At 52.6% G+C, this 57,671-nt stretch carries 49 protein-coding genes (1 of these 49 running past the window's edge); 19 read left to right on the top strand and 30 right to left on the bottom strand.

The genetic code is table 11. The features are described from left to right. Positions 1-1,087, bottom strand: partial view of a PAS domain-containing sensor histidine kinase gene (locus tag VMS83_RS07275; protein WP_325411330.1) — the 5' portion only. The gene continues 266 nt to the left of window position 1, outside the view; only the first 1,087 of its 1,353 coding nucleotides appear in the window; its start codon is at positions 1,085-1,087; the stop codon falls past the left edge of the window. A 326-nt stretch (positions 1,088-1,413) separates the two neighbouring features. On the opposite strand from VMS83_RS07275, the gene VMS83_RS07270 reads away from it, so the two are divergent. Next, on the top strand, positions 1,414-6,222 hold the full coding sequence (locus VMS83_RS07270) for a PAS domain S-box protein (protein WP_325411328.1): 4,809 nt from the start codon (positions 1,414-1,416) through the stop codon (positions 6,220-6,222). Positions 6,223-6,236: 14 nt separating this feature from the next. Continuing rightward, positions 6,237-7,373, top strand: a complete 1,137-nt coding sequence (locus VMS83_RS07265; RefSeq protein WP_325411325.1) for a response regulator — start codon at positions 6,237-6,239, stop codon at positions 7,371-7,373. A gap of 111 nt (positions 7,374-7,484) precedes the next feature. Here the strand turns inward: VMS83_RS07265 and VMS83_RS07260 are convergent, their stop codons facing one another. After that, on the bottom strand, positions 7,485-10,415 hold the full coding sequence (locus VMS83_RS07260; protein ID WP_325411323.1) for a PAS domain S-box protein: 2,931 nt from the start codon (positions 10,413-10,415) through the stop codon (positions 7,485-7,487). 191 nt (positions 10,416-10,606) lie between these two features. Here VMS83_RS07260 and VMS83_RS07255 point away from each other — a divergent pair, with 191 nt between their 5' ends. Then, positions 10,607-13,393: a PAS domain S-box protein gene (locus tag VMS83_RS07255; protein ID WP_325411321.1), complete on the top strand. Its 2,787-nt coding sequence runs from the start codon at positions 10,607-10,609 to the stop codon at positions 13,391-13,393. A gap of 30 nt (positions 13,394-13,423) precedes the next feature. Then, the gene (locus VMS83_RS07250) at positions 13,424-13,633 is read left to right on the top strand and encodes a hypothetical protein (protein ID WP_325411320.1); all 210 of its coding nucleotides are present in this window, start codon (positions 13,424-13,426) and stop codon (positions 13,631-13,633) included. Positions 13,634-14,376: 743 nt separating this feature from the next. Here the strand turns inward: VMS83_RS07250 and VMS83_RS07245 are convergent. From VMS83_RS07245 to VMS83_RS07230, 4 genes are all read right to left on the bottom strand, one after another. Continuing rightward, positions 14,377-15,237, bottom strand: coding sequence for a pirin family protein (locus VMS83_RS07245; protein WP_325411318.1), 861 nt, complete (start codon positions 15,235-15,237; stop codon positions 14,377-14,379). An 84-nt stretch (positions 15,238-15,321) separates the two neighbouring features. Further along, a complete protein-coding gene (locus tag VMS83_RS07240) occupies positions 15,322-15,939 on the bottom strand; it encodes an isochorismatase family protein (protein ID WP_325411316.1) in 618 nt (205 codons plus the stop codon). A gap of 406 nt (positions 15,940-16,345) precedes the next feature. Continuing rightward, positions 16,346-16,696, bottom strand: a complete 351-nt coding sequence (locus tag VMS83_RS07235; protein ID WP_325411314.1) for a DUF86 domain-containing protein — start codon at positions 16,694-16,696, stop codon at positions 16,346-16,348. After that, positions 16,689-16,973: a nucleotidyltransferase family protein gene (locus tag VMS83_RS07230; protein ID WP_325411312.1), complete on the bottom strand. Its 285-nt coding sequence runs from the start codon at positions 16,971-16,973 to the stop codon at positions 16,689-16,691. Before VMS83_RS07230 ends, VMS83_RS07235 begins: the two co-directional genes overlap by 8 nt. A 532-nt stretch (positions 16,974-17,505) precedes the next feature. On the opposite strand from VMS83_RS07230, the gene VMS83_RS07225 reads away from it, so the two are divergent. Together VMS83_RS07225 and VMS83_RS07220 are read left to right on the top strand one after the other, a co-directional pair. Next, the gene (locus tag VMS83_RS07225) at positions 17,506-17,976 is read left to right on the top strand and encodes a GNAT family protein (protein ID WP_325411310.1); all 471 of its coding nucleotides are present in this window, start codon (positions 17,506-17,508) and stop codon (positions 17,974-17,976) included. Positions 17,977-17,989: 13 nt separating this feature from the next. Next, entirely contained in the window at positions 17,990-18,535 is a 546-nt protein-coding gene (locus tag VMS83_RS07220; protein ID WP_325411308.1) for a cysteine hydrolase family protein, read from the top strand. Positions 18,536-19,023: 488 nt separating this feature from the next. Here VMS83_RS07220 and VMS83_RS07215 read toward each other — a convergent pair whose 3' ends face one another. The 8 genes from VMS83_RS07215 to VMS83_RS07180 are packed head-to-tail and all read right to left on the bottom strand — an operon-like array spanning position 19,024 to position 27,257. After that, complete coding sequence (locus VMS83_RS07215; RefSeq protein WP_325411306.1) at positions 19,024-19,686, bottom strand: TMEM175 family protein; 663 nt, start codon at positions 19,684-19,686, stop codon at positions 19,024-19,026. A 25-nt stretch (positions 19,687-19,711) separates the two neighbouring features. Beyond that, a complete protein-coding gene (locus tag VMS83_RS07210; protein ID WP_325411304.1) occupies positions 19,712-20,206 on the bottom strand; it encodes a response regulator in 495 nt (164 codons plus the stop codon). Then, positions 20,203-20,736, bottom strand: a complete 534-nt coding sequence (locus VMS83_RS07205; RefSeq protein ID WP_325411302.1) for a response regulator — start codon at positions 20,734-20,736, stop codon at positions 20,203-20,205. Before VMS83_RS07205 ends, VMS83_RS07210 begins: the two co-directional genes overlap by 4 nt. A 20-nt stretch (positions 20,737-20,756) precedes the next feature. Next, positions 20,757-20,993 carry a hypothetical protein gene (locus VMS83_RS07200; RefSeq protein WP_325411300.1) on the bottom strand — a complete coding sequence of 79 codons (237 nt, stop codon included), beginning with the start codon at positions 20,991-20,993 and terminating at the stop codon, positions 20,757-20,759. A gap of 39 nt (positions 20,994-21,032) precedes the next feature. Next, positions 21,033-22,343 (bottom strand): S-layer protein, encoded by a 1,311-nt coding sequence (locus tag VMS83_RS07195; RefSeq protein ID WP_325411298.1) that lies wholly within the window; start codon positions 22,341-22,343, stop codon positions 21,033-21,035. Positions 22,344-22,352: 9 nt separating this feature from the next. Beyond that, positions 22,353-23,648, bottom strand: coding sequence for an S-layer protein (locus tag VMS83_RS07190; RefSeq protein WP_325411296.1), 1,296 nt, complete (start codon positions 23,646-23,648; stop codon positions 22,353-22,355). A gap of 32 nt (positions 23,649-23,680) precedes the next feature. Next, complete coding sequence (locus VMS83_RS07185) at positions 23,681-26,008, bottom strand: hydrophobe/amphiphile efflux-3 (HAE3) family transporter (RefSeq protein WP_325411294.1); 2,328 nt, start codon at positions 26,006-26,008, stop codon at positions 23,681-23,683. 37 nt (positions 26,009-26,045) lie between these two features. Next, positions 26,046-27,257, bottom strand: a complete 1,212-nt coding sequence (locus tag VMS83_RS07180) for an S-layer protein (RefSeq protein WP_325411292.1) — start codon at positions 27,255-27,257, stop codon at positions 26,046-26,048. Between the two features lie 440 nt (positions 27,258-27,697). Here VMS83_RS07180 and VMS83_RS07175 point away from each other — a divergent pair, with 440 nt between their 5' ends. Then, complete coding sequence (locus tag VMS83_RS07175; protein WP_325411290.1) at positions 27,698-28,297, top strand: TetR/AcrR family transcriptional regulator; 600 nt, start codon at positions 27,698-27,700, stop codon at positions 28,295-28,297. 247 nt (positions 28,298-28,544) lie between these two features. Here the strand turns inward: VMS83_RS07175 and VMS83_RS07170 are convergent, their stop codons facing one another. Further along, positions 28,545-29,231, bottom strand: coding sequence for a mechanosensitive ion channel family protein (locus VMS83_RS07170; protein WP_325411288.1), 687 nt, complete (start codon positions 29,229-29,231; stop codon positions 28,545-28,547). Positions 29,232-29,703: 472 nt separating this feature from the next. Between VMS83_RS07170 and VMS83_RS07165 the strand changes: the two genes are divergently transcribed. From VMS83_RS07165 to VMS83_RS07155, 3 genes are read left to right on the top strand one after another with little or no spacing between them, the layout of a single operon-like run. Next, positions 29,704-30,324: a TetR/AcrR family transcriptional regulator gene (locus tag VMS83_RS07165; RefSeq protein ID WP_325411286.1), complete on the top strand. Its 621-nt coding sequence runs from the start codon at positions 29,704-29,706 to the stop codon at positions 30,322-30,324. After that, entirely contained in the window at positions 30,314-30,673 is a 360-nt protein-coding gene (locus VMS83_RS07160) for a response regulator (RefSeq protein WP_325411285.1), read from the top strand. Before VMS83_RS07165 ends, VMS83_RS07160 begins: the two co-directional genes overlap by 11 nt. Then, positions 30,670-33,018: a PAS domain S-box protein gene (locus tag VMS83_RS07155; protein ID WP_325411284.1), complete on the top strand. Its 2,349-nt coding sequence runs from the start codon at positions 30,670-30,672 to the stop codon at positions 33,016-33,018. Before VMS83_RS07160 ends, VMS83_RS07155 begins: the two co-directional genes overlap by 4 nt. Positions 33,019-33,133: 115 nt before the next feature. Here the strand turns inward: VMS83_RS07155 and VMS83_RS07150 are convergent, their stop codons facing one another. The 6 genes from VMS83_RS07150 to VMS83_RS07125 form a co-directional block, all read right to left on the bottom strand. Then, a complete protein-coding gene (locus VMS83_RS07150) occupies positions 33,134-34,111 on the bottom strand; it encodes a serine/threonine-protein kinase (protein WP_325411282.1) in 978 nt (325 codons plus the stop codon). An 85-nt stretch (positions 34,112-34,196) separates the two neighbouring features. Then, the gene (locus tag VMS83_RS07145) at positions 34,197-34,526 is read right to left on the bottom strand and encodes a P-II family nitrogen regulator (RefSeq protein ID WP_325411280.1); all 330 of its coding nucleotides are present in this window, start codon (positions 34,524-34,526) and stop codon (positions 34,197-34,199) included. A 174-nt stretch (positions 34,527-34,700) separates the two neighbouring features. Then, positions 34,701-35,135: a P-II family nitrogen regulator gene (locus tag VMS83_RS07140; RefSeq protein WP_325411278.1), complete on the bottom strand. Its 435-nt coding sequence runs from the start codon at positions 35,133-35,135 to the stop codon at positions 34,701-34,703. Further along, positions 35,132-35,512 carry a P-II family nitrogen regulator gene (locus VMS83_RS07135; RefSeq protein ID WP_325411276.1) on the bottom strand — a complete coding sequence of 127 codons (381 nt, stop codon included), beginning with the start codon at positions 35,510-35,512 and terminating at the stop codon, positions 35,132-35,134. Before VMS83_RS07135 ends, VMS83_RS07140 begins: the two co-directional genes overlap by 4 nt. A 144-nt stretch (positions 35,513-35,656) precedes the next feature. Further along, the gene (locus VMS83_RS07130) at positions 35,657-36,517 is read right to left on the bottom strand and encodes a PP2C family protein-serine/threonine phosphatase (protein ID WP_325411274.1); all 861 of its coding nucleotides are present in this window, start codon (positions 36,515-36,517) and stop codon (positions 35,657-35,659) included. Positions 36,518-36,658: 141 nt separating this feature from the next. Continuing rightward, the gene (locus VMS83_RS07125; RefSeq protein WP_325411272.1) at positions 36,659-38,191 is read right to left on the bottom strand and encodes an APC family permease; all 1,533 of its coding nucleotides are present in this window, start codon (positions 38,189-38,191) and stop codon (positions 36,659-36,661) included. A gap of 291 nt (positions 38,192-38,482) precedes the next feature. On the opposite strand from VMS83_RS07125, the gene VMS83_RS07120 reads away from it, so the two are divergent. The 5 genes from VMS83_RS07120 (at position 38,483) to VMS83_RS07100 (ending at position 45,243) form a co-directional block, all read left to right on the top strand. Further along, a complete protein-coding gene (locus VMS83_RS07120; protein WP_325411270.1) occupies positions 38,483-39,517 on the top strand; it encodes a bile acid:sodium symporter in 1,035 nt (344 codons plus the stop codon). 336 nt (positions 39,518-39,853) lie between these two features. Continuing rightward, positions 39,854-42,292, top strand: coding sequence for a potassium-transporting ATPase subunit KdpA (gene kdpA / locus VMS83_RS07115; RefSeq protein WP_325411268.1), 2,439 nt, complete (start codon positions 39,854-39,856; stop codon positions 42,290-42,292). Then, positions 42,285-44,387, top strand: coding sequence for a potassium-transporting ATPase subunit KdpB (gene kdpB / locus VMS83_RS07110; protein WP_325411266.1), 2,103 nt, complete (start codon positions 42,285-42,287; stop codon positions 44,385-44,387). Before kdpA ends, kdpB begins: the two co-directional genes overlap by 8 nt. A 160-nt stretch (positions 44,388-44,547) precedes the next feature. Next, positions 44,548-44,877, top strand: a complete 330-nt coding sequence (locus tag VMS83_RS07105; RefSeq protein WP_325411264.1) for a tetratricopeptide repeat protein — start codon at positions 44,548-44,550, stop codon at positions 44,875-44,877. Positions 44,878-45,009: 132 nt separating this feature from the next. Further along, positions 45,010-45,243: a hypothetical protein gene (locus VMS83_RS07100; RefSeq protein WP_325411262.1), complete on the top strand. Its 234-nt coding sequence runs from the start codon at positions 45,010-45,012 to the stop codon at positions 45,241-45,243. Positions 45,244-45,604: 361 nt separating this feature from the next. Here VMS83_RS07100 and VMS83_RS07095 read toward each other — a convergent pair whose 3' ends face one another. Genes VMS83_RS07095 through nifH form a run of 9 tightly spaced genes read right to left on the bottom strand, consistent with a single transcriptional unit; the run spans position 45,605 to position 54,040 of the window. Beyond that, a complete protein-coding gene (locus tag VMS83_RS07095; protein ID WP_325411260.1) occupies positions 45,605-46,246 on the bottom strand; it encodes a Fe-only nitrogenase accessory AnfO family protein in 642 nt (213 codons plus the stop codon). Between the two features lie 23 nt (positions 46,247-46,269). Then, a complete protein-coding gene (locus VMS83_RS07090; protein ID WP_325411258.1) occupies positions 46,270-46,578 on the bottom strand; it encodes a 2Fe-2S ferredoxin in 309 nt (102 codons plus the stop codon). A gap of 2 nt (positions 46,579-46,580) precedes the next feature. Continuing rightward, on the bottom strand, positions 46,581-47,966 hold the full coding sequence (locus VMS83_RS07085; protein WP_325411256.1) for a nitrogenase component 1: 1,386 nt from the start codon (positions 47,964-47,966) through the stop codon (positions 46,581-46,583). Then, a complete protein-coding gene (gene nifE / locus VMS83_RS07080) occupies positions 47,963-49,354 on the bottom strand; it encodes a nitrogenase iron-molybdenum cofactor biosynthesis protein NifE (RefSeq protein ID WP_325411254.1) in 1,392 nt (463 codons plus the stop codon). Before nifE ends, VMS83_RS07085 begins: the two co-directional genes overlap by 4 nt. 51 nt (positions 49,355-49,405) lie before the next feature. Continuing rightward, the gene (locus VMS83_RS07075) at positions 49,406-50,773 is read right to left on the bottom strand and encodes a nitrogenase component 1 (RefSeq protein ID WP_325411252.1); all 1,368 of its coding nucleotides are present in this window, start codon (positions 50,771-50,773) and stop codon (positions 49,406-49,408) included. Further along, positions 50,766-52,391, bottom strand: a complete 1,626-nt coding sequence (gene nifD / locus VMS83_RS07070; RefSeq protein ID WP_325411250.1) for a nitrogenase molybdenum-iron protein alpha chain — start codon at positions 52,389-52,391, stop codon at positions 50,766-50,768. Before nifD ends, VMS83_RS07075 begins: the two co-directional genes overlap by 8 nt. Before the next feature lie 13 nt (positions 52,392-52,404). Further along, positions 52,405-52,824 (bottom strand): P-II family nitrogen regulator, encoded by a 420-nt coding sequence (locus tag VMS83_RS07065; RefSeq protein WP_325411248.1) that lies wholly within the window; start codon positions 52,822-52,824, stop codon positions 52,405-52,407. A gap of 11 nt (positions 52,825-52,835) precedes the next feature. After that, positions 52,836-53,162, bottom strand: a complete 327-nt coding sequence (locus VMS83_RS07060; RefSeq protein ID WP_325411246.1) for a P-II family nitrogen regulator — start codon at positions 53,160-53,162, stop codon at positions 52,836-52,838. 50 nt (positions 53,163-53,212) lie between these two features. Further along, positions 53,213-54,040, bottom strand: coding sequence for a nitrogenase iron protein (gene nifH, locus VMS83_RS07055; RefSeq protein WP_325411244.1), 828 nt, complete (start codon positions 54,038-54,040; stop codon positions 53,213-53,215). A gap of 641 nt (positions 54,041-54,681) precedes the next feature. On the opposite strand from nifH, the gene VMS83_RS07050 reads away from it, so the two are divergent. The 4 genes from VMS83_RS07050 to VMS83_RS07035 all read left to right on the top strand — a co-directional run. Then, positions 54,682-55,107: a metal-dependent transcriptional regulator gene (locus VMS83_RS07050; protein WP_325411242.1), complete on the top strand. Its 426-nt coding sequence runs from the start codon at positions 54,682-54,684 to the stop codon at positions 55,105-55,107. A 147-nt stretch (positions 55,108-55,254) separates the two neighbouring features. Next, positions 55,255-56,208, top strand: a complete 954-nt coding sequence (locus tag VMS83_RS07045; protein WP_325411240.1) for a metal ABC transporter solute-binding protein, Zn/Mn family — start codon at positions 55,255-55,257, stop codon at positions 56,206-56,208. Positions 56,209-56,211: 3 nt separating this feature from the next. Beyond that, complete coding sequence (locus VMS83_RS07040) at positions 56,212-57,009, top strand: metal ABC transporter ATP-binding protein (RefSeq protein WP_325411238.1); 798 nt, start codon at positions 56,212-56,214, stop codon at positions 57,007-57,009. A gap of 59 nt (positions 57,010-57,068) precedes the next feature. After that, on the top strand, positions 57,069-57,671 hold a 603-nt coding region (locus VMS83_RS07035; protein ID WP_325411236.1), incomplete at its 3' end, for a metal ABC transporter permease.

The raw sequence follows: 57,671 nt of genomic DNA, 5'->3' as shown, positions 1-57,671 counted from the left end.
CTATCCTGGATACCCGCTCGCCATGGCGGATCGAATTTTCAATGAGATTGTAAAACACTTTCTCCAGAAGCGGATCCGCATAAATCTCGACCGCGGGTATCCTCATGTCGACAAGGATCGAATGAAGGTCAATGCTTGCCAGTGCCAGCGATACAGTTTCCGGGACATTATGCCACTGGGGTGAATGCACGCCGATATTCTGGTAATCGCGGGTAAAGAGGATCTGGCTCCGGATCGCATTTGCCGCCTGTTCTTCCCGGGCCAGGTAATCGATCAGCTGGGGATCCGTTGTCTTCTGCCGCGAGAGTTCGAGAAACCCAAGCAGTGCGGAGAGCTGGTTAAGGATATCGTGGCGGGTAACATTGTTGAGCAGGTTGAGTTTCTTATTCGCCTGCGTCAGTGATTCCTGCGCCAGTTTGGTCTCGGTAATATCGACAGCCGTGCAGACAACGACCGGTTCACCGGTCTCTGCCGCGGAGACAAGGACCCACCGCGTACTCCCGTCCCCGGCACGGATCCTGACTTCTATATCGCCGACCCTCCGCAGATCGCGGGTTTTGCTGATGAACGATTCCCGCTCTTCCCGGTCCGGGATAATGTCGGAAAGTGACTTCTGCATGAGTTCTTCCGGGCTGTACCGGATCATGGTGGCAAATTTCAGGTTGACCTCCCGGAGCATGAGGGTCTCCCGGTCATAGCTGAATGCCCCCGCCTGTGAATTGTAGTATGTCCCGCAGCTCCTGGCGCTTTCTTTCCGGTATGCTTGTGAATAGGTAGAGATCAGGATACCCAGCGAGACAAAGATGTAGAACCAGATTGTCGCAAGGATGTATGTCTTGATGTCAGGCAGGCCGATGATGAATACCAGCGCGACATAAATCCAGCCTATCAGGATCGACCCGTAGATGCTCAGCTTCGGGCGGGAATATGCGATAAGGACGAGCGGGATGAGGTAAAAATACGGGAATACCTCGTAAATTCCCCGCTGGATGCTGATATACGTAATCAGTACTGACGCTACGATACTGCCAACGATGCAGATATCATAAAAGAGCTGTCTGTTGCGGGAGAGTGGTCTCATCGTCATATTTCACACAGGAACCCTTGCCAGCGCGGGTAACCCCCCTGTACCAATTCTAACCATCTCCTATGATAAAATGGCTTTGCAGAAACGGCCATTACCCGAAGACCCGGGCAAACGTGATAAAAAAAGGCGTTTTTCATGGTCGTGTCAACCCTGCGGGAGTTCCCGTATGGTTCCCGGGGAAAATGCGGGGGTTACCTCCCGCAGGCCTGGCAGGACTCCGGGGCAGGATCTCACGATGCCCGGTAAAGTCCGGCGCTGTCGAAAATCCACCCCGTCTGTTTTATATCCTGTGTCCGTGAATAACAGATCGTTGTAAGGATCAGCATATGTTCAGAGTTCTCTACGTCGATGATGAACCTGGTCTCCTTGAGATCGGAAAACTCTATCTCGAGAAAGACGGCCGGCTCTCCGTCGACGGTGTCACCTCGGCCTCCGGGGCTCTTTTGCTCATGGAGTCCACATCCTATGATGCAATCATCGCCGACTACCAGATGCCTGAAATGGACGGTATTGAATTCCTCGAACGGGTGAGGAGTTCCGGCAACAGCATCCCGTTCATTCTCTTCACCGGCCGGGGCCGGGAAGAGATCGTCATTCAGGCGTTGAACGAAGGGGCTGATTTTTATCTCCAGAAAGGGGGAGAGCCCCAGGCCCAGTTTGCCGAACTCCAGTCCAAAATTTTACAATCCATCTACCGCAGGCAGGCAGAAGAGAGGGTGATGTATCTCAGCCGGATCAATTCCCTGCTCAGCCAGGTCAACAAGAATATTGTTTACATCCCGGATCGTGATAACCTCTTCAGGGCGATCTGTGCTGTTGCCATAGAGTACGGAAAATTCCGGATGGCCTGGATCGGGATAATTGACCGGAAGTCCCGGTGGATCAAACCCGTTGCATCAGCAGGCATTGGCGCCAGGGAATATCTTTCCAACTTAGCCATTTCAGCAGATGACATTCCCGAAGGACGGGGGCCTACGGGAAGAGCAGTGCGGGAGGGCAGGCCTGCAGTCGCGAACAATATCCGGCAGGATCCGGCGATGATCCCGTGGCACGATGCTGCAGAAAAGTTCGGTTACCGTTCATCAGGCGCCTTCCCGATCCGTTGCAGGGGTGAGGTGATCGGTACATTCTCCCTTTATGCTGCCGAACCTGAATTTTTCTCTTCCGAGGAAGTGGCACTCCTTGAAGAAGTTTCAGGCGACATCTCGTTTGCTCTCGACAACTATGACCGGGAAAAAGAGCGTTTTGCGGCGGTCGAAGCGCTGTCCCGAAGCGAGGAGCGCCTGAAGTTTGCCCTTGAAGGTGCCAATGACGGCCTGTGGGACGTATGGATGGAGACCGGCGAGGTGTACCTGAGCCCACGGGGATGCGAGATTCTCGGTTACACGCCGGAGGAACTGCCCGAGATCGCCCGGGTGTGGAACGACCTGGTGTACCCTGACGATCTGCCCCGGACCCGGGCAGCACTGGATGCCTATCTCGAAGGGCGCACGGAGATCTTCTCGATCGAACAGCGCCTGATAACAAAGTCCGGGAAGCCGAAATGGATCTTAACCCGGGGAAAGGCCTCTGCCCGGAATGAGGAGGGCAGGGTACTGCGGATGACCGGGACGCACTCGGATATCTCGGAACGGAAAAAAGCCGAGGATGACCTGAGGGCAGCAAACGAGCATCTTACTGCATTAGAAGAGGAACTCCGGGCGCAGTACGATACGCTGGGAGAAAACCAGAAGGCGCTCGCGCTCTCTGAAGAAAAATACCGCACACTGGTAGAAACCTCCTTCGACGGTATCGTGATCCACCAGAATGGAATCATCGTGTACGCAAACGCAACGGCAGTCAGGCTTCTGGGTGCCAGCTCAGCGGATGAATTTTTGGGAAAACCTGCCCTCTCGTTCGTGCACCCCGACTGCCACAGGATGGTGATGGAACGGATTGCATCTGCCATGAAGGGTGATCCGCAGCAGATCATGCATGAGAAATTCCTCCGGGCCGATGGCAGTGTCATCGATGTTGATGTGGTAGCAATTCCCTTTATCTGGAAGAATGCGGCAGCAGTGCATGTTGTCTTCCGGGACATCACGGAACGCAAAAAGGCGGAGGATGCACTCCGGCAGAGCGAAGGAAAAAACCGCTGGCTTGCTGCCATTGTGGAATCATCTGATGATGCTATCATAGGAAAAACCCTTGACGGCGTCATCACCAGCTGGAATGCAGGTGCAGAAAAGATCTACGGGTATCCGGCCCGGGAAGTGTTCGGAAAATCAATAGCCCTGCTGATCCCCCCGGACTGGGAAAACGAACTCCCCCAAATCCTGGAAAAGATCCGGCACGGGGAACATATCCACCATTACGAGACAATCCGGATCAGGAAGGACGGGAAAAGGATCCAGATATCCCTTACGATCTCCCCCATTTACGGCCCTGATGGCACCATCACCGGAGCCTCTACGATCGCACGGGATATCACCGAACAGAGGCTCGCAGAAGAGCAGCTCCGGCAGAACCAGCGGCTGCTCGCATCAGCGATGGATCTCGCGCACATGGTGAGCTGGGAGTACGATGTTGCCACCGGCCTGTTCACGTTTGACGACCGGTTTTTCGCGTTCTACGGCACTACAAGCGAACGGGAAGGCGGTCACCGGATATCGGGAGAAACATATGTCCGTGAATTCGTTTACCCGGAAGATATTCCCGCTGTCGCCGAAGTGATGAAACAGAGCCCGGCAATCACGGATCGCGATTACACCATGCAGATGGAACACCGGATCGTCCGCCGCGATGGGACGGTACGTACCATTATCGTACGGTTAGCTCCTGTTTTTGGGGCCGATGGAAAGCTTGCGAAGATCTATGGTGCCAACCAGGACATCACCGAGCTCAAGAAAGCCGAAGAGGCGCTCCGGGAGAGCGAGAAGCGTTACCGCGATATGTTCGAGCTCAACAATGCCGTTATGTTCCTTGTCGATCTCCAGAGCGGCAAAATTGTGGATGCAAATACCGCGGCCTGTCATTATTACGGGTACAGCCGGGAGGAATTTACCGGGCTGGATATCTCTTCGATCAACATCCAGGAGCGGGCCCGTACCCTGCAGGATATGAGCCGGGCTGACGGCAGCCCGGGGGCAGTGTTCCACTTCCGGCACCGGAAAAAGAACGGGGAGATCCGGGACGTTGAGGTGTTCAGCGGTCCCATCACCCTCGCGGGCCGCCAGGTCCTGCACTCTATTATCCAGGACGTCACCGAACGCAATAAGGCCGAAGAGGTGTTGCGGGAGAGCGAGGCGCGTTACCGGAATCTCTTTACCAATATGCTGGAGGGATTTGCCTATTGCCGGATGATCTACGACGACGCAGGACAGCCTCTGGACTTCATCTACCTCGATGTCAATCCCTCGTTTGACCGGATTATCGGTACAAAGACCGTTACCGGCAAACGGGTTACCGAGGTATTCCCGGGCATCAGGGAAGCTTTTCCGGAACTGTTTGAAACATATGGCAGGGTTGCGTCGGGCGGCGAGCCGGCGTCCTTCGATATCGATTTCTCACCGATCGGCAAATGGCTGCACATATCTGTCTACTCCCCGGAAAAAGATCACTTTGTTGCCGTATTTGAAGACATCACCGTCCGCAGGCTGGCAAATGAACAGCTCAAAAAGGCCGAAGAAAAATACCGGCATATCTTTGAGACCGCTCTTGAAGGTATTTATCAGATTACCCCGAAGGGAAAACTCCTGACCGCCAACCCTGCGATGGCCAATATCCTTGGGTACGACTCCGCGGAGGACCTTACAACCACGGTCACGGACACGGCCCGGCAGCTGTGGGTGCACCAGGGGAAGCGGAGGGAATACCTCCGGCAACTCCGGGAACATGATGTTGTCCGGGATTTCGAATGCGAGTATTATCGCAAAGACAAAAGCCTGATCTGGGTATCCCTGACCACCCATACTGTACGCGGACCCGACGGAAACGTTCTCTTTTCTGAGGGTATCCTGACCGATATCACCCGGCGCAAGACCGTCGAATCCGAACTTATCGGGAGGGAGGCGGAATACCGCACGATTCTCCGGACGGCAATGGACGGGTTCTGCATTATCAGCAAGGAGGGGCGGTTCCTCGATGTCAACGACGCATTCTGCCAGATGACCGGATACACGCGGGAGGAGCTGCTCACCCGGTCCCTTGCCGATATCGAGGCAAAAGAGACGTCCGGTGAGATCGCAGCGCATTCCCGGGAGATCCTCTCCAAAGGCGCAGACCGGTTCGAGACCCGCTACCGAAGGAAAGACGGCAGTGTCATCGATGCCGAGGTCAGTGTGGTCGTTACTGACCGGCACGGCGGCCAGTTTGTCACCTTCCACCATGATATCACAGAACGGAAACGTGCCCAGACGGACCTTGAAAACGCCCGCAGCGAGCTGGAGCAGAAAGTCCTTTCCCGGACCCGGGAACTCAAAGAGACCAACGAATCGCTTCTCGCGGAAATTGCGCTCCGGAACAAGGCCGAAAACGAGATTGTCGCCTCCCTTAAGGAAAAAGAGATGCTCCTCAAGGAGATCCATCACCGGGTCAAGAACAACATGCAGGTGATCTCAAGCCTTCTTTTTATGCAGGCACGGGCGCAGAAGGATGAAAAAGTAAAAGAAATTCTCAAAGAAAGCCAGGACCGGATAAAATCGATCGCCCTGGTACATGAAAAACTCTACCAGTCAAGGGATTTCGACCAGATCGATTATGCAGATTATCTAAGGAAAATTACCGATCACCTCTTCGAATCATACCAGGTCGATCCAGGGAGAATCACCCTGCACCTGAACGCCGAGAAGGCAGTGCTGCATATCGACAAGGCGGTCCCCTGCAGCCTGATCATCAACGAGATGATCTCCAATTCCTTAAAACACGCATTTCCCGGGGAAAGAAAAGGGGTGATTACGATTGATTTCAAAAAGAGCGGGGAAAATTACATCGTGACCTACAGTGATGATGGTATCGGGATACCTGACAGCGTGACCTTTGACCGGACTGAGTCCCTCGGGATGCAGCTTATTAAGGGCCTGACAAAACAGATCAACGGGTCAATCGGGCTGGACAGGACGGCCGGAACGAAATATACGATCTCGTTTCCCGCGTAATTGGAGGAGGTAACATGAGCAAAGGAACAATTCTGGTGGTCGAGGACGAATTTGTCACCGGCTCCGAGATCCGGGCACGCCTTGAAGAGATGGGATTTGACGTGCCCGCGGTCGTGGACACCGGCGAAGATGCAGTGCAGAAGGCTGGCGAACTGAATCCCGATATTGTCGTGATGGACATCACGCTCAAGGGCAAAATGACTGGGATCGAAGCAGCCGACCGGATCCGGGCGCAGTATGGTACACCGGTAGTCTACCTGACGGCCCATTCTGACGAGGCAACCGTGAACAGCGCCATGCTTTCCGAACCCTTCGGGTACCTGATTAAACCCCTTGATGAAAGGGCGTTGCGGACAACCATCCGGATGGCGCTGTACAAGCACGTGATGGACGAGAAAGTGCGCCAGAGCGAAGAGACCATCCACGGCCTTCTGGATGCAACAAAGGATGAAGTTGTGCTCGTGGACAGCGCCGACGGGAAGATCCTTGCGTGCAACGAGGCGTTCGCCCGGAGCGCCGGCCGACCCGCCGCCGATCTAACCGGCGTCGTTGTCTACACGCTGATCAAGACCGGGGGAATTTCGATGAAAACCGCAGATGCAATGCAGAAAAAGGATGCTGCATCCCCGGTCTCGTTTGAAGAAGAGGTACAGGGCCGCTGGTTTGACACAACGCTCTATGTCATGCGGGACAGCCGGACATCCCGGAGTCAGGTCGCCGTCTTCCGCCACGAGATCACCGCCCTCAAGCGTGCAGAAGGGGATCTTGCGGCTGCGAACAGGGAGCTTGTCCAGGAGAAAGAACGGCTGGCCCTGTATGCCTCCGCGCTCGACCGTATGAGCGATTGTGTCGTCATTACCGATGCAACCGGGAATATTCTCTACGTGAATGACACGTTCGAGAAGAAGTTTGCGCTCGGCCGTGACGATGTGAAAGGGAAGCATTTCAGCGAGCTCGCTCATGCTGAGAACCGGTATCCCCTCTCAAAAGAAGAGTTCCTCCATTACCGGGACACCGGCAACATCGCGGTCTTTGTGGCAAAAAATGCCTACGGGGTCAAGATGACCATGACCCTTACCAGTTCGCCTATCCTTATCGTGAACAAACGGCCGCAGAACTTCGTCTTCGTCTTCCGGGACAAGACGGGGTAATCCCCGGTTCTGCCAGGTCTTTTGGAGTTATGATACCTGCTCCGTCGAAGATCTCCCCCTTAGGTTCCGCAGACCTGACAAAAATACCGGGGATGGTTCTGACCCTGCCGATCACTCCTTTGCCGGACCGGCCCTCCGGTACTCTCCTTTCGGAACCGTGATCTCGAACCGTGCGCCTTTCCCTTCCTCGCCGGTCTCGGCAATCGTCATACCGGTGATCGCGAGCACTTCCCGGGCAAGGAACAGCCCAAGACCGGTATTCTTCCCGTATCCGCGTTCGAAGATCCTCTCCTTCTCGTTCTTCGGAATGCCGTTCCCGTTATCCTCAAACCGGATGACAAGGGAGCCGCCTGCCTCTTCTGCGGTCATGGTGATTTTTGTCACGTTCCCGCCATGGCGGATCGCGTTATCGATGAGGTTCCCGAACACTTTCTCGAGCATGATATCGGCAAATACCTCGGTTCCGGTACAGTCATCCGATATGGCCAGGTGTGGCGGGACAGGAGTTTTTGCGAGAGTCAGGTGAAGGTCCTGCCACTGTGGCTCATGGCTCCCCAGGTCCTGGTAGATACGCGTAAAATCGATCTGGTCCCGGATGGCTTCTGCGGCAGACTTCAGTTTTCCGATAAATGCTTCTGTCTCCGGGTTGTCTTTGACTTTTTTGCGTGCAAGTGCCAGCAGGCCCAGCTGTATGGTGACCTTGTTGAGGATATCGTGCCGGGTGATGCTGGAAAGCAGGTTGAGCTTTTTATTGACTTCCCGGAGTGCTTCTTCTGACCGCTTGCGATCGGTGATATCCCGGACAACGGAGACGATGACCCGTTTTCCCATGAGCGTGACCACGTGCGTATTGATCTCCACCGGGAGAAAGGTGCCGTCCTTTCGCTGCTGCATGGTCTCGAATATCGCATGGCCCTTCGTCAGGAGCTCCCGGTAGATCTCTTCAAGGGCTTCGCTGTGGTACCTGTGCGGGATGTCGAGCGGGGCCATCTGCAGCATCTCTTCATACGTGTATTGCACCATCCGGCAGGCAACCCTGTTCACATCGAGGAACCGTCCCGGGCTCCCGTCGGCGTTCAGTTCGCTGATCGTTATCCCGTCGTTGATGTTGTTGAAGATGCCCCGGAACTTCTCCTCGCTCTCCCTGAGTGCCTCCTGCTGCAGCCGTTCTTCCGTAATATCATGGATTGTACCGATGGTGGCCGGTTTTCCCTTGTAGATGGCACTTCCCACATTCATCCTTACCCGGCGCCGTGTCGTGCCATCGCGCATCAGGAACGAGCTCTCGTACACTTCGGGGATCTTCTCCCCTTTAAGCCGTGAGTGGTGGCGGGAGAGTACGGTCTCCCGGTCCTCGGGTGCGAGGAATTGTCCGAGCGGTGCGCCGGTGGCCTCTTCCACGGTATATCCCAGCATCTCAAGGAAGTTTTTGTTACAGAATACCAGGCGGCCGTCCTGTGCGATGAAGATCCCATCCAGGTTGTGTTCGATCAGCGTCCGGTACTTCTCTTCGCTCTCCCGGATGGCATTCTCCATCTTTTTCCGCTGGTCAATGGGGCGGGTGGTAATGACAATCCCGTTCACCGCCGGGACATCCAGCATGTTTGTCCCGATGGCATCTACCCAGATATAGGTGCCGTCCGCCTTCCGGATCCGGAATTCCGTCGGGATTCCCGGGTTTTTCCGGTCGTAGACCGCTTTGAGTTCTTCCCTTACACGCCCGACGTCGTCAGGGTGGATGGAGAGGAAGGGATCCCTGTCGATGTTCTCACCGGGGGGATACCCGAGGATGGCGGTTGTGGACGGGGACTCATAGGCGATCTTTCCCTCGCGGTCGAGGATCCGGATCATGTCCGAGGCATTCTGGATAAGGGACCTGAACCGGATCTCACTCTCCTTAAGGGCCTCTTGTGCCCGCTTCTGCTCGGTGATATCGCGGATGATCCCTTCCACACCGGCAACCGCCCCGGACTCATCGGCGTAATAGTGGCTGTTGGTGGAAACAGACACCGGAGTCCCGTCCTTTTTCCTGATCCGGGTCTCGAAATTGCGGACCGATCCGGTCTCCTGCAGCCGGGCAAGGAGATCTTTCCTGTCTGCCGGGTCAAAGTAGAAGGTAGCGATCTGCCTTCCCAGGAGCTCGTCAATGGAATCGTACCCGAGCAGTGCCGCACCGCTCGGGCTTGCCATGAGCAGGTTGCCGTCCCGGTCGGTCCGGTAATAGATATCCTGGATGTTCTCGATGACGCTGCGGTACTTCCTCTCGCTTTCCTGCAGGGCATGTTCTGCCCGTTTGCGTCCGGTGATGTCGGTGATCAGGTTGACGGATGCCGGGGCCCCTTCAAATTCAATCAGGTTACCGCTCATCATGACGGAAACGCGGCCGCCGTCCCCCCGGATCAGGTCCAGTTCGTAGGGTTCAAAGGTCTCCCCTGCCATCCGTTTTTTTACTGCGGCCTGCACCAGCTCATGGAATTCCGGCGGGACCAGGATCATGATGGATTTGCCCAGAAGTGATTCCTGCGAATACCCGAGCACTTTTTCGCAGGTGGGGTTGAGGTAGAGGATCCGGGTATTCCGGTGCACGATGATACTGTCACTGAGGCCCTCGAGCAGGGAACGGTACTTATTCTCGCTCTCCCGCAAGGCCCTGACCGCCTGCCTTCGCTCGATGGCAAGGATGATACGATGCAGCAGCTCGGCAAACTGTGCGGTCGGGGCCCCTCCTTTCTGGAGGTACGAATCCACACCGCTGTTGATTGCCTCGATGACGACTTCCTCTCTCCCCCGTCCGGTAAAGAGGATGAACGGGAGATCCGGGCAGGATGCACGGACAATCTTGAGGAATGCAATCCCGTCCATTTCGGGCATCTGGTAGTCGGAGACGACCGCATCGAAATTCTCCGCCTGTATCCGGGCAAGTGCGGCCGGGGCAGAGGTAATGACGTCAACGGAAACCCTGCCGCCCTGCTCCAGAAAGAGCTTGCCCACCTCAAGGAGGTCCGGTTCATCATCAACGTAGAGGACGCGGTAGATACCCATCACCCTTTATTGTTTGTAGTTTTGGCAAGTGACGGATTTAAAGAAACAGGTTTGGTGCTGTTGCGCCTGCGGTTAGTGGCAGATTTTTTGCATTGCAATAATCTGAGTATCAACCGCAGACGCAACAGAACCCAAAAAGCCAATGTATAATATAACGCGTGAACATAACGGGCAATTAGAACGTTATTCCTATGTATCGTATTCTCTATGTCGATGATGAGTCAAGCCTGCTCGAAATTGGCAAAATTTTTCTCGAGAGGAACGGGCAGTTCTCCGTTGACATCATTAATTCAGCCCCGGAAGCACTGGCCTTCCTCGCTACAAAAAACTACGATGCCATTATCTCGGATTACCAGATGCCAGTGATGAACGGCATCGAATTCTTAAAGCAGATCAGGTCGTCCGGTAATTCCATCCCGTTTATCATCTTCACTGGACGAGGTCGCGAGGAGGTTGTGATCGAGGCTATCAACTCCGGCGCGGATTTCTACCTCCAGAAAGGCGGCGATCCCAACTCACAGTTTGCAGAACTCAGTCATAAATTAAAAATCGCCGTTGAGCGGAAACGTGCCGTCAACGCGTTGGTACAGGACGAGATCCGGCTCAAGACACTAGGTACTTTTTACCAGATGATCTCTGCTCCCTTAAAAGAACTGATGATCTTTGCAGTAGAGAAATCCGTGGAAATCACGCTAAGCTCGATAGGCTATCTCGCTTTTGTTTCAGAGGACGAGTCCCTTCTTACCATGTACGCCTGGTCTTCGGTGGCGATGAAAGAATGTCATATCGAAAAAAAACCCATTGAATATCCTCTTCATGCGACTGGATTATGGGGGGAGGCAGTCCGGCAGAGGCGTCCCGTTATTACCAATGATTATGCCGCATATAACCCGCTCAAAAAAGGATACCCCAAAGGGCATGTTCCTGTCATCAGGCACATGAACATCCCGGTTTTTGACGGCAGCCGCATTGTGATGGTTGCCGGCGTGGGAAACAAACCTTCAGATTATGATGAACGGGACGTGTATGAGCTTTCCATCCTGATGAGCGGTTTGTGGAATGTCATAAAACAACGGAGAGCTGAAGAGGAACTCCGTAAGAAAAATGATGAACTCAATGCTTCCTATGAGAAGACTGCCGCGGCAGAGGAAGAACTTCGTTCCAATTTGGATGACTTGATCCAACGGGAACATGCGTTGAAGGCAAGCGAGGAACGTTACCGGAATGTCGTTGAGACCCAGACCGAATTCATCTCCCGGTTTCAACCGGACAGCACTCATGTTTTTGTCAATGAAGCCTACAGCCGCTATTTCGGTATGAAAAGTGACGAGATCATAGGGCACCGGTTCCGTCCTAATATTCCGGTTGAAGACCAAGAGCGCGTGAAACTGTTTTTTGCATCTTTAACCAAAGACCACCCGGTTGATGTCATTGAACACCGGATCATCATGCCGGATGGCAGCATCCGATGGCAGCAGTGGACCGATCGTGCAATCTTCGATTCTTCCGGGAAGGTTACTGAATACCAGTCGGTAGGCCAGGACATTACCCTACGGAAACTGGAGGAGCAGGTACTCCATGAAAATGAACAACGCCTGACTTCGATCTATAATACTGTCGGGGACTCCATCTTTCAGCTGACTGTCGAACCTCATGAGCAGTACCGCTTTACCTCAGTCAATTCGGCCTTTAGCAGAACCACAGGAATACCTTCCGGGCAGGTGATAGGGAAGAAAGTGAACGAGATTATCCCCGAACCATCTCTCTCACTCGTTCTGGGAAAATACCGGCAGGCTATCGAAGAAAAGGCCATTGTCCGTTGGGAGGAAATTTCCCATTACCCCAGCGGGCAACTGACGGGAGAGGTCAGTATCGCGCCTATCTTTGATCAGGCAGGTAATTGTTTATACCTTATCGGATCCGTGCATGATATCACTGAGCGCAAGCACGCAGAAGAGGAACTGCGGGAACGAAATTCCCAGATGCGTGCACTCATCGATAACCTGCCTTTTGATACGTGGGCCATGGATCGTTCGGGCCACTATATTCTGCAGAATCAGGTTTCGATCAAAAACTGGGGAGACAGTGTCGGCAAAACCCCCAAACAAATCCATCTTCGTAAAGATCTGCTCGAAAGATGGCAGGAGAATAACAGGAAAGCGTTTGAAGGTACTGTCGTAAAAGGCGAATTGTCAGTACCGTCCGAAAACGGGGTGCGGATATATGATGAGATCATTGCCCCAGTCAGGGTAGGTAATGTCATTAACGGGATCATCGGAGTAAATATTGACATCACAGAACAAAAACGGGCTGATGAGGCACAGCTCCTGGCCACGAAGAAGCTCAAGCTCCTTACCAGCATCACCCGCCATGATATCAACAACCAGATCCTCGCTTTGAAGGCGTACCTTGCTCTGATGGAAATGAACCGGTTCGATCCTGCATTTGATGAGTATTTCCGGAAAACCAAAATTACTGCAGAGCGAATGTCTGCCATGATCCGATTCACCAACGAATACGAGTCGATCGGCATGAAAACCCCTGGCTGGGAAAACGCTCGTGCGCTCGTCGATACTGCGGCATCCCAGGTTCCCCTTGTAGGCATCAGGCTGGAAAACAATATTCCTGCCGGAACCGAGTTATACGCCGATCCGCTGATTGTCAAGGTCTTTTACAACCTGATGGATAATGCAGTCCGGTATGGGGAGACAATTACGACGATAAGGTTCTCTTTGCAGAAATCGGGTACTGATCTTGTCATCCTATGCGAGGATGATGGAAATGGCATCCCGGCAGACGAAAAAGAAAAGATCTTTGATCGCGGATTTGGAAAAAACACCGGACTTGGGCTTTTCCTCTCACGGGAAATCCTTTCAATCACCGGTATTAAAATTCAGGAAACCGGGAAGCCGGGAAAAGGAGCACGGTTTGAGATGATGGTACCGAAAGGCACGTTCCGGCTCCCTGATACCCGGTAAGGTCTGGATACAACAACACACGATACAACGATGACCGATACGAAAATACAGGAAATCGCCCCCCCAACATCCGGCGCCGGCACGAGCGTGCACACGCCCGCGGTGGCACCAAAAGTGGTTTCATCCCCGGTAAAACACGTAAAAGCGTTAAAACATGCATCGCACAAGATCTGGTACCGGAAGGACCATCCAAAAGCCGGGGCCGGTGTGAAAACCCCGTCCGATCCCGCCCCGGAATAACCAGTCTTCCACTCACTATACTTCCCCTTTTTTCGTTCCGCGTTCCACCGAAGGCTTTGCACAGGCAGGTATGCCGGCCGGGGTATTCCTGCACGCTGCCTGCAGCCGGGGCCCGGACCTTCGGATATCTCTTTTGTTTGCCGGGCTTTGTGAGGCGGGTACCTGCCCTTCCCCTTCAGGAACCCCTGAACAGATCCCGGTATCATCTCCCTGTCGGCCATAAGAGACCCCCGGGAAAGGGGCCTGTCACCGTTTTGCCCGGCATCAGGTTTAACCCCTCACTCGTTTCATGTGGGTATATGCTTGAGGAGTTCAGCGAGCAAAACCACTGCGACCAATACGCTCCTTCCCGGGGAGTGTCTTTTGCAAAGTGCCTGATGATGCAGAGAGAATTATCCCGGGTCAGCAACTGCCCTCTCGGGTATGACAAAATGAGCCCCCCGGTTATAAAAAAATGAGATCCGGATAGATTGCCATCATCATGGACTTTTTATAACGGCCCCGACCTTTGCCCGGAGACCGGTGCCGCCATCGCGGTACGCCGGGCCGGGGATCCACCTGCTCTCGTTTGTCCGCTTTCGCGGCTGTCCCGGTGCATGGGGATCCCGGCGAACCAAAAAAAGTTCACGCCTTCAGGGAGTTTATCTCATTCTTCGCGTAAAACAGGGAGGTGCCGGGCAGCTTGCCCCGGTATCCAATGTGTCCGGACAACTCTCGTCCATCCTGATCCCGGTGTTCCCTTTTCAGGACGCTTTTTTGATAAACGTGCCATTCCCGTACTCGTCAAAGGCCTGCTGCAGTTCCTCCTGCGTGTTCATGACAATGGGGCCGCCCCACGCGATCGGCTCGCGGAGCGGTTTTCCCGAAAAGAACAGGAACCGCACGCCATTCTTCCCTGCATGAATATCGACCGAATCCCCCTCTTTCCCGAACAGGGCCATGGTCCGGTTCATCAGGTCGTCGTTATTGCGCTGGTCAAACCTCCCTGAACCGCCGATCACGTACACTGCTGCCATATACCCGGGCTTTACCGGGTGCGCAAACTGCGCATCCGGTTCGAGGGAAACGTCAAGGTACTCGGGTTCCGCCATGATATCGCGTACGGGCCCGGAAACCCCGGCAACAGTTCCGCAGATGACCTTCGCGCTCACGCCGCCCTGTACGGTGACCGTGGGGATCTCTTCCGCCCGGATCTCCTGGTACCGCGGGTCCATCATCTTGTATTTCCGGGGGAGGTTGACCCAGAGCTGGAACCCTCCCATCCGGCCCTTGACCGGTTTTGGCATCTCCTGGTGGATGATGCCGGACCCTGCCGTCATCCACTGGACGCATCCGGCATCGACGCTGCCCGCATGGCCCATGCTGTCACCGTGTTCCACGGTCCCCTCCAGCATGTAGGTGACCGTCTCGATGCCCCGGTGCGGATGCCAGGGAAAGCCGGCCAGGTAGTCCTTTGGCCGGTCGGAACGGAAGTCATCCAGCAGGAGGAAGGGGTCAAAGTCCGGGATCTCGTTGTAGCCGAACGCCCGGTTCAGGTGAACGCCGGCCCCTTCAAGGGTAGGCCTGCTCTTCAGGATTCTGGCAATTTCTCTTGGTTTACTCATAGGCCCTCTCTTTGCATGGTACCTGGTTTGTTCCGACTGCCTCGTCCCCGTTTACCGGTCTTGGTTCCGCCATTACGCCCCGGCTCAGGTCCGTCCCATGCCGATCATGTAGCCGTACCGCGAGTAGACCTCTTTCACCAGTTCGCCGGCTTTCGGGTTTGCCCAGTCGTGCATCCACTCCGAGACCAGCGACTCGACCGTGATCGGGATGACTCCCGCCTGCAGCATCCGCTCGATCCCGTACCTATGGGCATCCGGTGTTGAATCGCCTGCCGCGTCCATCAGGCCGTATACCTCGTACCCCTCCCTGATGGCATGCAGGGCCGTGTAGGCAAAGCACATGCTGGTCCAGAGCCCGGAGATGACGAGTTTCTTCCGGCCGGTCTTCTTTGCGGCATTCCAGGTCTTCTCATCTTCGAAGGCGTCAAAGCCGGGCACCGCCCGGGCGTAGACCGGCTGGCCGGGGAAGAGGGCGGTGACCTCGGCAAGGAAATTCCCGTTGTTCTGCGGGTTGATAGTCGAGAGCACGACCGGGACGTTCAGGATGCTTGCCGCCTTTGCCGCACAGTACGCGGCGTTCCGGATGATGGTCTTGTCTCCCGAGGCAACGCCTGAAAACATCGTGGGCTGGTAGTCCACGAGAACAAGGGCACTGTTCTTATCGCTCAACAACTCCAGTTTTCCGTCTTTCTGGCTGGCCATTTGCATCTCCCTCCTTTGGTATATACGAGTGGATTTCTCCCCGGCAGTATATACTTTGCGACCCGGGAGAGGACCGGCTGGAGGTGTTGGATCTGACGCCGGGCAGCCTGCCGGTGCAATACGTTGTGAAAGGTGTCCGGAACCCGGCAGCGTCAGCTTATGTCTGAAAAGAACTGCGAGAGTTCAAAGCGGGGCGGGATAACCTGCCCGGCAGAGCCGGGCACCCCTCGTTATCGTAATAATCGTCAAGGACGGCCGGCCGGGGTTCTTTATGGATGCACCAGTTTGCCATAAGGGTGGAGATATCAGGTATTCGAAGAGCTGGCACCGGAACCTGATCTTCGCAATGATGTGCCGGAATGGTTCTTACGCCTTAATGCTTGCTTCGATCTCTGCCTGTTTCTCGTCACTTTTGTGATTCTTCACGTTTGAGGATCTGCCGGATCTCTTTTTTGAGAAGGGGCAATTTGTTCGTGGCGTTATCCCAGAGAATTGTGGGTTTGATCCCGAAATAGGCATGCGTGAGAACATCGCGGAAACCGGCGATCTTTTTCCAGTCTGTCTTGGGGTATTTTTCCTTAAGTTCCGCCGGCAGGTTCTTGATCGCTTCACCGATGATCTCGAAATTCCGGATAACGGCGTCCTTCCTCATCTCATCGGAAGTGAATTCATCAAAACTGATCCCGTGGAGGTATTTCTCAATTTTATCCGTTGATTCAAGAATATCGTCAAGGTAATGGAGCGCAGTCCTACGCATACACGACCTCTTTTAAAATATAAGGCCGGATCCTCTTTTTGATCGCGCCTTTCATGACGAGATCGACCTTACGCATAAAGAGGTCCTCCAGGTAGAACTTGCAGTCCATATAGTTGTCGAACGTCTCCTCGCCTTTCCGGAAGGAGACCAGCACATCCACGTCACTGTCCGGCCGCTCCTCTCCGCGTACAAAAGAGCCGAAGATGCCGATGTCGCGGACCCCGAACCGCTTTTTTATTTCCGGTTCGTGGTCCCGGAGCAGGGCAATGACGTCCATATCTCATTTCCTGTATGCATGTACCGGTTCTTAACATTGTGGTTCACCCCCGTGACCGGCCGTTCGATCGCTCTTTTTTACGGTTCTCCAGAGAAAGTATCATTACGTCAAAACCGATCCTTCTTTATGCCATCACAGAAAAGTTGTCCCCTGAAATTTGGAACAGCAGTCAATGCCGAGGGATTGCTTATCGAAGTCCCGTGCAACGGGAAAGAGTGTGCATGGTTTTTCGATAATCATTGTGCCGTACTTGATCTCGCAAAAGAATTATGTTCAGATCCGGTGAGGAGAACGCCAAAGGGAGCGAAGGCCGAGTGATCACCGGGAAACATCATTGCCGTTAATGTAATGTAACTTCGTGCCCTTTTTACCTGCCCGCTTTCGCCCCGTCCGCGGCGGTTATACGGGGAGATTTGGGGTGCTGGAATAAGGGGATCTGGCGCTCATCGGGGTACCGCCCCTCGCCGCCGTGCGGGCCTGGTCCCCTTACCGCCGCCTTTTTTTCCTCCGCCCTCCCACCGGTTCCTGTACCATGATCGCCCTGCGTCCCCTCACCGATGCCGATGTCCCGGTGATCAAGGCCTGGCCCCCGTACCCTCCGGAATTTGCCGGGCTGGACTACAGCCTGCGGGATGGCGGCTGGCTGGACACGTACCGGAATAACAATGGTAACGAGGTCTTTGCCGCCATTGACGGAAGCGAACTCGTCGGCTTCTCGCTCCTGCTCCGGGACCATAACGGATCCCCCGAGTTCATGGTGGCGCTCCACCCGGGCCGGATCGGGGGAGGGCTCGGGAAGACAATAGTGCGCCTGACGCTCGCGCAGGGATTTTCCCGCCCGGATGTCGGGCGGATCCGGCTGATCGTGCGCAAGAACAATTTCCGGGCGCAGGCCCTCTATGCGTCCCTGCACTTTGCACGGACCGGAGCGCTCACCAAAGAGGTCCAGGGTGTGCCCGTGGAGTTCTCCACAATGGAGATCACCCGGGAAGATTTTTCATAAAGGAGAGAAGTGCATGAAGCAGGCATTACTGGTCATCGATGTGCAGAACGAATATTTCACCGGGAAGCTGCCGGTCACGTTCCCGGAGGGAAGCCTTGCAAACATTAAAAAAGCCATGGACCATGCGCAGGGTGCCAGCATCCCGGTCGTGGTCATCCAGCACACGAACACGGCCCCGGATGCCCTGACCTTCCAGAAAGGGACGCCGGGCTGGGAACTCCACGATGAAATCAAACGGAGGCCCGCGGACATCGTGATCGAAAAGAACCTTCCCGGCAGTTTTACCGGGACGGGCCTTGGGGAATGGCTGGAGAAGAATGCCATCACGACGCTTGTGATTGCCGGCTACATGACCCAGATGTGCTGCGACACGACCGCACGCCAGGCTTTCCACCGGGGGTATTCCGTGAATTTCCTCTCCGATGCGACCGGAACCCTATCGATCACGAACGCTGCCGGATCGGTTTCTGCTGCTGATTTGCACAACGCGGTCCTGGTCACGCAGCAGATGCGGTTCTCCCGGGTAATGAAGACGGACGAGTGGGTCCGGGGGATGTAAAGGGGAGACGCTCAAAGGGGGCTGCCGGTGAGGTGTGAGGGTTTGACCCCGGCAAGACGACCTCCTCCCATCCGGGCCCAATCTGCCCTCCGATGACCCCTTTTTGTACATAAAAGAAGCCCGTATCGGGCTCCGATTCAAAATAAGCCCCAATCGGCCGTATTTTGGCAATCGGACGAAATAAACGGATCTCATATCGGGATTTTGAGGGCGTTTTCGGGGTCCGGATGGGTTTTTGGTTATGGATGGGAAAAGAGGCTGTTTTTGGGGCCTCTGTGGGGCTCTAATGGTTATTATATGGGGCTCAAATTAGGCTTATTTTGGCAAATTGGCGATTATATTGGCGCGGATTTTTGAGGAGGGCAATCGGACGGTTTTACGGGGAGATTTTGGCCCGCCCCTGCAGAGGATCCTGTTTTATGGGGTGATTCACCCGGGTGCCTGCCTCCTCAAAAAGGAGAGACTGATTTTTCCCGGTATCACGGTACTTATTCAGTCTCACCGAGAACCAGCAGCTCTTTTCGGTAAAACCATTTGTTTATCAGCCATATGAGAATCCCGATAAAAATCCATGATAATTCGGCGATATAGGTGTTGAATACTGCAATTCCTATCGAAATGAGAAACACTCCTGACCCCCCCAGCAGGCGAATGAGTCTGTAATGAACATACCCTTCCGTGAGGTCAGAGTCCGAGAGTCTGCGGTGTTTTGTTGCGTACCACCAGAGCGCAGCAAGGACAAAACCAGCACATGCCTGTGTCATTGCATAAAATATCACTGCAACCGGTGTTTCGGGATACTCGATGACAAGCGAGGTGTGGAACGGGATGAGGGTGATAAAAAAAAGAAATGAAAAGTTCAGTACAGTAATGGTCCGGTCCAGTTTTTTTATATGCTGGAAAATATGGTGATGGGCCATCCACCATTCGCTGATGATAACAAAACTAATGACATAGATTAAGAACGTCGGCCATTCACTGAGAAGGCGTCCTGAGAGTTCCGTAGCGATATTGCCTTTTGTAACAACCGGGACTGCAAGCGAGAGGACCATAAGGGTGATTGCGAATGCGAATATGCAGTCCGTAAGATTGATCAGGCGTTCGAGGTTTTTGAAAAACTGGTACGTTGAATGGTTTTTTTCCGGGGGCATAGTTACCTGATCTCCTTTTCTCGCATTAAGTCTCGCTTCTGACAGATTCATGGTCGATCCCATTTTGTTTCCGCTCGTCATTGTTTTCCTGTGCGCCGAACCGCGTAGCAGGACCGAAATCTACTGGTCGTTTTAAACCCCCACTGTACAGGACAGCCCAGTATATGGTCCTGATAAGGCCGTGAATTGCATTTTTTCCTGCCGAATCTTTTCCAACAACGCTGAAAGCACCATTCCGGTATGCCTCTTCTTTGATGTTCTGTTCGTCATCAAATGAGGTGAAAAGAATAAATGGGGTTGTGTTGCCGCTGGAACGCAGTTCCCGTAAAAACTGAATCCCATTCATCCCCGGCATCAGGTAATCGGAGATAATGCATTCATAGGTGCCGGAGGCCATCTTTTCCATTGCATCTGGTGCCGATGATGCTGTATCGATCTCTATCTCCCCGGTTCGTTCGAAAAACAAGCTGCAGATCTCAAGAAAGTCAGGATCATCGTCTACGTACAGCACCGGTATCATGGGGGATACCCCCGTGACTTGTGGCTTTCCCGGGCCTTATAGCATGATCCGGGACATTTCAAAACGGCATGGATTAACCGCTTAAGTTCCCCCATCCCGGAGAGCGTGTGTTCTCTCACATATTGCATGTCCCCGGGGTGCTCGCTCTTATCATCCCTTAAAAAGAGGGGTTCCTCCAGTGTGAAGAAAATAAACGGTTTCGAAATCCCGGATTCCCTTTTGAGCTGGAACAGGGCGGTGCCGGTTGTTTCTCCCATCCGGCGGTAATCGGTCACCACGACATCACACCGGCAGGTCCCGATTTTCTGGATTGCGTCTGTAATGGACTGGGCAGAATCCACAACCATCTCCCCTCCGCTTTCAAGGGACCATTTGACTACATCGAGAAGAAATGGACGGTCTTCTATGTGCAGAACAAAGATTTTTGCTCCAGGTTTTTTTTGGTTTTTTCCCTCTCCCTCTGTTTGGGTGGGGGGTATGCAGATACAGGGGCATATCCCGGCAGTCGGTCCATTGTACACGTGTCCCATAATGATCGCCTGTTTTTTTGTCAGATCGTATCCATCGGGTTATTTTTGAGAATTTCAACCGCTTGTTCGAGGATTGCCTGGCCTTCGGCAACGGTTTCAAAACTATCGGTAGTGATTCCTGACTGGATTGCCGACATTGCAGTCGTGACGAATGACATAAGGGTAACACCGGGCGATCCAAAGCACTGCCCGGAATCAATGTTGCAGGTGTCTTTCACGTACTTCCGTGCTTCCTTCATTACAGAATTATAATCCATGTGGATGCCCCTCCAAAAGAAGGGAGTTCCTCCGTATGCTCATTGGTTCTTTCTCCTCGTATGGACGACACCATAGATAATACCGATAATGACTGCAGCAATGAGGGACACATACACAGGATTGGAAATGATTCCCTGGAGGCCGGTAAGGTTTTCCACGGTGATGGGGACCTTCACAGGGTCAGAGATGTAGGTGTCACCGAGGGCATTGTTGTACCGGATCTCGGAATCAAGGCCGTACTGCTTGAGGGTTGCACCCTGCGCAACACTGATCTCGTAGGAGGCAACCGCAGTCTGTCCCGGGGCAAGTTCGCCGATATACGCGATAGTGGAAGAACTGGTGAAGGGGGCGACCACGCTGACCCGGGCCTCGGCGCTGTAGATGGTACTATCCCCGGTGTTTTCATATTCGACCTGGATCGTGTGTGTGCTGCCCGGGCTCATCGTGACCGGGGGTGTGAGGATTGCAAACGTCACCCTGTTTCCGACAGGTACTCCAGTTGTCTTTGTCTGGGATGAGACAAAGTCGCCGTCTGCATTCTGGTAGAGTACGGTTACATCCACCGGGTAGGTCTTGTTCCCGGCATCCTTTGCCACTGCGACCTTGTATTGGCACGAAACCGTACTTCCTGCAGGGAAGTCGCCGATGTACACGCTGCTGTCCACAGGGCTGACCGGGCTGTCGTCATGCTGTGTGATCTGGACCGTTGCCTTTGTACCGTCAAGCGACCCGGTGTTGGCAATCGTGAGGTTCACGTAACCTTCGCCACCCGCGACCAGGTTGTCCGAAGTAGCCGAAACAATCTCTGGTATCACGTCGGATTTAATGACCAGCGGCACGGAAAGCGTCAGGTTCACCGGTACGTAATAATACCGGAATGTGTCCATGCCATACTGGTCAACGTACGAGAACTGCGTGTAGTTGAGGATGAGCGGAAGGGAGTACGTACCTCCCGGTGCACTCTCGTTGACCTTTGCGGAAAATATTACCGTCTGCTGTCCCTGGCTTGCAATGTCACCGATCATCTGCGGATCTGTTTTAATGGTGACCGGTGCATTGCCTGCACTCATCGCTACTGTCACGAATTTCGCAGTTGTGGGGACATCTGCCCGGTCCATGATATCCGGGGATACTTCATAATTTGTGTTGATCTCCGTGTTTTTAATTACCACCGGGATCTGGATCTCGCTTCCCGCGGTAAACTCATCTGTGCCGGCAATGTATGCCGTCAGGTTCGGGCTTCCTTCAAAGAACCGGGTGCCTGCCTGGACCGGTACAATGAGAAGGATCGCGGTCACGACAAGGAGGATGACTGCAACCCGGCTTTTTTGAGTAAATGTGAAATTCATTTTTCCACCTCACTTTTTCTTTCTGGTGCGAATGATTGCGTACCCAACGGCAAGCACTGCCGCGATCACAATCCCTATAACCCCCACTATCAGGACAAGCGGGGAGGCGGGAGGCCGGGGAGCCACCGTGACGTTAGCCGTAAAGATGTCGGAGACCCTGCTGTTGTCGAGGTCGTCGCGGTACCTGATCTCGGTGTTTAAGGGATAGTTCCCGGGTGCAGCGTCACCGGCTGAGGAAATGGCGTACCGGGCATTCACGGTCCCGCCGGGAGGAATATCGCCAAGGTAGGCAAGTGAGTCCGGGCCCGAAAGCGGACCATAGAGTATCAGCCGTGCCTCAGCATCATGCGCCGTGATCGTACCGGTGTTTTTGTACGTGATGTTGACCACGGTATCCGAGCCCTGGGTGATCACACCCGGGGGAGAGACCACGGCAAAGGTAAGCTTGCCGGCCACCGGGATACCCACGGTATCGGTCGCGGAGGTCACGATGTTACCGTCCGAGTTGGTGTAGGTCACTTCCACATCGACCGGGTAGGTCTGCTGCTGTGCATTATTGGAAACGGAGACCTTGTAGAGACAGGTGACGATCCCGTTTCGCGGGAAGTCCCCGACATACACGCTGTCATCGGTCGGGATTATGGCACTGTCACCGTGCTGCAAGATCTTTACCGTCGCTGCGGTCCCGTCCTGGTACCCGGTATTTTCGAGGGTCAGATTGATGTACCCCTCAGTCCCCACGGCAAGATCCGTGGCCTGTGCACCGAGTACGCTGGTATGGACCACCGGCTGGATCATTACCGTGAGCGGGATTGTCACGTTCACGGGTGTGTACACAGACTGGACCTCGTCGCTTGCAGGCTGTTTTGCGAGACTGTTGGACAGGTACGAGTACTGTACTTCAAGCGGGAGTGTGTAGGATCCCATATCTGCATCCGAGGTGATCTTGGCCGAAAAGCTTACGGTGGTGACGCCGGGACTGGGGATATCACCCAGCGCCTGCGTACCGGTCGTGATGTTGATCGGTGCTCCGCCCGATGAGAGGGCCGCCGTGACCAGTTTTGCGGTGGTGGGCAGGTCTGTCTGCGGCAGCGTGCCCTGATCGGTGAACATCACCGCGTTTGTTCCGCTGTTCCGGATCACCACCGTGATGGTGGCGTCCTCGCCGGGGGAGAAATCGTTTGTCCCGGCTATGTAGGCAGTTACCTGGGGAGCACCCCCCAGGTACTTTTCCTGTCCCAGTACCGGCATCACGCAGAGAACCGCGGCAAGGAGCAGGACCGCACAGGTTGTGTAATTTTTCATGCTATTGACCTCTGTAATGTTTTTCTTTTTCCTTAGTCCGGACTCTTCGTTACCGCAAGCATCTCCGGAGCGGTTTGTTGCTGGTGTTTTCTCTTTTCAAGCCATTCGGAGAACTTACCCATCAGGGAGAGCACGGCAGGCATCACAAAGATCGCCCCGAAGAGCGAGAAGCCGACGGCAATCAGGGTACAGATCCCAAAGTTGCTGATGATGGGGAAACTGGAAAGGCAGAGCGCCGAAAACCCAAAGAAGGTTGCAAGGCCGGAAACGGTAATGGCAGACCCGATCCTGCTGACGCTCTCCTGGATAGCGGCTACCGGGTCATGGAGCCGTTCCTCCTCCTCGCTATACCGTTCCATCACAAGGATGGTGTATTCGGCTGCAACACCGATGGTCATGGAAGCGAGGGTCGCGGTCATCGGTGTGTAGGCGATGCCAAGAACATACATCACCACCGAGTTCCAGCCGACAATAAAGATGATGGGGATGAGGGGGGAGACCGCGTGGATGTGCCGGTATACCAGCAGGAGGTACACGAAGATGAAGGCAAATCCCAGGTATGTCATCTCGTCCTTGGACGCGACAAGCGATGAGATAACCGTAGTAAATACCTCGAAATCGCCTACCGGGCTCAGGGTGATTCCCGGCGGGGGATCAAGGAACGTTATGTCGTTCTGGAGCTGGTTTTTTAGGTCCTGCTGCTGGGGTATCTGGAGATTCGTTGTTGTGAATACGATAAGGCCTCGCGTGGATCCACTGAGGAACTGGTCTTTGATACCCTGGGGAATTTTTTCCAGTGCCGCGTCGACCTGACTCTGGGTCTGGGGCATGGTACCTCCGTTATAGGCTATAATATAGGTCACAATGGAGGTCGCCGAGGTAATGTGGGACTGGTGCGATAGTTCGTAATCCTGGAAGGTTTTCATCCATTGGATAGTATCGAGATCGGTAACCCGGGCACCCTGGATATAATAATCCGCAGTTACCGTTGAGCCAAGGATGTTTGTGACGGTATCCAGGTCAATTTTTGCCGGCAGTGTGCTGGGAACAAAGTCTTTCTGGTCTGCATTGATGGGGATGAGCGGGTCGATCTGGAATCCGATGACGGCAATAACTAACCCGATCAGAAGGATGGGAACCGGATTTTTCGCGATCTTCACCGCACTATCGGTAAGAAACTGGCTGTAGGACCAGGATTTTTTCTTGGATTTAGCAGGCGGCAGGTACTCGCAGGCATCTTCCCCGACCCCATAACAAACCGCAGGAACCTGGGCTTTGGGTTTGTAGTGGATCACGAGGGCAAGGGCCGGGAGCCCCACAAGGGAGATGGCGTAACAGCTCATGATGCCGATCATCGCAACAAGGCCAAAGGAACGGATCATGGGTACGGTTGAGACAAACATCGCGGCAAAACCGAGGGATGTAGCAAGCATTGCGTACATCACGGCAGGGCCGGTACGGGTGATGGTCATGTACACCGCATCTTCAAGCGATCCTTTGCGGGCCTCTTCGTCTAGGCGGGCATGGAACTGGATTGCGTAATCGATCCCAAGGCCGATCATCACCGGGAATGCCCCGAGTACGGCAAGGGTCAGCTGGATGCCGGCAAGGCCCATGATCCCCATTGCGGTGGTAAGGCCCAGTCCTACAAAGAGGACCGGGAGGAACCGGTGGCTGACGTACGAGAAGAGCAGGCCCATCATGATTACCATCAGGATCATTGCAGCACCGATGAGCACACCCATCTGGGAACCCATCGTTGCCTCCAGCTGGGCATGAAATGCCGGCATCCCGGATATTGAAATGCCTAACCCGGGTGGCGGGTTCGACTGTTCAACCACCTGCTGGACTGTGTCAAGGACTGTTGTCTGGGTGAGTTTTGCCGAGATCCCGCTATCGGGCTCCACTTCCATGAGGACCAGGACATTTGAGGGCAGGTAAATTTCCCTGGCAGATGGCGGGAGCTGGCTTATCAGCGCATCGATCTCACCCTTGTTCTGGGGCAGGACCCCGTGGTTCTCCTGTTTTAAGATATCGACGATACTTGAGACACCGGAAATGTAGCGCTGCTGCCGGATATCCCCTTCCAGCCGGTCCATGTAGTTGAGCACGGCCGGGCTCGTTGGGTCGCTGGTCTTGATAATCAGGACAAATATGTCCTTGTTGATCGTTTCTGTGTAGTGATTATTGGTGATGCCCTCCGGCGATGTTTTGTCTATGTACACATTGTTGCTGGTGTCCATGGTGATCATGGTCATGCCATAGAGGGCAATGACAAAGAGCACACCAATGGCTGCGATTATCAGCTTGGGATGGCGGTTGACCGTACGGCCGATGGCGGAAAAGATCTGATCGATCATGATTGCTCCTTTCTTTTAACGGAGAATCTCCCGGGATTTACCTCGGCTTGAACCATTTGAGGTAGGCACCGTATCCGGCAGCTGCAAGCATGGCAAGGATAATCACCATAAGGGCAGGAATGCCGATGACGCTGAGCGGATTTACCGGTGCGACCACCTGGACGTTTGCCTTGAGCGGATCGGAGGTGAACTGGTTATCGAGGGCATCGCGGTAGAGGACCTCGGCATCCATGCCATATTCCTTTATGGTGGCATCGGAATCGGTCGTAACCTCAAACGAGGCGGTCCGGGTCTCGCCCGGGGCGAGTGTGCCCAAAAATGACGTGTCATCGTTGCAGGTGAAGGGAACGATTGCGCTGATCCGGGCTTCGGCATTATACGCTGTTGTACCACCGATATTCTGCACCTGGTAGGTCAGGACTTTCTTTCCCCCGGGAGTAACCGACACATCCTCAGGTGTCAGGGAAAATTTTACCTTTCCTCCGACGGGGACTCCCACTGTCTCAACGGGCGAGTCCACGTAGTCGCCTTCGTAGTTTTTGTAATAGACAAGTACATCCAGCGGGTAGGTCTTCTGCTGTGCATCACTGGATACCTGGACCCGGAACGAACAATCGGCAACCGCACCAACCGGGAAGTCCCCGATATAACTGCTGCCTTCGGTAGGCACAAGCGGGCTCTGTCCGCTCTGCATGACCTGGACTACTGCGTTCTGGCCGTCGTCCGACCCCACGTTCTTTACGGTCAGGTTGACATACCCCTCGATGCCGGCGTTGAGGTTATCGGCATGCACGCCGGAAACCGCGATCTCGATCTGGGGTTTTATATGGATCGGGACGAGGATGGTCTGGTTGATGCTCTTGTACTGGTAGTTTAAGGTCTCGCTACCCTCCTGGTTGGCCTGGTACAGGTAGGTGTAATTCAGGATTACCGGTATCTGGTAAACCCCGGCCGGGGCATATTTGTTGACCGTAATGTGGAATGCTGCCGTGGCGCTCTGGCTTGCAGGCAGGTCTCCTGCGATCTGCGGGTCTGCCTTGACCACCAGCGGTGCATCCCCGGCGCCCAGCGTCACTGTCAGCTGCTTGGCCGTGCTCGAGAGATCACCTGGGCTTATGATCCCCGACTTGACAATCATAAACTGGTTGAGGCCCGTGTTCTCTACCTCAACCGGGAGACTGACATCGTCACCCGGGGAAAATTCGTTTGTTCCCACGATATGAGCCGAGAGCTCCGGGTTGCCTGCCATTACCTGTTCTCCTGCTGAAACCGGGGAAACTGCGATCAGGAGGAATACTGCCAGAGCCGCACATACGAGCCAGAGGAGGCCGAAAGAACTCTCCGAACAATCCTTAAAGCCTTTCAATAACGCCTGTTTTTTGTACGCTCTGCAATAATTTCCCTTAGGTTCGCCCTTGCGCAAAACCGCTGAATATACCATTAAGCCATCACTTCCGTTTTTTTGCTTTTTTCAACCTGATGCATCCGGCATGACCTGATCCTTTTGTACGGGGTTCTTCCCCGCTCGTTCTTGCACCAGCCATGCGGGAGGATGATAGGTATAATGTATCTTTGTTCAAATAATTAAACCTTTGTTCAATTTAAAAACACAAATACAATTTATTGGATTTGGTTTAATTAAACAAACACAAAGTGAATATAGTTGGAACAGGATACAGTTACGGGATCATGCCCAGAATCAATACGGAATACCGGGACGAGGCCAAAAAGAAGATTATTGCCGCTGCGATGGATATCGCGGCTACCGAAGGGTGGCATGCGGTAACGCTTGAATCCATTGCGCAGAAGATCGGGGTGACCAAGGGAGCATTTTATTCCTATTTTGAGAACAGTAATGCATTAACCCAGGAAGTGATCGTGACCATTATCAGAGAACACCAGGGCCACCAGATTTCTGCATTTGCCCGGACCACCGATATCAACATTGCACTTGATCATGCGGCAAATGATCTTTTCATTAAACCCAAACGATACATCCCGCTCTACATCCAGACGATTATAACCTGCATGCCCCAGGAGGCGGAATTCCGGAAGGAAATTTTTTCCCTTATCGATGAAAGTGTGGCCCGGTTTGCAGAAGCACTTCTCCGGTTCCAGAAGTCAGGGCAGATCCCCGGAGACGTGGACCTTGCTTCAGCAGTCCGGGGAATCTATGCAATGAACCTGGGTCTTGATATCATGATGTACGTGCTGGGTGGTGGGGATCCGGAGACTGCAAAGAAGATCTGGATTGCGCATTCCAAAGAGATCTTACACATCACCATGTAGATAAGGTACCAGAATAGTTTTTTTTTGTTTGTCCCCGGACGTACCGTTCCGGCTATGTGGCGTCCGGTAACGGGTAGGAAAAAGCCGGTAAAATAAATCTCTCTGCAGGGATCAACACGAACAAAGCCCGGAACTGCGCCCGGCTGCGGGACAGGAACGAAAAAACCGGAGGGGGATGAATCATCCATTTGCTCATGGGATCTTATGGAAGAATTTTTGTTTTACCCGTCCTTTATAAAAAAAAGTGTTACTTTTTTAAGATGCCGGAAAGTACCTGGTCCATGATTGCCCCGCTGCGGTCCTTGAGCCCAAACCCGACGATGATTGCGATTGCGGCACCAAGGCCAAGGCCAATGCCCCACGCAATCGGGGTAACAAATGTGTAGATAATAGTGAGGTCGAGTTCCAGCTGCGAGAGGGCGAGAATTGCCGTGACAAAATACAAAAAGACCCGGAGAAGGACCAGGACCGGCCTGATAAACTCGACATCCTTTTGGGCATAATACCTGGTAAGGAAATCGATAAATGCATCAATTATGAGGAAACCGGCAGCCAGGATGATAACAAAGACAACCACATGCGGGATGTAATTGACAATCTCCATCATCAGCCGGGACAGGTAATCCAGGTTCAGGATATTAACTGCTGCAAGAAGCGCTATCAGGTATACCACGAAACGGACCGTGATATCGCCGATATACCCAAGCGTCAGCCCGGCACTTTTCATAGAGCCGCGGATCGAGGCAAGGTCTGCCCCTTCTTTCACGATATGTTGTTCACCGATCTTGTCCAGAATTATCCGGGCAGCCTTGCCCAGGAGACGGCCGACAATCCAGCCGAGAATGAGGACGACCAGTGCACCCAGGATGCCCGGGACATACGTCGCCAGATTCTGATAAGTACCACTAAATAGTGTATCCATTACAGGAGCCATTGTTGTTATAACCTCCATGATTAACTGCAGAACAGGGTTCTTTCCTTTTGTTTCGCGAGTGAACCCTTCAGGTTCATCCTCTTTTTTTGTTTTCCCGGGTAAATCCTGTTGCGTGTTAACGTACTTTTGTGTGCCTTTTACCTTTTCATCTAAAACCGTATCGCGAAAAGCGGGTTGGAGTGTTTTTCTGTGGGGGATAATTTTTGCTTTTCGCGAATTCCGGTCAGGTTAAAGTCATTTGCGGATAATTGCCCTCTGACCCGGCACCTGATGATGCCTGAGAGGGTTAGAGTTTATCATCAGATCTGGTTTGTGTCCGGGTTTTTGGGCATATCCGCGGGACTGGCACCACTGTCCCAGAATACTATACCTACTTTTACTATATCAAAATATCTGTCAATTTACTAAACGAAAGTTAAATTAAGTGAAACGTTGTATATGTAATAGAGGCTACCGCAGGTAGCAGACAGACATGCCACGAATTAATGCCGAATACCACCGTGACGCAAAAAGAAAAATTATTACTGCGACGCTTGATATCGCCCGCGAGAGCGGCTGGAATGCGGTGACACTGGAGGCGGTTGCGCGAAGGGTAGGCGTAACTAAAGCCGCACTGTACACCTATTTTGAGAACAGCAGTTCCCTGAATGAAGAGGCCACCTTCGAACTTATCCGGAAACTCTGGGGGCGTATTCTCGCTGACACTAAAAAAGAGAACGTCGGGATCCGCGAATCGGTTGGACATATCGCTGAGATCCTTTTTACCCGTGTCGATCCCGTTGCCCCGCTCTTTTTACAGGCGCTGTCGGCAATCATCCGGGATAAGCAGTTCCGCGAGCAGGTATACCGGCAGTATGACGAAGTGCTTCTTGCACTCTCAGAAAAACTCCTACAGCGACAAAGATCCGGAGAGATCTCAACAAAAGTCGATGTGTACGGAGCACTCCGTGCTATTAACGGATTAACGCTGGGTCTTGCATTTATCTATATCCTGTCGGAGGAAGATCCGCAGGAAGCAAGAGTGATCTGGATAGACTCGGTGGAACGCATCCTGCAGTTACAGCATTATTCTTCTGATGAATATGGTAGTTAAAACAACACTCTTTCTCCAACAGGCGTTACGGAAAACGGACTACGTCTTCTTTGATGTTATTGTCACGGATTACCATTCCAAAGACTCGGCAGGTATCGGTCTTCTTCAACAAGTGCGAAAGAAAAGAAGAATGACGCCATTTGTTTTCTTCACCCGGGAACAGAACCGGGACAGAGAAGAAGAGGTCAAACGGTACGGTCATGTGGCAGTTGTGCCAAAACCAAAGATATCCGTTTCGGGTTTTGACGATCCTGAGAAAACAATACGGGCAATAATACTGACCACTGGTTTGGGGAATACAGTCCGGCAAAAGGATTTGTTCTCTTCAATGCAGGGAGGACCGCCATGATGACATCGGTTCTTTATGTCGATGACGAACCCGCCCTGCTTGAGATTGGTAAACTTTTTCTCGAACGAAACGGGGAGTTCACTGTTGACACCATTCTCTCTGCTCCCGCAGCTCTTACCCAACTGAATTCAAAGAACTACGACGCTATCGTCTCCGACTATCAGATGCCGGGTATGGATGGTATTGAATTTTTAAAGAGGGTAAGATCTTCAGGGGATACCGTCCCGTTTATCCTTTTTACCGGACGAGGACGTGAAGAGATTGTCATCCAGGCTCTCAATGAAGGGGCGGATTTCTATCTCCAGAAAGGCGGAGAAGCGACACCGCAGTTCACCGAGCTCGCACACCAGATCCGCGTGGCAGTACAGAAACGTCAGGCTGATGCGAGTATCCGGGATCATAAACGCCGGGAAGCAGATATCCTCAATTTCCTGCCGGATGCTATCGGTGCAATCGATATCCATGGTGTGGTCATTGCATGGAACAGGGCGATGGAGAAGATGACTGGCGTCAGGGCAGCTGAAATCCTTGGAAAAGGTGACTATGAATATGCACTACCTTTTTACCATGAACGACGACCGACTCTCGTCGACCAGGTTCTCCGTGAAGATCCGGATCTTGAAACAAAATACCCGTTACTGGAAAGGGACGGGCAAATCCTGATTGCCGAAGCAACATTCGCCTCGGTTTATGACGGCAGGGAGGCAATGATAAAGTTTACTGCCACTCCCCTGTATAACAGCGAGGGCATAATAATAGGAGCTATTGAATCTGTCCGGGACATAACCCGGCGGAAACGGGCAGAGATGGAACTGGGCAGGAGACATGAAGAACTGAATGCAGCGTTTAACCAGCTCAGCGCTCAGGAGAAGAACCTTGAGCAACAGATGAACGATCTTACTACAACCCGGTTAGCGTTGCAGGAAAGCGAGGAGAAGTATCGAGTCCTCATAGAAAACGCCACGGAATGCATAATTATCGAACAAGGAGAGTATCTAAAATTCGTAAACCAAAGAGCCATGGAGGTCACCGGATATTCTCAAGAGGAACTTCTCTCCCGCCCATTTTACGAGTTTATCCACCCGGACGATCGCGCCATGATCGCAGCCAGGTACCAGCACGGGCTTTGCGGGGACATGCTCGGTGTGGATACTTTCCGTCATGTCAGGAAGGATGGTGTGGTACGGTATATGGAAATCCGCACAGTTCCGATCTTATGGCATGGTGCTCCGGCAGCGCTGAATTTAATCATGGATAATACCGAACAAAAAAAGGCAGAAGAGGAACTCCGGGAAAGCCAGGTTAATCTCACGGAGGCGATGGACCTGGCTCACATGGCGAGCTGGGAATATGATAACCAGACCGGGATGTTTATCTTTGATGATCGGTTCTACACGCTGTATGGCACTACGGCAGAGCGTGAAGGCGGCTACCGGATGCCGGCAGACGTCTATTTCCGGGAATTTATTCACCCAAATGATCGTGACCGGATAATCAAAGAAACAGGACAAAAGAGGTTAACATCCGACCCGCACCTTGTGTCACAGGTGGAACACCGGATTATTCGCAGGGATGGCGAGATCCGGCGCATGGTTGTATGCACCGAGAGCATCAGGGATAGTAAAGGTCATGTCATCAAAATCCATGGTGTAAACCAGGACGTCACCGATCGGATACAAACACAAAAATCTTTGGAGATGGCGAAAAAGAAATTAAATCTCCTGAACTACGTGACGTTCAACGATATCGAGACGCAGGTATTTGTCTTGTCTGGCTATCAACATCTTGCAAAAAAAGCGGCCGCGGAAACGCCGACCATAGGTATTATCGAGAAAGAGGAAGATATTGTCCAGAATATTTTCCACTCCCTGAAATTCGCCCGGAGTTACCAGGATCTCGGGTTCAAGCCGCCACAATGGCAAAATGTTAATCACGTGTTCCTTCTTGCAATCTCCCACCTGGATTTTCTGAAAATGAAGCACATGGTTATGCTGAATAATCTGGAGATCCTTGCCGATCCCATGCTGGAACTGGTTTTCCAGATCTTCGCGGATAACACCCTCACCCACGGGAAAACGGCAAAGCAGGTAACGTTGAGGTACAGTGAAGGGCCGGAATCCATCACATTGTTCTTCGAAGATGATGGCGTGGGAATTCCAGAGGATAACAAAGAAGAAATATTCTCTCCCCATTTCCAGAAAAAGAAAGCTGTTGGTCTGTTCCTTGCCCGCGAAATCCTCGAGATTACCGGGATAACCATTGCAGAAACCGGTGAACCAGGGAAAGGAGCACGATTCGAGATGAATGTGCCAAAAGACGCATATCGATTCCAGGAAAAGAAATAATATTTCCGGGTTCTGTTGCATTGTCGGGACTTTTAAACAGTCAACAGTGATGTATCACCACGATATCATTTTCATTAAGACCCGTAGATGCAACAGCACCCACCGTAGAGTATTTTTAATGGTGATGCATCAGGTATGCAACGAGGATGATCAGTGCTGCAAGTAACAGGAAACCAACAAAAACCAGAATGGTCCGTACCCAGATTTGGCGGGTGGTAAGCACTCCACCACCGGCTATTGCCTCGGGATCCGAAGGAAATTGCGAGAGATCGAGATCCGCATAATTATCAAGATCTTTCCGGAAGGCGCTCGCAGACCGGTAACGTTCATCGGGATCGCGGCGTATTGATTTCAGTATCACAGCCTCGACTCCGGCAGGGATTGAGGGCTCGTGTCTGCGGGGAGAAACCGGGACTCCCGTCAGGTGCTGGTTCATGACCGCAAGAGCATTGTCTCCTTCAAAGGGCAGGGTTCCGGTCAGCATTTCATAAACGATCATCCCGAGTGCATACACATCGGTACGTACATCTCCCCGTTTTCCCTGGATCTGCTCAGGCGCCATATAATCCGGTGTTCCAAAGGCATTCGACGCCCATCTCCAGGTTACGCGGCGGGAACCTTCGAGCAGCGCACTCCCGAAATCAAGGATATGGATCCTGCCATCAGGCCCGACAATAATATTCTCCGGTTTGAGATCCCGGTGACAGACACCATGCGAATGCATATAATCGATCGCATCCGCGAGCTGGTCGGCAAGAGAAAGTCCTTCACTGAGGGGGAGGGGTGCTTTTTCACTGATGTACGTGCGGAGGGACGGGCCTTCGACATATTCCATGACGAGGAAAACGGAATCCGGCCCTTCCATAAAGCTGATTGCCCGCGGAATTGCGGGATGGTCCAGTTTCTGCCCGATAGCGACTTCCCGGCGGAAACGTTCGTACGTTGCCTGGTCCCCAAGCAGGGATACATCGGGAAATTTCAGGATCACCAGTGTGCCGTCAGGGTCATATGCCTTGTAGATCTGGCTGAAACCGCCCTGGCCAAGTAATCCTATGATCTTATAATCGCAGACCCTCTCACCTGCTTTAAGCATCGCCGGCACCTTACCAAACTGTATAGGACTATCAGAATTTTCCTTTAGTGCTTTATTTCATTAAGTCTGTTGCAGATCCTGAATTTCATTTCCAGACTTCATCAGTCCGGACCTTGGCCATCAGGTCGAGCGGCCAGACAAAGATCTTCCCGTCACCAAAATTCCCCGTCCTTCCTGCAGCCCGGACGATCGCGATGATTGGATCGACATCTTCGTCATTGACAGCCATCTGAATCATGATCTTGGGGAGGGTGTCCACTTCCACCATTGCCCCCCGGTATTCAAGTGTGATGCCCTTCTGTTCTCCCCTTCCGGTGATCTCCATAATACTCATGGCGATGAAGCCTTTCTCTTCGAGCGCCTTTTTTACGCTGTCCAGCTTCTCGGACCGGATTATTGCCTGAATCATCTTCATGAAGTTCCCTCCTTTGTTGTACGAACATTTATTTTTTGATTTTTTCTCGTTCTAACCCCTCTGGTGGTGTTGATTTATATAATATTATTGACAGGTGGTGCTGCTGTGTTTACGGTTGATCACCTATTCTTCATCTCGTTAATTTTATCAAATCCACGTCAATGCAACAGCACCTTATACCAGCGCTCTGTCGCCCTGTTCCCCGTTTCTCACCCGGATCGCGCTGATCATGGGGCAGACAAAGATCGCTCCGTCACCATGGTGCCCGGTGTAGTTTGTTGCAATAAGCGTCGCGATGATTGGCCTGACATCGCTGTCGTTTGCCACAATGACAAGCATTCTTTGTGGCCGGAACCCGGGTTCTCTCTCATTTTCGGCCGGCCTACTAACAGGGTCTGCCGGCACAGGTACATCCTCCGGCAGCTTGAGTGGGTGCTTGCCAACGTACTGATGGTACTCCGCCCCGGGGAGCCGGGATTCGATCCTTCCACTCCGCTCGCCTCTTCCCGTAACATGCAAGAACGTAATCCCGGTTACGCCAAGCTTCTCAAGCTTGGATTTGGTCTCTTCCACTTTCTCATTTCTGATGATGGCGATGATCTTTTTCATAGGGAATTACTGGTCTTTACCGGAAGACCCGGAGCGCTCCTGCGTTTTTCAGCCGTCCGGATCGTGTACGCGTCCTCAACATAGGTCACAAAGATCTTTCCATCACCAACGGCCCCGAGACCGGGATTCTCTTTTTGCCAGGTTTTTGCCATGGTACTGATGATTTTTACGGCATGTGCGACATCGATGTCCGGGAGCACAAGCATGAGCATCTCTTTTGGGATCTCCGAATAATTTACATGCCCTGCCATAATTCCTATTTCAGCACCATGACCGGTGACATGGAGGCGTGTCATCGCTGAGATGCCGGTCTTCTCCAGTGCATCGATCACTTTTTGCGAATATTCCGGCCGGATAATCGCCCAGATCATCTTCATGGGAACATCACTCGTCCGTTCAGGTTACCTCCAGGCTTTTGTCTCCTCGTTGCCGGGCTGTAATGTCGCGAATCATGGGTAGCCCTGGATCTCCGTTTCTTATCTGATGGAGGGGGGTTGCGTTTGCCAGTCATACTATACAGATTACCCTTTTCCAAGGAGCGTCCGCCATGTAAACGGAATGCCTGCTTGTTTTCCGACAATGTCTATATGGAACATGATACCGGTGATGTTATCCGGTGCTCCCCGGCCAAGTGCAAACCGGACCAGTTTTTCACATCCGCTGCTGATGTTGTCCTCCTGCAGGGCGGATCGGATCTCCTCATCGGTGAGTTCCGACCACAATCCGTCGCTGCAGAGGAGGTAGGTATCACCTGGCCGTACCTGCTGGCGGGTACTATCGGATTTCATGAACGGATCCCCGCCAACGGAACGGGTAAGCTGGTGCCGGCCTGGGTGCCCTGCAGCCTGTTTGGCAGAGATCATGTGGAGCTGGAGCATATCGCTTGCCATAGTGTGGTCTCGGGTCAGCACATCGAGCTGTCCATCCCTCATCCGGTAAAGCCGGCAGTCCCCGACATGGCCGATCACCAGGGAATCGTTTTCCAGTATGGCAATCGTTAATGTTGTCTGCATTTTCTCGAATAATTCCGGATCAGTCTGGGCGACGCAGAAAATTTTCTGGTTTGCCTTCTGCATTGCCCGGCTGATAATACTGTCCGCAGCTCCCCCATGCCAGGCATGGAATTCCTCTTTTACTGCTTTGATGGCCATCCTGCTTGCAATTGCTCCGCCCCGGTGTCCGCCAAGGCCGTCGGCGACAGCAAAGATATACCTTGAAGCCGATTCGGTGTCCGTCTTTCCTTCGACAACATGGGTAACCCAGTGGGCATCTTCGTTCTGCGATCGTGTAAGACCCTGGTGGGTGATGGCCCGCCATGTCACAATTACCCCGACCAGATTTGGCGCCCTACCTGCAGGCACGATTATGGAATTTTCTCCCATTACAATCACCTGATTCCAGCAACGATGAAACGATAAGAATGCCGGGTCCTGTAGCCTGTTTATCGGGCAGTCATCCCGGACCATTTTCGTTTCTTACTGCCTCCCGGCCGTTTGTTTGTTTTTCATCACCTGCGTCAATGGTTACGCGTCGTCAGTCTCCAGTCCTGTTACCTGTGGCATATGTCCGGTCATGACCGGGCGGCCCTGTTTTCTGGTGTTACTGATAAACCAGGCCGCTCCCGCTACCAGCCAGACTATGACCATGGCAATCGCTATCAGGGCGTCTGTCGCCGAACTGCCTCCGGAACTGATACCAAGCCAGACTACCGCACCGAGCATAATGAAGTTTGCGAGGAAACCGAGCAACGGTACTATCCGGTGTTTCAGGAGACTGGCGTCCGGGCGGTGGAAGAAGGCCCAGAGTGCGATGAGGTTTGTCAGGCCGTAGAGAAGGAACGTGCCGGTATTGGAGGCGAGCGTAATCTGGGTCAGGTTATCCACGTTGAGTACGCCGTACGCTCCAAGGACCGCCGATACGCCAACAAGGATCCAGATGCCATAGTGTGGCGTGTCATAGGTGCCATGAAGGATCCCAAGCAGGGTGGGCATCTCTTTGTCTTTGCCCATGGCATATGTAATCCGGACGCCGGTATTGAGGCAGGCAAGGGTTGTCCCTATTAATGCAAGGACAACCGTCGCAGCCATGATCAACACCAGCGCAAATCCGGTGCCGCCGAGCATCTGGTCTCCAATTACACGGATCATATCCCCAATGGGGGCGCCGGATGCTGCTGCTGCAGTATAGCCCGAGATTGCTGCCCCGGTAGGATCGGTTCCGGTCAGCTGCGGGCCAACGAAGTAATTAGCAGCAAAGTATTCGAAAAGGTAGGCAAATGCTCCCTGTATGATAAGAGAGAGAAGGATCGCTTTTTTGATATCCTGTTTCGGTCTGAGCGCTTCAGAACCCAGCGATGTCACCGATTCGAACCCTACCAGCAGTAAAATTGCGATGGTTGACTGGAACAGCAGGTTCGTGAAATTGTGCGGCATGAGGATTGTTGAAATTGACTGGGCATACGCCAGGTTCGGGTGGGTCTGGCGATACAGTATTGCAAGTATTGAGAACGCGATAAGAGCCGCCAACTGGATTGTGTTGATAACGATCGCAGTCGTGGTCGAACCGGTAATCCCGCGGTACGCAATATAGCCATTAAGAACGGCAAATATCACGGCAACGAGGATCTGCTCCGGCACCGAGAGTGCGATTCCAAAGAGGCCGAAGATATACACAATCAGGATTGCCGAAAAGGCCACCATGATACCGGGATAAATCCAGTAGTACAAATGCGATATCCAGCCTACGAGAAATTTGACGATCCGTGCCCATTTACGATGGCCCTCTTTTTCTTTTTCAAGAAATGAGGCTTCCGCGTAATAATACGATGATCCGGAACCGGCTTTGGGATAGATATTTGCCAGTTCTGCGTACGAGATAGCTGTCAAAAACGCGAGAACGAGCGCGGCCAAAAGACCGGTCCACATTTCGCCTGCTGTCGTTACACCGCCGTTGGTCTGCGCTGCCTGCACCTGGAACGTGGTCCAGAGAAAAGCCCCCGGCGCTATCAGCGCCATGGCATTGACCAGGAGCGAGGTCAGGTTCAGCGTACGTTTCATTGTTCCCGTTTTGGGAGCAGTTGTCTGATTTCCTTCCGGTGATTGTGTCATCCTAATTTTCCCCCCTTGACAAAGCAAAGATTTTCAATGGAAACAGTTAGTCAATGGCTTTTCATGAGGGGAGAAAACAATCGCCCGCTCTGAGTTACCATGGAAGGTACATTCCTTCCATGCATTATAAATATTTCTATTACAATATCTTTGTACGCATGCATTGAGATTAAACCAGATATATGCAGGAATTATCAGGTTCAGAGCTTCAATTTCATCAGGATCTAACTATCAGCCAGTTTGACAAAATCGGTTCCTACATACAGAGATTGTAACAGGATCCCGTGGACGGGATCCAAGGAAAAAGGATTTATGATAAAAATAATGACCTGGATAACGGATCATCTTGTTTACCTGGTATTTGTCATCGGGGCATTCTCCCTTCTTTTTCCAGGGCCAGGTTCCCTGTTAGGATGGATTGTTACGCCACTCCTGGCGCTGATGGTCCTTTCTGTCAGCATGACCATCAATGCCAGGGATTTAATCCAGGCGAGCCGGTATCCACTGATTATTATCTGGAGCGTAATCCTGCAATTCGTGGTTATGGCGCTTTTCTCGATACTGCTTGGAAAAATATTTTTCTCCGACATGCCGGATTTGAACTCCGGGCAAATACTTCTGGGGGCACTCCCGGCTGATATCTCCGCTCCCCTCATGATCTCTCTTGTGGGGGGCAATACGGCGTTGGGTATGGCGATGCTGGTAACTGCCATGGTCCTGACGCCCTTCGTCCTGCCCAATGTGCTCACGTTGTTTGGCGGTGTAACACTGCAGGTTCCAACCGTGTACCTGGAAGCTGAATTGGTGGGAATTATCATAATTCCCCTGGTTCTCGGTCTTCTCTTAAACCACTACTCAGCAAGAGTCCGGGAAAAAAGGGATGCATGGCCGGGTTTTGCCGCCCTGTGTTATATCCTGCTCCTGTTTGTGGTTGTATCATCCAACGCTGTGTCCATCATCTCATTAAAAGAATTTGCAATCGTGATCATTCTCGTGGAATTATCACTGAATCTCTTCGGGTATGGTCTTGCCTGCCTGACAAAGATGGTTTTCAAACAGGCGAAGGAGACATTTCTGCCTCTCCTGTTTATCGCCAGCACCAAGGAGTTTGGGATCGCTCCAGCCGCGGTGGATACGATGGAATTACCTCATGCTGTCATCATACCCTCGGCGTTTTATGCAGTTATTCAGATGATATCATCGCCCGTGATGGTAAAAATAGTAAAACGTCTGGAACCGGCTGAAACCATCGAGGAGAAGTGCTCCAGCACGTGAAGCAGCCTGGCAGAAATCCACTGAATCTGAAATTTTTATTCTTCCCCATCAGATTCACCAGACTCTTTTACAGGAGTACACGCAATCACCATGAGACAACGAAGCAGATCAGTTTGTATCTGCGCAAATCATGGCAGTACTACTCCCCTGCCGGGCATTGGTTTTTGCGGCGCGTGGCTGTACTGATCGTAAATCCTGCTCCACCCCTGCTCTTTTTTTCCCGTCGATATGGTTAAATTTATATTTAGTAGTTCGCACATTCTTTCCATAAGACTTTTATAACAATAAATGGCACGCAGCTAATGTGAATGCTTTCGAGACCCTCAAAAGCATCTCATGATGAAGGTGGATTCCATTGGGGCGTCGTCAGCTCTTTGGTCGATGATCAAAAAAGAGATCAAACCAGCCGTAGTAATGTTTCTTTTACTCACGATTCTCGTGGGCATTGTTTACCCTCTGGTTGTAACAGGTATTGCTCAGGTGATCTTCCCCGCACAGGCAAACGGGGATCTTATCGTTCATGATGGAAATGTTGCGGGATCTTCTCTCATAGGCCAGCCCTTTTCTTCGCCGGGTTATTTCTGGGGAAGACTCTCGGCAACCACGCCGGTGCCGTATAATGCCGAAGCATCTGGTGGTTCTAACCTGGGCCCGCAGAACCCGGCGCTTATTACCGAGGTCCAGGGCCGGATCGATGCGCTCCATGCAGCCGATCCTGACAACACACAGCCCATACCGGTTGATCTTGTAACTTCGTCCGGGAGCGGCCTGGACCCTGATATCAGCCCGGCTGCGGCCTATTACCAAGTCCCCCGGGTGGCACGGGTACGTAACCTCTCCGAAGGGGACGTTTCCGCCCTTGTTCTGGCCAACACGAAAAACCCGGTGATTGGGATCTTTGGTGAGCCTTCGGTAAATGTCCTCAACCTCAACCTGGCACTCGATGACCTCAGTGCCGGTAAAATCTCTGTAACTCCTGTTGCAATCCCCTCAGATCATCCCATCGCTACCTTCTTTGGGGTGAGCGTAAATGACTGGGCATTCTTGGTCCTGATTGGCGTAATCCTCGCCCTGCTCCTGGTCCCGGCGGGAGAGTTCATGTTCCGGGTCTACACGGGGAAAAAGACATTCCTCTCGCCCCTGTTTGTGCCGGTGGAAGCATGGATCCTTCAGCGGTGCGGTGCCGGGAGCAACGAAGAGATGGACTGGAAACAGTTTGCCGTTGCATTGATGCTCTTTTCCATCATCGGGATTGCATTTCTCTTCTTCCTTCAGGAGGTCCAGCAGTTCCTCCCGCTCAACCCCCTGGGGGTCACGGCGGTGCCCTGGGATCTCTCTCTCAACACCGCAGTAAGCTTCGCAACAAACACCAACTGGCAGTTCTATGTCCCCGAGACCACAGTCAGCTACCTGACCCAGATGCTTGGGATGACCGTCCAGAACTTCATGTCTGCTGCGGTAGGCATGGTGGTGCTGATCGCGTTTATCTACGGTTTCTCCCGCAGGTCGTCACAGACCATCGGGAACTTCTGGGTGCTGCTCCTCCGCAGCATCTGGATCCTTCTTCCTATCAGCTTTGTCATTGCTCTTATCCTTGTCTCTCAGGGCACTCCCCAGACCCTTGGCGGGCCGGTGACCGTTCCCCTCCTTCATGCGATAAACGATTCTAGTGGCAACATTATTTCCACGCAGGCGATCTCCCTTGGGCCGGCAGCGTCACAAATTGCCATAAAAATGTTGGGGACAAACGGAGGTGGGTTCTTCAACGCCAATTCGGCGCATCCTTTTGAAAACCCTAATTGGTTTACTGACCTTGTTGAGATGGTGGCGTTCTTTTTGATCCCGGTCTCGCTCTGTTTCATGTTCGGGAAGATGCTTGGGTCGCTCAAGAAGGGTATGGCCATCCTGATTGCAATGACCATCCTTTTTGTCCCGCTCCTTGGCCTGGCTATCGCGTCGGAGATCGGCGGCAACCCTGCCTTTGCACCGCTTGGGATTAGCCAGGCCCCCTCCCTTCTCCAGTCGGGAGGGAACATGGAGGGAAAGGAGGTGCGTTTCGGGCCGGTCCAGTCTGCAGTCTTCTCAGTAATGACCACGGTCACCAGCTGCGGTGCGGTCAACTCAATGCATGATTCATTCATGCCTTTGGGCGGCCTTGTCCAGATCTTTGACATTCAGCTGGGCGAGATCGTGTTTGGCGGGGTCGGCTCCGGGCTGTACTGCATGCTTGTTTTTGTCATCATCGCTATGTTTATTGCGGGGCTGATGGTGGGCAGGACACCCGAGCTGTACGGCAAGAAGATCGAACCATACGAGATGAAACTCTCCACCATCCACATTCTCATCCCGATCTTTTTGATCCTGATCGGGACGGCGATCGCGGTATCGATAAGCGTGGGAACATCGATGACAGCCAACCCGGGACCGCACGGCTTCTCCGAGATCCTGTATGCATTTTCTTCGACATCCCAGAACAACGGCAGTGCTTTTGCCGGGCTGTCATCGGATACGTTCTATAACCTTGCAACCGCATTCTGCATGTTTATCGGGCGCTATGCCATTGCCATCATCACGCTTGCATTGGCCGGGGCTTTTGTGACAAAGAAGATCGTGCCGGCGAGCGAAGGAACACTGCAGGACCACCGGCCGCTCTTTATCATCTGGGTGGTTTTTACCATCCTCATCATTGGGGCGCTCAGCTTTCTGCCCGCGCTCTCCCTGGGACCCATCGTGGAATTTCTGATCCAGCTGGGAAGAGGTGTTATCCATGTCTGAACATTCAGGTCCGAAAGTCCCGGCAGCGGACCAGTACGCACTCTACCGGCGTGCAATTATCGATTCGTTCATTAAACTCGACCCGAGGACGCTGTACCACAACGTGGTGATGTTTACCGTTGAGATCGGCAGTGTGCTCACCACCCTGCTCTGGATCCAGGCGCTCCTGGGGCACGGAGAGGCACCGGCCGGGTTCATCGGGGCAGTTTCAATCTGGCTTTGGTTTACGGTCCTCTTTGCAAACTTTGCCGAAGCGCTCGCGGAAGGCAGAGGCAAGGCACAGGCTGATGCTCTGCGCAAGATGCGGCAGGATACTGCGGGTAAGAAATTACATCCCGGCTACAGAGTCGAAAAGGGAAAAGAGCCAGGACCATCAGATTATACGGTCGTTTCCTCGTCTACCCTGCACAAAAATGATGTCTTCTATGTCAAAGCCGGTGATACGATCCCGGTGGACGGCGAAGTGATTGAAGGCATCGCATCCATCAACGAGAGTGCAATCACTGGCGAAAGTGCACCGGTCATACGTGAATCCGGCGGTGATCGCAGTGCAGTCACGGGAGGCACCGCGATACTCTCGGACTGGCTGGTTGTCAGGGTGAGCGCGGACCCCGGTGAAGGCTTCCTCGATCGCATGATCTGCCTTATCGAAGGGGCCAAACGGCAGAAGACCCCCAACGAGATCGCGCTCAATATTCTCCTTGTCGGGCTGACCGCCATATTTGTTGTCGTGTCCGCGACCCTCTATGCATTCTCGGCCTACAGTGTCCAGTCGGCCGGGGCCGGGACTACGGTCACTATCACGGTCCTAGTTGCCCTCTTTGTCTGCCTTGCACCGACTACTATTGGCGGGCTCCTCTCTGCGATCGGCATTGCGGGTATGGACCGGCTTATCCGCAGGAACGTGATTACGACTTCCGGTAGAGCCATCGAGGCTGCGGGGGATGTCGATGTCCTGCTCCTGGATAAGACCGGGACCATCACGCTCGGGAACCGGCAGGCCGTGGAATTCATCCCGGTGGACGGGATGGAAATTACGGATCTTGCGGAAAATGCCCAGCTTGCCTCGCTTGCTGATGAAACGCCCGAGGGCCGCAGTATTGTGGTGCTCGCCAAAGAGAAGTACGGCCTCCGTGGCAGGACCGTGGGAGAGACAAAAACCGGTTCCGAGATGGAGTTCATCCCGTTTACCAGCCAGACCCGGATGAGCGGTGTCGATTATGGGGATATTCGTGTCCGGAAGGGTGCAGCCGATGCGATGTATGCTTACATCAGGACAAGCGGCGAGACGGTATCAGAGAATCTGAAGCTGGCGGTGGATACGATCTCACGGGCCGGAGGAACGCCGCTCGTTGTCGCGAAAAACGGGAAAGCCATCGGTGTTATCCATTTGAAGGATATTGTGAAAGGCGGAATAAAGGAACGATTTAGCCAGCTGCGGAAGATGGGTATCAAAACGGTGATGATCACGGGAGACAACCATCTCACTGCAGCAACCATTGCCGCAGAAGCTGGTGTCGATGATTTCCTTGCTGAAGCAACCCCCGAAAGCAAACTGAAGCTGATCCGTGAATACCAGACCGGCGGGAGGATGGTGGCCATGACCGGTGACGGGACGAATGACGCCCCGGCGCTTGCGCAGGCAGATGTCGCGGTCGCCATGAACACCGGAACCCAGCCGGCCCGGGAAGCGGCAAACATGGTCGATCTCGATTCCAACCCCACAAAACTGATCGATATTGTCGAGATTGGAAAGCAGCTCCTCATGACCCGGGGGGCACTGACCACGTTCTCTATTGCGAACGATATTGCAAAATATTTCGCCATCATCCCGGTTGCATTTGCCTCAACCTACCCGGCCCTTGGGGCCATGAACATCCTTGGGCTCCATAATGGCATCCTGTCAGCAGTCATCTTCAATGCAATCATTATCGTCATTCTCATTCCGTTGGCTCTCCATGGCGTGAAGTACCGGGCGATGTCTGCAGAGGACTCCCTGCGGAACAATATTCTCATCTACGGGGTCGGTGGGCTTATCGCCCCGTTCATCGGCATAAAAATTATCGATATGCTGCTGATGTTTATGGGGGTGTGAAGGTTTCGTATGTCTGTTCCTTACGGATACCGGCAGACCCATAATTCTCTTTTTGGGTTCTGTTGCATCTGCAAAACCCGCATTACCGGGAATACCGTGTTGCCCGCAACCAGGTCACGTGCGTGACTGCTGGCTATGCCAAGGCATTGGGGAGATAAACATGACGCAGATTTTTAAAAACGGTGGAATTCCGCTTGAGGCGCAGTATATGTATCACCATGCGCTTTACCTTTCGAGGCTAGGGAGAAAAGAAGAAGCGCTGAATGACTTCCAGCGGGCGATAGTGATTGCTCCCCGGTTCTGCAAGGCATTGAACGCGATGGGGACCTGTCTTGATGAGCTGGAACGGTACGACGAGGCAGTGAGGAAACTTGACAAGGTAATCGAGATCGACCCAAACTATACGGAGGCACTGATCAAACGAGAGACAATCCTGAAAAAGATCAGTTTTCCCGGTAAGGCGCCAGCAGATCCCGAAAAAAGGCATTGAATAGTGCTTTGTTGAGTCGGTGTGGGATGATGAATGGCGTTAACCAGAACGCGGTACAGGTGGAATAAATTTTCCTCAAAATTAAATATATTTTACGGGGGTACTCTCCCTTCCCTCTAGCGGAGTTTTCAAATGACCGATGAGTTTTGGGATTTAATGTACCGTGTCGCGGTAGGTTTTTACTATGCAGCTATAGGTGTGTTACTTCTTCTCTTTTGTGGGCTCAATGTTACATTCGGTTATACTGGTGAAGCAGCTCATTCTATTCTTATAGTATTCTTTCTTGGTGGATTTTTTTTCCTTGCTTTAGGTATTTTCCTTATTATTGATTGCGGCAGAACCGGTTCAACAGGTTTAAAACAATAACTTGTGTTTAACGGGTAATTACATACCCTACAACCAACTGCTGACAATTTGATAGAGCCCGGAAAAGATAGTTCCTTCGGTGCTGTTGCATTTGCAGTTTGTGACAAATAATATTTCAACTCGTTAAAATATTCAAATCAAAAGTAAAGCAACAGCACCGTACACATAGTGATTGATATTGCCGGGTTACCCCACGTCGCTCTCCCCATTAACGGCTGCTGCTGGCAATGGTGTGATATACATCTTCCTGTTCCCGGATGAATAGGAATTAAGGTTTTAGTGCGTTAACGGTTGATTAATAAAATTAAGGAGATAAAAAAATTGGCTATCAACCATTAACGCAACAGCATCGAATCGAATATTATTGACTGGAGGATGTCGTCAACCTGACCTTCACTGTTTCTTTATCCACCTGTTCGGTTTCAAGAGTATATCCCCGGTGCTCAGCCTCAACTTCTATCCAAGGAGGCACATGGGTACAGGTAATATCAAGGACGAGAAAACCGCCCCTCTGGATGAACTGCTGAAGCACCTGTTTGCTTGAGATGTCCGGGCGCTTTCCTTGGACTTCTTTTATAGATATACAGAACGTACCCGGGGTTTTTTCCAAAGGTACCGGAATCCTAGATTCTGCCGTTGTTTGTGCAGAGGTTCTTTCCTTTGCCGTCTCTTTCTCTTCATCCGCCCAAACCTGGCTGAGAAATTCCTGTGGCTTCCCGGAAATTTCCCAGATAACACAACGGGCTCTCTCCAGTTCAAAATACGGAGCACCGCTGGCTGATGTGGTGACCAAAATCCGGCAGGGCCCGAGAAACATGATGAGTTCGGCCATTTTTTCCCGCATATCCTTAATGCCTTTTACCGGGTCAAGGACAAGTGGTATTTCACGATCTTTTTTCCAAGTTCCTTCGATGCGGGCAAATACAACGACAATTCCCGGTTCGTTCAGCGAGGAACTCGAACCATCATCACCAAGGATCACCGCAATTTCTTCTGCCATCATTTACTCCAGCCGGGACAAAACTCTCATATGACCAGCCGGTCCACAACTTTTCCTCTCTCAATATGCTCGTCAAGGATTACGGGGACATCGTCAGGAGTTACTGATCCATACCAGACATTGTCCGGGTACACAACGACAACGGGGCCTTTCTCGCAGATTCCGAAACAGCCTGTATTGGAGAGAAACACCTCCCCCCCTATGGAGCGTTCTTCAATCTCTTCCATGAATTTTGACATGATGTCAATGCCCTCTTTGGAGTGGCAGAATCCTTTCTGTTGCCCGTTTGCACGGGAACTCGTACAGACAAAAATATGGTGCCTGGGTTTTTGCATAATCAGCTACCTCGGGTGGTACAGAGTTCTTCTTTTATCTTCTGGCGGTACGTCGCATACTTGGTTTCAAGAAGCGTGTTTGTGAACCGGTCAAGGAACGCAAGCGTGCCCCGGTACCCGGCCGACAGGATCCGCTGCCCCCCAATACGGTCATGGATGGGAAAACCAATCCTGACCAGAGGGATGCCATGGCGTTCGGTGAGGGACTTTCCCCCGGAATGGCCTATTGCAATGTTTGATCCGGCGCATAATGCCGATTCTTCGATTGCGGCGATGTCGGCCCCTTCAAGGATGACCGGTTTTTCATCAGCAGATTCGATCACCTGGTTGAGCCGTTCTGCGATCAGGCTGTTTTTTGTGCCGCTTGCAATAACGACCGGAGTGGCGCCGTTCTCTGCGCAGAGTGTGGCGAAGGCATACACGAGCTCCGGTTCACCGTAAATGACCGGCCTCCCTTCAGCGTTAAATTTGTGTGAATCAGCCATGCCATCGAGCAACCAGCCGCGTTCGAGCATTAATGCATCAGGGATTGGCTGTCCACTAATCTTCGTGATTGTCTCGACGAAGAGGTCCATGTTTTTGAGGCCAATGGGGAGGGGCAGGTTAACCAACGGTACGCCAAACTCCTTCTCCAGGTAAAGGCCCGGCGATAGTGTGTCAGGACAGGTTGTCCCGAACTGGATAGTCACCGGCGCACCGGACATTTCCACGATCTCTTTTACCGTTGCCCCACCGGGCGGGATTTTCTGGTACCTTCCCCCGTATGGCCGGTCAAGCGTCATCGAATAATCCGGTACGAGCGTGTAGGAGAGCCCTGCACCATCAAGGATGCGTTTGATCTCCCGTATATCGGCCGGGCTGATGTGCGGGACGATCACGTTTATACGACGGTGCGGCAGCGTCGGGCGGACATAGTATGCTATTATACCCCGTGTCGCTGCCCAAAATCCCTCACTCTGCGTCCCGCTGTAACTGGGAGTGTTTACCGGGATGATATCGACACCGCTAACATTTTTCTCCTGTACGTAGGCAGTGACAATCCGTTCAAGATCCTCTCCCATCGTCTCGGAAAGGCAGGTGGTCAGTATACCAAGGACCGTCGGCTGGTAGACCCGGATCACGTTGTCCATTGCTTTCCTGAGGTTAGCCTCGCCACCGTAGATGGCCTGCTTCTCATTTAATGAGGAAGATGCGATATCAACCGGTTCGTTGTAGTGCTCGACGTTAGCAAGCCGCATGTACGTGCTGCACCCCTGCGAGCCGTGCACGAGCACCATCGCGTTTTCGATACCCTTGAAAACGGCAACAGCTCCAATAGGCATACACATGTGACACTGGTTCTCGCTGACCTGTCTGACCCGGGGTGCTGCAGCCTGCAGACATGTCATGATTGCACCGCCTCTGGGGCCGGGGTCCTGATCTGCTGCCATACCGGCGAGCACGTGGAAACATAAACCTCGCGGGCAAACCGGATCGCGCCGTCAAACCCGGCAAGGCCGTCTTTCCTGTCGTGGTTGTGGTCGACAAAACCTATCCCGAGTTTGTATGCGAGCACACGCTCCTTAACGCCGCCGACCATGACATCCACCTTTTTTTCGAGCAGGAATTTTTCCAGTTCTGCCGGGTTTGCATCATCAATGATGATCGTACCTTCGGAGAGCATCCGGCCCATACTTTCGTACTCGTCCTGCTTGCCGGTCTGGGTGCCGGAGAGCACAATCTCCATGCCAAGGCCACGGAGCTGGCGGATGATGGCAATTGCTTTGTACGCACCGCCAACATAGATCGCCGCACGTTTTCCCCGGAGTTTGCTGCGATATTTCTCAAGCACTGGGCGGATCCGGCTCATCTCACGGTCGATCAGGGTCTCTGTGCTCCGGGCGATATCCTCGTCATCGTAGAATGCTGCGATCTTTCTTAGGCTTTCTGCGGTGTTCTCCGGCCCGAAAAAGTTCACATCCATAAAGGGCGTTCCAAACGACCTTTCGAGGCTCGCTGCAACCCAGTGCATGGACCCGGTACACTGGACAAGGTTCAGGCACGCTGAGGGTGCCCGTTTGAGCGCAGCGACGTTAGAATCACCCGTGAAGGCGACATTGATCTCAATGCCCATCTCTTTAAGGTAGCGTTCAATCACCCATTTCTCTCCGCCGAGGTTATACTCGCCGAGGAAATTGATCTTTTTTGTTTTTTCTATCGTCTCTCCCTCTTTTGGGCGGATAAGCCGGAGCAGGGCCTCTGCTGCTGCCCGGTAACCGACAACCTTATTCCCGGATATAAATCCGCTTGACTCAACCGGGATAACATCGATCCCGTGCCGGGCTGATGCCGCCTTGCAGACCGAGATCATATCGTCGCCGATCATGCCCGAAACGCAGGTTGCGTAGGCAAACACCGCCGGAGGATGGTATTTTTCAACTACTTCATCAATACAGGCTGCAAGTTTTCTCTCGCCGCCAAAAATCACATCCTTCTCTTGCATATCGGTCGAAAAGCTGTTGCGGTACAACTCCGAACCGCTTGACAGGCTGCCCCGGATATCCATCGTGTACGTGGCACAGCCGATCGGCCCATGAACAAGGTGGACTGCATCGGTCACCGGGTTGAGAACTACCCGGGCCCCGCAGAATACACAGGCTCGTTGGCTGACCGAACCGGCAAGACTGTCATCCGCACAATGGATGCGGGCCCGGCTTTTGCCTGCGGTCAGGATGGAATCCTGCCGTTCGACAATGCATGCGACCGCTCCTGTCGGAATGGAACATGAATCTTCCAAAATCTCCTTCACCCTCTTTTCTCAAGGAAATTGTTTAGAATTCCTCTTCGTTTACAGGACCAATTCGAAATCCTCATCAGCGGCATCGCGGTCACGGCGTTCCAGAAGTGCGTTACTGATCTGCTCGATCAGGCGCAGGCAGCCCCGGTAGCCAACCACCGGCATGAGCGGGTGGACGGCCCGGTCAAGAATGGGAAAGCCGAACCTGACGAGGGGGATGTCTTCTGCTCGGGCAATGTATTTCCCATACGTTGTGCCTATCATGAGATCCACTTTTTCTTCCCGGATCCACTGGTGGAGATCGAAGAGATCTCCTTCTGCTTTTACCCGTCGTTCCTGGATGCCAGCCTCGTCGAACATCGCATTGATGGTCGCTTCGAACTCTTTCCCGGGGGTACCCGTAAGCAGGTATTTGGGGATCATACCCATCGTGAGCGCAAATTCCGTCATGGCGATCACATGATCAGGATCCCCGAAGATTGCGACCGTCTTTCCCTGGTAATGGAAATGGGTGTCAATCAGTGTGTCGATGACCTGGCCGCGTTCGACTGTCAAGTCTTGGGGGACTTCAATACCGAACCAGTTTTTTAACGCCATAACAAAATCATCTGTGGCCTTGAGACCGATAGGAAGTTTCAGGGGGATACCTGTAACACCGCATTTCTCCTGGAGAATGTCGGCAGCGTCGTGGGACGCGAATGCACCAAGCGCGAGTGTGACGACGGAGTTACCCGAATCCCGGATCTCGGCAACGGTGGCCCCGCCTTCAGGATACATCTCGTACCTGCTGGTAAGGGGCGAGTCCAGGACACCGGAGGTGTCCGGGAACATGATCAGTTTTATACCGAGGGACGAGACGATGCGTCGGATCTCCCGCATATCCCCGGGATTGACAAAACCAGGCAGGACGTTTGCCTGCTCTTTTTTGGCACCTCCATCTGACTGTGCGAGATAGGAGACCATCGCTTTGCACATGTTCGAGAAACCCGTAATGTGCGAACCCGCGTAACTTGGCGTGTTAGCGTGGATAACCACTTTTCCTTCGGGAATCTCGGCCTGTTTGACGATGTTTGGGATATCATCGCCGATTGTTTCCGAGAGGCAGGTGGTGTGGATCGCCATGACCTCGGGGTTGTAGATCGTAAAGACATTTTTTATTGAGGTTTTTAAGTTCGCTGACCCGCCAAAAACCGATGCTCCTTCAGTAAAGGAACTCGATGATGCAAGCACCGGGTCGCGGAAGTGCCGGGTGAGGTGCATACGGTGGTATGCGCAGCAGCCCTGCGAGCCATGGCTGTGCGGCAGGCATCCATGGATTCCCAGCGCCGCATACATTGCGCCGATAGGCTGGCAGGTTTTTGCCGGGTTGATCTTCCCGGTCGTGTGGCTGACCGTTTCTTCCGGTACACATTCAAGCATTGGATTCACTCCGTGGTTCTCGTTCTTTCTCCCATGGGGGGGCGATCAATTTCCATGCAGGAGCGGTGAGGGCTCTTGCGACGTCACGGGCAAAGGTGATCGCACCGTTATATCCAGCGTACGGGCCGCTGTAGTCATAGGCATGGAGCTGTTTTGAGGCAACCCCCATCTTGGTGACGATATACTTGTCCCTGACTCCTGAGAGGAAGAGGTCGGGTTTTGCAGTCTTCATCAGAACCTCAACCTCGTGGTGGTTTGCATCATCGATGATAATCTGTCCGCTTTTCATGTTCGGGTAGATGCCCTCGTAGTAGTTGAGCGGGACTTCGGCGTTCAGTTCGTCGAACTTCTCTTTTGACAAGTTCAGGTGGACGTGCGGTTCCTTGTACATTTTTTCATCCGGGATGAGGTGAAGTTCGGGAATGTTCTTACTATCCGCGTCGGTCTTGATGGTAGGGATTACCTGACGGCCCTCGTAGTCATCCCGGTGGGCAAACTCGTAACCGGCGATGATCATCTCCATACCAAGGTCACGGAGAAGGTACTGGTAGTGGTGACTCCGGGAGCCGCCGACAATGGCAAAGGCAGTCTTGCCCTGCAGTACTTTCCGGTACTGGTCGAGGATTGGGGTAACCCGAGCGGTCTCCCTCTCAATAATTTCTTCGGTCTTCCGTACAAGTTCCTCATCCCCAAAACATCGGGCGAGCTGACGTAGCGACTGGTTCGTCGCATCAATGCCAATGAAGTTGACCTTCAGCCATGGCGTACCGTACTTTGCCTCCATCATCTCGGCGATGTAGTTTATCGACCGGTGGCACTGGACGAGGTTTAAGTCCGCGAGGTGCAGGTTCTTTATGTCGAGGTAACTTGAATCCCCGGTAAGGACGCAGTTAACGGTATAGCCAATCTCCTTAAGGATCCGCTCAAGCTCCCACCCGTCGCCACCGATGTTATACTCGCCAAGGAGATTGATGACAAAACTGCCGGGTTTTCGATCTGTTCCTTTACCGACAATTTTCTCCATCACATTGTTGTTTGCAATGTGGTGGCCTGCCGATTGGCTGACCCCCTTGTATCCCTCGCAATTGTACGCGAGGACCTGGATACCATGCCGCTCTTCTGCGGCTTTTGCAACTGCACCAATATCGTCACCGATAAGCCCCACCGGGCACGTTGCGCAGATATTGATTGCACGCGGGTGAAATGTGGCAACAACCTCATCTATCATCCGTGCAAGTTTCTTCTCGCCACCAAAGACGATATCCGGCTCCTGCATGTCGGTGGTAAAGCAGAGCTGGGTGTATATTTTATCCTTGGGAGTATTGTCATCTGCCCGCGCTTTGTTCCGGCGCGTGCCCCAGCTATAATACCCGCAGCCGACCGGACCGTGGGTGATAGTCACCATGTCTTTGATAGGACCGACTACCACACCTTTGCATCCGGCATACGCACAGCCGCGTTGCGATATGATGCCAGGTATGGTTCTCGTGTTTGCTTCGATCAGAGGACAACTCGTCGCCTCCTCATCCTTGATAATGAGATGCTTCTTCCGGTTTTTCTTTACCGTATCCGGGTACGGAGTCATCATCTCATCGATTGTACCTTCAATGTCCGCCATAGCTGATGTCTCCTCACCAAATCGCTGCTTCTCCCGATTCACCGGTGCGAACACGAACCGCGTCGAGAACCGGCAACACGAAGATCACGCCGTCTCCGATGCCGTACTCGGTTTTGTTTGCACGCGTTATTGCATCCACAATCCGGGGCACATCCTCATCGTGCGCAAGGATCGTGAAGAGCCTGCGGGGGAAGAACCTCGATCCATCGAGGAAACTCGTTACCAGTTTTTCGGTATCCTCAACCCCGCCAAGGTCATTGACGCCCATCGACAGGAGCTTCTTTTTGCATTCTTCTATCTGCGTTGGATCGGTGACAAGCCTGCCCCGGCCGGATACCTTTACTGCGGTAAAACCAGCCACGCCGGCTGCGATAAGCGCTTTTTTTGTGGCGCTGGTTCTTCTCATCCGGATCACTGCCATAATCTCTTTCATAGCAGTCCTCCCTAGAGCTCTCGTATACCCTTCGAGATGGTATAGACCTCTTCTATGGGGGAAACGAAGATCTTTCCATCGCCGAACGTCCCTTCATTGCCGGTCTTTGCAGTATTCAGGATGGTTTTGATGACCTTGTCCTTGTCCGCGTCCTGGATAGCGACAAGGATCAGGATCTTCGGGATCTCGTCGTAGACCATGCCACCGATTTTAATCCCTTTCTGTTTGCCGCGGCCCACAACATCCACCATCGTTGCCGCATTAAATCCCGCAGAAGAAAGTTCCTCAAGTACGTCGTCTTTCTTCTCCGGTCGCACAATTGCACGTATCAGTAACATTACCTCACGTCCGCCATTTTTTGTCAATCCGAAATGCAGTTTATCGCACGTTACATCGCATCGAGGAATCCATGCTGCATCATGAGCTCTTCGAGTCGTTCTTGTTTCATCGGTTTTGGTATCACGAACAACTTGTTCTCATCGATGGCTTTCGCCAGGTTCCGGTACTCGTTTGCCTGACCAGAGGTTGGGTCGAAATCGATGACCGTTTTCTTGTTGATCTCCGCTCTCTGGACAAGGTTATCACGAGGGACAAAGTAGATGAGCTGAGACCCAAGTTCCTGAGCAAAAGCCTCAAGCAGGGGACGTTCATTGTCGACTTTCCGGCTGTTACAGATGATACCGCCGAGCCGGACCTTGCCATTCGCCGCATACTTCTGGATACCTTTTGCGATGTTGTTTGCCGCATAAAGCGCCATCAGTTCACCAGACGCGACAATGTAGATCTCCTCTGCTTTTCCCTCACGAATCGGCATTGCGAATCCGCCGCAGACAACGTCACCAAGCACATCGTAGAAGACATAGTCGAGATCCTCGGTATATGCCCCGAGCTGTTCGAGTAGATTGATAGATGTAATAATGCCGCGACCGGCACATCCGACACCGGGCTCTGGTCCTCCCGACTCTACACACCGGGTATTTCCAAACCCGGGTTTCAGGATGGCGTCGAGCTCAATATCGTCACCTTCATCCCGCAGCGTATCCAGAACGGTTTTCTGGCACAGACCGTGCAGAAGAAGCCGGGTCGAATCAGCTTTAGGGTCGCACCCGACAACCATAACATGCTTTCCCGCTTCGGCCAAAGCCGCCACAGTGTTCTGTGTGGTCGTGGATTTGCCGATGCCACCTTTTCCGTAAATTGCCACTTGTCGTTTCATTGAAACCTACCTTTGTTTCTCTCTGTTGCGAACTATCCCCGGGCCTTCATCGTTATAATCCCCTGGTCCGGTATCTGTGATCCAGTTCGTGGAGAAGATCTCCCGAACGTTACGTGTTCACATGCCAATCTTTTGCAGGAAAACAGAGACTGCATACTCCCTCGTTCCCTGCTCGCTGCCGTACCCAACTCCCGGTTCGGGACTGCCAGGTTTACACAATTGTGAAAGAGCGTTGAGCACCTTCACAAGTGTAAACTCTTCGTCATTCCGCCCAAGAGTAGATCGACCGCTTCAGCTCATTCAGTGCAGTAACATGGCATGAGGGGAATATCCAGCTCCCTGCACGCTGTCGCCGCATCGAAAGCAACAACTGGTGTACCCGAGGTGCTTCCGATGTAAGTAGTTCCTTTTGCATCATTCCTCCATTCTATAAATCATAATAGCTTTACGAATATTTATATATGATCGTAAGAACCTTCCTTCTATCATAATCATTTATAAATTAAATCTTATGAGGATGGATCGAAAGATAAGATTCTTGTCGAAATTGATGCTATAACAGTTACTGGTACAGAAGCATTGTTCTGAAAATTTTGGGGCATGGGCAAACATTTTTCAGTTCACTCATTATACGTATTTTCATGACGGGCGAAACCGGGCTTGAACTTTCCCCAAAGAAAGTTGAATATATTAAATTCCTCGCCGGGAAAAAAGGTCCGGTTAAGACAAAGGATATAGCCGCAGGTTTTGGTGTGGACCCGTCGACTATTACAAAAGCAATGGGTGAACTTACTGATGACGGATTCCTGGATTATACGCCCTATCACGGGGTCTGTCTTTCGGCAAAAGGAAAAATCATGGCAAAATTCCTGGTAAAAAGGCACCGGATACTCGCCCTGGCAATGACGCATTTTGGTCTTTCGCATGAGCAGGCATGTCGTGAAGTCTCACGGTTCGAGAGTTTCGTTTCAAAGGATGCGATAGATCGGATGTGCCGGGCCATGGGACACCCGAACAAAGGTATCTGCGGGGATATTACGCATGACGACGGGTGCCTTGAGAAATGATCTCCGGAAAAGGGAAACGCTTTTGAATCTTTTTTGACTGAATGTAACATTGAATTAAATTTTGGGCAATACCCAAAATTCGCATAATTATTATATGGATAACCAGCGAAGCAGTTGCTCAACATACCTCTTGAGGGGCAGAAAATAATGAAGTCGAAAACGTATGTCGCCATTGGAGGAATCGCATTTTTTATCATTATGACTATTTTCATTATTGTGGCGGGTTGTACACAGTCAAATTCTGTTGTGACCCCTCCCAATTCTATTCCCAACAACACAACCCAAAAGATACAGATTGTTGTCGCTGAAAATTTTTGGGGCAGCCTGGTATCTCAGATCGGTGGATCGCACGTTCAGGTGCTGAGTATAGTTTCAGATCCCAATGCCGATCCCCATGAATATGAAAGCAATACCGCGAATGCCCGTGCATTTGCAACAGCAGACTATATCATTGTCAACGGGGCCGGGTACGATGAATGGGCTGATAAGCTCATCAGTGCCGGGATCAAACCGAATGCCAAAGTGCTGAATGTAGCCAATCTTATTGGACAACAGGACGGCGATAATCCTCATTTCTGGTATAGTCCTGATTATGTGAACCAGACCACAAAACAGATGGAATCAGACCTTATTTCCATCGATCCGTCCAATACAAAAGACTACGAACAGAATTATGCCAACCTGCAGGTATCGCTTTCCCAATACCAGAACCGGATCGGCGAGATCAAACAGCAATTCGGGGGCACGAAAGTTGCAGCCACCGAATCCATCTTTGAATACCTGGCAAACGCGACCGGCCTTGATCTTGTTTCTCCGCCGGCATTTACTCATGCAGTCGCGGAAGGAAACGATCCCCCGGCAGACAGTGTTGTCCAATTTGAAACGCAGCTCCAGAGCGATAATGTGAGTGTGCTTGTCTATAACCAGCAGACTGTTACCCCGCTTACCGATAATATAAAGAAACTGGCCTCAGAACAAGGGATTCCCGTTATTGGGATAACAGAGACTATCCAGCCGCCCGACGTCTCATTCCAGGACTGGATGAACGCAGAATTAATCTCTCTTCAGAATGCCCTCAATGCAAAATCTCTGGGAAGTTAATCAATGAAAGACAACCTTCCACCAATTATTACCGCAGAAAACCTGACCGCAGGATACCAGGAAAATACCGTCTGGCAGAACGCCGGTTTCGCGATTGAACACGGCGAATTTGTGGCAATTATCGGTCCTAACGGATCGGGAAAGACAACCCTGTTTCGTTTGCTTCTCGGATTGCAACAACCCATACGAGGCACTATTAAAGTATTTGACGCCCGGCCCAAACGCGGTAATGAGCATATCGGATACGTGCCCCAGCGGCACGTAATTGATGCCGATACGACCCTCGAATCCCTTGAACTGGTGCGGCTTGGATTTTCCGGTAATAAATGGGGGATAAATCCTTTTTCCCGGAGCGATCACCAGGCCGCGTTTGACGCATTGAAAGCAGTAGGTGCAGAAGATCTGGCGCATCGTTCCCTCGGGGGATTATCGGGGGGAGAATTGCAGCGGGTGTTTCTTGCGGAAGCGCTGGTAAGCGATCCCCATTTATTATTACTCGATGAACCGTTGTCGAATCTGGATATCCGGCGTGAGCAGGAATTGGTTCAGGTTATCCATAATGTGGTCCGATCGCGCGATGTGACGGCCCTGCTTATCGCCCATAACATTAATCCTCTCCTGCCAGTTCTCGATAAAGTAATCTATATCGCCAACGGGAAGGTCGCCATCGGGAAGCCAGATGAAGTCCTGACATCCGAGGCCCTATCGGCGTTATATGGGATCCAGGTCGAGGTCCTGCGTGGATCTCAGGGCCAGATCGCGGTTATCGGTACCGAAGAAAACCAGCACCATTATGATTGAACGGGGCCATTATGGTTGATATTACCTTTAGCTTTAACCTGTTATCCGACCTCCAGGTGATGTGGCAGTACGACTTCATGCAGCATGCCTTTGAAGCCGGGACAATTGTTGCGATCATCGCGGGCATCGTTGGCTATTTTGTCGTGCTCCGTCGCTCGTCCTTCGCAGCACACGCCCTTTCCCATATTGGGTTTGCAGGGGCCGCAGGCGCCGTGCTGTTGGGGGTCGACCCAATCATAGGCCTTCTGCTGTTTACAAGTGGAGGTGGCATTACTATCGGGTTGCTTGGCCGGCGTGCCGCTTCCCGTGACATTCAGATCGGAACCGTCCTTGCATTCATGCTGGGCCTTGGTGTCCTGTTCATCAGTCTCTATAGCGGGTATGCAACCGAAGCGTACTCTATCTTATTCGGAGAAATACTGGGCATCAGTGCAAACGACGTCCTTGTGACACTTGTTGCGAGCCTTGTAATTCTTTTGTTAACCTCTGTCGTGTACCGTCCGCTTTTATTCGCATCTCTCGATGAAGATGTGGCCGAGGCAAAAGGACTGCCCACCCTCTTGCTCGGCGTAATTTTCATGCTTTTAGTCGCGGTAGCGACATCGATTTCCGTCCAGGTTGTCGGAGTCCTTCTTATTTTCGCATTAATGGTGACACCGGCA

The sequence above is a fragment of the Methanoregula sp. genome (assembly GCF_035543475.1).
GTDB lineage: Archaea > Halobacteriota > Methanomicrobia > Methanomicrobiales > Methanospirillaceae > Methanoregula.
The sequence above is the reverse complement of the archived record's forward strand: the minus strand, read 5'-3'. Positions and strand labels throughout refer to the sequence as shown.

What these genes read in the sequence shown, in the direction of transcription:
- VMS83_RS07270 (WP_325411328.1), top strand. Translation starts at nt 1,414, where the DNA reads ATGTTCAGAGTTCTCTACGTCGATGATGAACCTGGTCTCCTTGAGATC.
- VMS83_RS07265 (WP_325411325.1), top strand. Translation starts at nt 6,237, where the DNA reads ATGAGCAAAGGAACAATTCTGGTGGTCGAGGACGAATTTGTCACCGGC.
- VMS83_RS07260 (WP_325411323.1), bottom strand. Translation starts at nt 10,415, where the DNA reads ATGGGTATCTACCGCGTCCTCTACGTTGATGATGAACCGGACCTCCTT.
- VMS83_RS07255 (WP_325411321.1), top strand. Translation starts at nt 10,607, where the DNA reads ATGTATCGTATTCTCTATGTCGATGATGAGTCAAGCCTGCTCGAAATT.
- VMS83_RS07250 (WP_325411320.1), top strand. Translation starts at nt 13,424, where the DNA reads ATGACCGATACGAAAATACAGGAAATCGCCCCCCCAACATCCGGCGCC.
- VMS83_RS07245 (WP_325411318.1), bottom strand. Translation starts at nt 15,237, where the DNA reads ATGAGTAAACCAAGAGAAATTGCCAGAATCCTGAAGAGCAGGCCTACC.
- VMS83_RS07240 (WP_325411316.1), bottom strand. Translation starts at nt 15,939, where the DNA reads ATGGCCAGCCAGAAAGACGGAAAACTGGAGTTGTTGAGCGATAAGAAC.
- VMS83_RS07235 (WP_325411314.1), bottom strand. Translation starts at nt 16,696, where the DNA reads ATGCGTAGGACTGCGCTCCATTACCTTGACGATATTCTTGAATCAACG.
- VMS83_RS07230 (WP_325411312.1), bottom strand. Translation starts at nt 16,973, where the DNA reads ATGGACGTCATTGCCCTGCTCCGGGACCACGAACCGGAAATAAAAAAG.
- VMS83_RS07225 (WP_325411310.1), top strand. Translation starts at nt 17,506, where the DNA reads ATGATCGCCCTGCGTCCCCTCACCGATGCCGATGTCCCGGTGATCAAG.
- VMS83_RS07220 (WP_325411308.1), top strand. Translation starts at nt 17,990, where the DNA reads ATGAAGCAGGCATTACTGGTCATCGATGTGCAGAACGAATATTTCACC.
- VMS83_RS07215 (WP_325411306.1), bottom strand. Translation starts at nt 19,686, where the DNA reads ATGCCCCCGGAAAAAAACCATTCAACGTACCAGTTTTTCAAAAACCTC.
- VMS83_RS07210 (WP_325411304.1), bottom strand. Translation starts at nt 20,206, where the DNA reads ATGATACCGGTGCTGTACGTAGACGATGATCCTGACTTTCTTGAGATC.
- VMS83_RS07205 (WP_325411302.1), bottom strand. Translation starts at nt 20,736, where the DNA reads ATGGGACACGTGTACAATGGACCGACTGCCGGGATATGCCCCTGTATC.
- VMS83_RS07200 (WP_325411300.1), bottom strand. Translation starts at nt 20,993, where the DNA reads ATGGATTATAATTCTGTAATGAAGGAAGCACGGAAGTACGTGAAAGAC.
- VMS83_RS07195 (WP_325411298.1), bottom strand. Translation starts at nt 22,343, where the DNA reads ATGAATTTCACATTTACTCAAAAAAGCCGGGTTGCAGTCATCCTCCTT.
- VMS83_RS07190 (WP_325411296.1), bottom strand. Translation starts at nt 23,648, where the DNA reads ATGAAAAATTACACAACCTGTGCGGTCCTGCTCCTTGCCGCGGTTCTC.
- VMS83_RS07185 (WP_325411294.1), bottom strand. Translation starts at nt 26,008, where the DNA reads ATGATCGATCAGATCTTTTCCGCCATCGGCCGTACGGTCAACCGCCAT.
- VMS83_RS07180 (WP_325411292.1), bottom strand. Translation starts at nt 27,257, where the DNA reads ATGGCAGGCAACCCGGAGCTCTCGGCTCATATCGTGGGAACAAACGAA.
- VMS83_RS07175 (WP_325411290.1), top strand. Translation starts at nt 27,698, where the DNA reads ATGCCCAGAATCAATACGGAATACCGGGACGAGGCCAAAAAGAAGATT.
- VMS83_RS07170 (WP_325411288.1), bottom strand. Translation starts at nt 29,231, where the DNA reads ATGGCTCCTGTAATGGATACACTATTTAGTGGTACTTATCAGAATCTG.
- VMS83_RS07165 (WP_325411286.1), top strand. Translation starts at nt 29,704, where the DNA reads ATGCCACGAATTAATGCCGAATACCACCGTGACGCAAAAAGAAAAATT.
- VMS83_RS07160 (WP_325411285.1), top strand. Translation starts at nt 30,314, where the DNA reads ATGGTAGTTAAAACAACACTCTTTCTCCAACAGGCGTTACGGAAAACG.
- VMS83_RS07155 (WP_325411284.1), top strand. Translation starts at nt 30,670, where the DNA reads ATGATGACATCGGTTCTTTATGTCGATGACGAACCCGCCCTGCTTGAG.
- VMS83_RS07150 (WP_325411282.1), bottom strand. Translation starts at nt 34,111, where the DNA reads ATGCTTAAAGCAGGTGAGAGGGTCTGCGATTATAAGATCATAGGATTA.
- VMS83_RS07145 (WP_325411280.1), bottom strand. Translation starts at nt 34,526, where the DNA reads ATGAAGATGATTCAGGCAATAATCCGGTCCGAGAAGCTGGACAGCGTA.
- VMS83_RS07140 (WP_325411278.1), bottom strand. Translation starts at nt 35,135, where the DNA reads ATGAAAAAGATCATCGCCATCATCAGAAATGAGAAAGTGGAAGAGACC.
- VMS83_RS07135 (WP_325411276.1), bottom strand. Translation starts at nt 35,512, where the DNA reads ATGAAGATGATCTGGGCGATTATCCGGCCGGAATATTCGCAAAAAGTG.
- VMS83_RS07130 (WP_325411274.1), bottom strand. Translation starts at nt 36,517, where the DNA reads ATGGGAGAAAATTCCATAATCGTGCCTGCAGGTAGGGCGCCAAATCTG.
- VMS83_RS07125 (WP_325411272.1), bottom strand. Translation starts at nt 38,191, where the DNA reads ATGAAACGTACGCTGAACCTGACCTCGCTCCTGGTCAATGCCATGGCG.
- kdpA (WP_325411268.1), top strand. Translation starts at nt 39,854, where the DNA reads ATGATGAAGGTGGATTCCATTGGGGCGTCGTCAGCTCTTTGGTCGATG.
- kdpB (WP_325411266.1), top strand. Translation starts at nt 42,285, where the DNA reads ATGTCTGAACATTCAGGTCCGAAAGTCCCGGCAGCGGACCAGTACGCA.
- VMS83_RS07105 (WP_325411264.1), top strand. Translation starts at nt 44,548, where the DNA reads ATGACGCAGATTTTTAAAAACGGTGGAATTCCGCTTGAGGCGCAGTAT.
- VMS83_RS07100 (WP_325411262.1), top strand. Translation starts at nt 45,010, where the DNA reads ATGACCGATGAGTTTTGGGATTTAATGTACCGTGTCGCGGTAGGTTTT.
- VMS83_RS07095 (WP_325411260.1), bottom strand. Translation starts at nt 46,246, where the DNA reads ATGATGGCAGAAGAAATTGCGGTGATCCTTGGTGATGATGGTTCGAGT.
- VMS83_RS07090 (WP_325411258.1), bottom strand. Translation starts at nt 46,578, where the DNA reads ATGCAAAAACCCAGGCACCATATTTTTGTCTGTACGAGTTCCCGTGCA.
- VMS83_RS07085 (WP_325411256.1), bottom strand. Translation starts at nt 47,966, where the DNA reads ATGACATGTCTGCAGGCTGCAGCACCCCGGGTCAGACAGGTCAGCGAG.
- VMS83_RS07075 (WP_325411252.1), bottom strand. Translation starts at nt 50,773, where the DNA reads ATGCTTGAATGTGTACCGGAAGAAACGGTCAGCCACACGACCGGGAAG.
- nifD (WP_325411250.1), bottom strand. Translation starts at nt 52,391, where the DNA reads ATGGCGGACATTGAAGGTACAATCGATGAGATGATGACTCCGTACCCG.
- VMS83_RS07065 (WP_325411248.1), bottom strand. Translation starts at nt 52,824, where the DNA reads ATGAAAGAGATTATGGCAGTGATCCGGATGAGAAGAACCAGCGCCACA.
- VMS83_RS07060 (WP_325411246.1), bottom strand. Translation starts at nt 53,162, where the DNA reads ATGTTACTGATACGTGCAATTGTGCGACCGGAGAAGAAAGACGACGTA.
- nifH (WP_325411244.1), bottom strand. Translation starts at nt 54,040, where the DNA reads ATGAAACGACAAGTGGCAATTTACGGAAAAGGTGGCATCGGCAAATCC.
- VMS83_RS07050 (WP_325411242.1), top strand. Translation starts at nt 54,682, where the DNA reads ATGACGGGCGAAACCGGGCTTGAACTTTCCCCAAAGAAAGTTGAATAT.
- VMS83_RS07045 (WP_325411240.1), top strand. Translation starts at nt 55,255, where the DNA reads ATGAAGTCGAAAACGTATGTCGCCATTGGAGGAATCGCATTTTTTATC.
- VMS83_RS07040 (WP_325411238.1), top strand. Translation starts at nt 56,212, where the DNA reads ATGAAAGACAACCTTCCACCAATTATTACCGCAGAAAACCTGACCGCA.